The 56,767-nt window shown below is 72.9% G+C and carries 47 protein-coding genes; 21 read left to right on the top strand and 26 right to left on the bottom strand.

All coding sequences use genetic code 11. From position 1 onward, the window contains the following. Positions 1-22: 22 nt before the first annotated feature. A complete protein-coding gene (locus tag AC6CKD_RS32190; protein WP_498332330.1) occupies positions 23-1,015 on the bottom strand; it encodes a helix-turn-helix transcriptional regulator in 993 nt (330 codons plus the stop codon). A gap of 186 nt (positions 1,016-1,201) precedes the next feature. Between AC6CKD_RS32190 and AC6CKD_RS32185 the strand changes: the two genes are divergently transcribed. Continuing rightward, entirely contained in the window at positions 1,202-2,371 is a 1,170-nt protein-coding gene (locus AC6CKD_RS32185) for an acyl-CoA dehydrogenase family protein (RefSeq protein ID WP_498332328.1), read from the top strand. Between the two features lie 93 nt (positions 2,372-2,464). Here the strand turns inward: AC6CKD_RS32185 and AC6CKD_RS32180 are convergent, their stop codons facing one another. Beyond that, entirely contained in the window at positions 2,465-2,917 is a 453-nt protein-coding gene (locus AC6CKD_RS32180) for a cell division protein SepF (protein ID WP_267758884.1), read from the bottom strand. 284 nt (positions 2,918-3,201) lie between these two features. On the opposite strand from AC6CKD_RS32180, the gene AC6CKD_RS32175 reads away from it, so the two are divergent. From AC6CKD_RS32175 to AC6CKD_RS32155, 5 genes are all read left to right on the top strand, one after another. Beyond that, on the top strand, positions 3,202-4,347 hold the full coding sequence (locus tag AC6CKD_RS32175; protein WP_498332326.1) for a DUF5685 family protein: 1,146 nt from the start codon (positions 3,202-3,204) through the stop codon (positions 4,345-4,347). Positions 4,348-4,724: 377 nt separating this feature from the next. Next, a complete protein-coding gene (locus tag AC6CKD_RS32170; RefSeq protein ID WP_498332324.1) occupies positions 4,725-5,609 on the top strand; it encodes a S1 family peptidase in 885 nt (294 codons plus the stop codon). Between the two features lie 143 nt (positions 5,610-5,752). Then, positions 5,753-6,649, top strand: coding sequence for a DUF1684 domain-containing protein (locus AC6CKD_RS32165; protein WP_498332322.1), 897 nt, complete (start codon positions 5,753-5,755; stop codon positions 6,647-6,649). A gap of 199 nt (positions 6,650-6,848) precedes the next feature. Then, complete coding sequence (locus tag AC6CKD_RS32160; protein WP_498332387.1) at positions 6,849-7,673, top strand: S1 family peptidase; 825 nt, start codon at positions 6,849-6,851, stop codon at positions 7,671-7,673. A gap of 114 nt (positions 7,674-7,787) precedes the next feature. Then, positions 7,788-8,267: a hypothetical protein gene (locus AC6CKD_RS32155; protein WP_498332320.1), complete on the top strand. Its 480-nt coding sequence runs from the start codon at positions 7,788-7,790 to the stop codon at positions 8,265-8,267. A 33-nt stretch (positions 8,268-8,300) separates the two neighbouring features. Here the strand turns inward: AC6CKD_RS32155 and AC6CKD_RS32150 are convergent, their stop codons facing one another. From AC6CKD_RS32150 to AC6CKD_RS32120, 7 genes are all read right to left on the bottom strand, one after another. After that, on the bottom strand, positions 8,301-9,197 hold the full coding sequence (locus tag AC6CKD_RS32150; RefSeq protein WP_498332318.1) for a DUF4231 domain-containing protein: 897 nt from the start codon (positions 9,195-9,197) through the stop codon (positions 8,301-8,303). Positions 9,198-9,299: 102 nt separating this feature from the next. Then, positions 9,300-13,316: an FxSxx-COOH system tetratricopeptide repeat protein gene (gene fxsT, locus AC6CKD_RS32145; protein ID WP_498332316.1), complete on the bottom strand. Its 4,017-nt coding sequence runs from the start codon at positions 13,314-13,316 to the stop codon at positions 9,300-9,302. After that, positions 13,300-14,730 carry a TIR-like protein FxsC gene (locus AC6CKD_RS32140; protein ID WP_498332386.1) on the bottom strand — a complete coding sequence of 477 codons (1,431 nt, stop codon included), beginning with the start codon at positions 14,728-14,730 and terminating at the stop codon, positions 13,300-13,302. Before AC6CKD_RS32140 ends, fxsT begins: the two co-directional genes overlap by 17 nt. 43 nt (positions 14,731-14,773) lie before the next feature. Next, positions 14,774-15,559 carry an AAC(3) family N-acetyltransferase gene (locus AC6CKD_RS32135; protein WP_498332314.1) on the bottom strand — a complete coding sequence of 262 codons (786 nt, stop codon included), beginning with the start codon at positions 15,557-15,559 and terminating at the stop codon, positions 14,774-14,776. Beyond that, the gene (fxsBH, locus tag AC6CKD_RS32130) at positions 15,556-17,841 is read right to left on the bottom strand and encodes a radical SAM/SPASM protein FxsBH, inactivated beta-hydroxylase extension form (RefSeq protein WP_498332312.1); all 2,286 of its coding nucleotides are present in this window, start codon (positions 17,839-17,841) and stop codon (positions 15,556-15,558) included. Before fxsBH ends, AC6CKD_RS32135 begins: the two co-directional genes overlap by 4 nt. A 29-nt stretch (positions 17,842-17,870) precedes the next feature. Beyond that, on the bottom strand, positions 17,871-18,035 hold the full coding sequence (gene fxsA, locus AC6CKD_RS32125) for an FxSxx-COOH cyclophane-containing RiPP peptide (protein WP_498332310.1): 165 nt from the start codon (positions 18,033-18,035) through the stop codon (positions 17,871-17,873). Between the two features lie 285 nt (positions 18,036-18,320). Then, the gene (locus AC6CKD_RS32120) at positions 18,321-19,223 is read right to left on the bottom strand and encodes an alpha/beta fold hydrolase (protein ID WP_498332309.1); all 903 of its coding nucleotides are present in this window, start codon (positions 19,221-19,223) and stop codon (positions 18,321-18,323) included. 300 nt (positions 19,224-19,523) lie between these two features. Here AC6CKD_RS32120 and adhE point away from each other — a divergent pair, with 300 nt between their 5' ends. Continuing rightward, positions 19,524-22,160, top strand: coding sequence for a bifunctional acetaldehyde-CoA/alcohol dehydrogenase (gene adhE / locus AC6CKD_RS32115; protein WP_498332307.1), 2,637 nt, complete (start codon positions 19,524-19,526; stop codon positions 22,158-22,160). 147 nt (positions 22,161-22,307) lie between these two features. Here adhE and AC6CKD_RS32110 read toward each other — a convergent pair whose 3' ends face one another. After that, positions 22,308-22,913 (bottom strand): TetR/AcrR family transcriptional regulator, encoded by a 606-nt coding sequence (locus AC6CKD_RS32110; protein ID WP_498332385.1) that lies wholly within the window; start codon positions 22,911-22,913, stop codon positions 22,308-22,310. 195 nt (positions 22,914-23,108) lie between these two features. Here AC6CKD_RS32110 and AC6CKD_RS32105 point away from each other — a divergent pair, with 195 nt between their 5' ends. From AC6CKD_RS32105 to AC6CKD_RS32095, 3 genes are all read left to right on the top strand, one after another. Next, the gene (locus tag AC6CKD_RS32105; protein ID WP_498332305.1) at positions 23,109-24,506 is read left to right on the top strand and encodes a purine-cytosine permease family protein; all 1,398 of its coding nucleotides are present in this window, start codon (positions 23,109-23,111) and stop codon (positions 24,504-24,506) included. Between the two features lie 153 nt (positions 24,507-24,659). Continuing rightward, positions 24,660-26,312, top strand: a complete 1,653-nt coding sequence (locus AC6CKD_RS32100; RefSeq protein ID WP_498332304.1) for an amidohydrolase — start codon at positions 24,660-24,662, stop codon at positions 26,310-26,312. Between the two features lie 701 nt (positions 26,313-27,013). Then, entirely contained in the window at positions 27,014-27,976 is a 963-nt protein-coding gene (locus AC6CKD_RS32095) for a vanadium-dependent haloperoxidase (protein ID WP_498332302.1), read from the top strand. Positions 27,977-27,996: 20 nt separating this feature from the next. Here AC6CKD_RS32095 and AC6CKD_RS32090 read toward each other — a convergent pair whose 3' ends face one another. The 3 genes from AC6CKD_RS32090 to AC6CKD_RS32080 are packed head-to-tail and all read right to left on the bottom strand — an operon-like array spanning position 27,997 to position 30,981. Continuing rightward, positions 27,997-29,181, bottom strand: a complete 1,185-nt coding sequence (locus AC6CKD_RS32090) for an AAA family ATPase (RefSeq protein WP_498332299.1) — start codon at positions 29,179-29,181, stop codon at positions 27,997-27,999. A 34-nt stretch (positions 29,182-29,215) separates the two neighbouring features. Further along, entirely contained in the window at positions 29,216-29,881 is a 666-nt protein-coding gene (locus tag AC6CKD_RS32085) for an acetate uptake transporter (protein WP_498332296.1), read from the bottom strand. Next, entirely contained in the window at positions 29,878-30,981 is a 1,104-nt protein-coding gene (locus tag AC6CKD_RS32080) for an ABC-2 transporter permease (RefSeq protein ID WP_498332293.1), read from the bottom strand. The genes AC6CKD_RS32085 and AC6CKD_RS32080 overlap by 4 nt, the downstream gene beginning before the upstream one ends. A gap of 231 nt (positions 30,982-31,212) precedes the next feature. On the opposite strand from AC6CKD_RS32080, the gene AC6CKD_RS32075 reads away from it, so the two are divergent. After that, a complete protein-coding gene (locus tag AC6CKD_RS32075) occupies positions 31,213-32,073 on the top strand; it encodes an esterase/lipase family protein (RefSeq protein WP_498332290.1) in 861 nt (286 codons plus the stop codon). Positions 32,074-32,158: 85 nt separating this feature from the next. On the opposite strand, the gene AC6CKD_RS32070 is transcribed toward AC6CKD_RS32075, so the two are convergent. The 3 genes from AC6CKD_RS32070 to AC6CKD_RS32060 form a co-directional block, all read right to left on the bottom strand. Then, on the bottom strand, positions 32,159-33,193 hold the full coding sequence (locus AC6CKD_RS32070) for a lytic polysaccharide monooxygenase (RefSeq protein ID WP_498332287.1): 1,035 nt from the start codon (positions 33,191-33,193) through the stop codon (positions 32,159-32,161). A gap of 262 nt (positions 33,194-33,455) precedes the next feature. Next, the gene (locus AC6CKD_RS32065) at positions 33,456-33,950 is read right to left on the bottom strand and encodes a ribonuclease FAU-1 family protein (RefSeq protein WP_498332285.1); all 495 of its coding nucleotides are present in this window, start codon (positions 33,948-33,950) and stop codon (positions 33,456-33,458) included. Positions 33,951-33,979: 29 nt separating this feature from the next. Further along, positions 33,980-34,927 (bottom strand): GNAT family N-acetyltransferase, encoded by a 948-nt coding sequence (locus tag AC6CKD_RS32060; RefSeq protein WP_498332284.1) that lies wholly within the window; start codon positions 34,925-34,927, stop codon positions 33,980-33,982. Positions 34,928-34,998: 71 nt separating this feature from the next. Here AC6CKD_RS32060 and AC6CKD_RS32055 point away from each other — a divergent pair, with 71 nt between their 5' ends. Next, a complete protein-coding gene (locus AC6CKD_RS32055) occupies positions 34,999-35,391 on the top strand; it encodes a GntR family transcriptional regulator (protein ID WP_243340918.1) in 393 nt (130 codons plus the stop codon). Positions 35,392-35,431: 40 nt separating this feature from the next. Here the strand turns inward: AC6CKD_RS32055 and AC6CKD_RS32050 are convergent, their stop codons facing one another. Both AC6CKD_RS32050 and AC6CKD_RS32045 read right to left on the bottom strand, forming a co-directional pair. Continuing rightward, a complete protein-coding gene (locus AC6CKD_RS32050) occupies positions 35,432-35,974 on the bottom strand; it encodes a heme-binding beta-barrel domain-containing protein (protein ID WP_498332282.1) in 543 nt (180 codons plus the stop codon). Positions 35,975-36,148: 174 nt separating this feature from the next. Further along, positions 36,149-37,249, bottom strand: a complete 1,101-nt coding sequence (locus tag AC6CKD_RS32045) for a DUF5925 domain-containing protein (protein ID WP_498332280.1) — start codon at positions 37,247-37,249, stop codon at positions 36,149-36,151. Between the two features lie 218 nt (positions 37,250-37,467). Here AC6CKD_RS32045 and AC6CKD_RS32040 point away from each other — a divergent pair, with 218 nt between their 5' ends. After that, positions 37,468-38,268, top strand: a complete 801-nt coding sequence (locus AC6CKD_RS32040) for an SGNH/GDSL hydrolase family protein (RefSeq protein WP_498332384.1) — start codon at positions 37,468-37,470, stop codon at positions 38,266-38,268. On the opposite strand, the gene AC6CKD_RS32035 is transcribed toward AC6CKD_RS32040, so the two are convergent. Next, positions 38,238-39,950: a serine/threonine-protein kinase gene (locus AC6CKD_RS32035; RefSeq protein ID WP_498332279.1), complete on the bottom strand. Its 1,713-nt coding sequence runs from the start codon at positions 39,948-39,950 to the stop codon at positions 38,238-38,240. The genes AC6CKD_RS32040 and AC6CKD_RS32035 overlap by 31 nt on opposite strands. 300 nt (positions 39,951-40,250) lie before the next feature. On the opposite strand from AC6CKD_RS32035, the gene AC6CKD_RS32030 reads away from it, so the two are divergent. After that, a complete protein-coding gene (locus tag AC6CKD_RS32030; protein WP_498332277.1) occupies positions 40,251-40,520 on the top strand; it encodes a hypothetical protein in 270 nt (89 codons plus the stop codon). A 61-nt stretch (positions 40,521-40,581) separates the two neighbouring features. Here the strand turns inward: AC6CKD_RS32030 and AC6CKD_RS32025 are convergent, their stop codons facing one another. The 3 genes from AC6CKD_RS32025 to AC6CKD_RS32015 all read right to left on the bottom strand — a co-directional run bounded on the left by AC6CKD_RS32025 (position 40,582) and on the right by AC6CKD_RS32015 (position 43,641). Further along, positions 40,582-41,802, bottom strand: a complete 1,221-nt coding sequence (locus tag AC6CKD_RS32025; RefSeq protein ID WP_498332275.1) for a CaiB/BaiF CoA transferase family protein — start codon at positions 41,800-41,802, stop codon at positions 40,582-40,584. 85 nt (positions 41,803-41,887) lie between these two features. Then, positions 41,888-42,676: an ABC transporter permease gene (locus tag AC6CKD_RS32020; RefSeq protein ID WP_498332273.1), complete on the bottom strand. Its 789-nt coding sequence runs from the start codon at positions 42,674-42,676 to the stop codon at positions 41,888-41,890. Then, positions 42,673-43,641 carry an ATP-binding cassette domain-containing protein gene (locus tag AC6CKD_RS32015; RefSeq protein ID WP_498332271.1) on the bottom strand — a complete coding sequence of 323 codons (969 nt, stop codon included), beginning with the start codon at positions 43,639-43,641 and terminating at the stop codon, positions 42,673-42,675. Before AC6CKD_RS32015 ends, AC6CKD_RS32020 begins: the two co-directional genes overlap by 4 nt. A gap of 70 nt (positions 43,642-43,711) precedes the next feature. On the opposite strand from AC6CKD_RS32015, the gene AC6CKD_RS32010 reads away from it, so the two are divergent. Then, positions 43,712-44,437: a TetR/AcrR family transcriptional regulator gene (locus AC6CKD_RS32010; protein WP_498332269.1), complete on the top strand. Its 726-nt coding sequence runs from the start codon at positions 43,712-43,714 to the stop codon at positions 44,435-44,437. 234 nt (positions 44,438-44,671) lie between these two features. Here the strand turns inward: AC6CKD_RS32010 and AC6CKD_RS32005 are convergent, their stop codons facing one another. After that, the gene (locus tag AC6CKD_RS32005; protein WP_498332383.1) at positions 44,672-45,832 is read right to left on the bottom strand and encodes a type ISP restriction/modification enzyme; all 1,161 of its coding nucleotides are present in this window, start codon (positions 45,830-45,832) and stop codon (positions 44,672-44,674) included. A gap of 173 nt (positions 45,833-46,005) precedes the next feature. On the opposite strand from AC6CKD_RS32005, the gene AC6CKD_RS32000 reads away from it, so the two are divergent. Then, positions 46,006-46,167 (top strand): hypothetical protein, encoded by a 162-nt coding sequence (locus tag AC6CKD_RS32000; RefSeq protein WP_498332268.1) that lies wholly within the window; start codon positions 46,006-46,008, stop codon positions 46,165-46,167. 81 nt (positions 46,168-46,248) lie between these two features. Here AC6CKD_RS32000 and AC6CKD_RS31995 read toward each other — a convergent pair whose 3' ends face one another. Continuing rightward, a complete protein-coding gene (locus tag AC6CKD_RS31995; protein WP_498332382.1) occupies positions 46,249-47,058 on the bottom strand; it encodes a GntR family transcriptional regulator in 810 nt (269 codons plus the stop codon). Between the two features lies 1 nt (position 47,059). Continuing rightward, on the bottom strand, positions 47,060-48,382 hold the full coding sequence (gene hmgA / locus AC6CKD_RS31990; protein WP_498332266.1) for a homogentisate 1,2-dioxygenase: 1,323 nt from the start codon (positions 48,380-48,382) through the stop codon (positions 47,060-47,062). Positions 48,383-48,543: 161 nt separating this feature from the next. Between hmgA and AC6CKD_RS31985 the strand changes: the two genes are divergently transcribed. The 5 genes from AC6CKD_RS31985 to AC6CKD_RS31965 all read left to right on the top strand — a co-directional run bounded on the left by AC6CKD_RS31985 (position 48,544) and on the right by AC6CKD_RS31965 (position 54,229). After that, entirely contained in the window at positions 48,544-50,697 is a 2,154-nt protein-coding gene (locus AC6CKD_RS31985; protein ID WP_498332264.1) for a right-handed parallel beta-helix repeat-containing protein, read from the top strand. A gap of 131 nt (positions 50,698-50,828) precedes the next feature. Then, positions 50,829-51,641: a cupredoxin domain-containing protein gene (locus tag AC6CKD_RS31980; protein ID WP_498332381.1), complete on the top strand. Its 813-nt coding sequence runs from the start codon at positions 50,829-50,831 to the stop codon at positions 51,639-51,641. Between the two features lie 149 nt (positions 51,642-51,790). Then, positions 51,791-52,063: a hypothetical protein gene (locus AC6CKD_RS31975; RefSeq protein ID WP_498332262.1), complete on the top strand. Its 273-nt coding sequence runs from the start codon at positions 51,791-51,793 to the stop codon at positions 52,061-52,063. A gap of 59 nt (positions 52,064-52,122) precedes the next feature. After that, positions 52,123-53,559, top strand: coding sequence for a hypothetical protein (locus AC6CKD_RS31970; RefSeq protein WP_498332260.1), 1,437 nt, complete (start codon positions 52,123-52,125; stop codon positions 53,557-53,559). 49 nt (positions 53,560-53,608) lie between these two features. Beyond that, a complete protein-coding gene (locus AC6CKD_RS31965; RefSeq protein WP_498332380.1) occupies positions 53,609-54,229 on the top strand; it encodes a TetR/AcrR family transcriptional regulator in 621 nt (206 codons plus the stop codon). A 20-nt stretch (positions 54,230-54,249) separates the two neighbouring features. Here AC6CKD_RS31965 and AC6CKD_RS31960 read toward each other — a convergent pair whose 3' ends face one another. After that, positions 54,250-55,647 carry an AMP-binding protein gene (locus AC6CKD_RS31960; RefSeq protein ID WP_498332258.1) on the bottom strand — a complete coding sequence of 466 codons (1,398 nt, stop codon included), beginning with the start codon at positions 55,645-55,647 and terminating at the stop codon, positions 54,250-54,252. Positions 55,648-56,767: the final 1,120 nt, after the last annotated feature.

Genomic DNA, 56,767 nt, shown 5'->3' with positions numbered 1-56,767 from the left:
GCTCCGGGCCCCCGCCGCTTCCTTACAAATCCTTCACTTCTCCGGCTGCTTCACGCGGTTCCAGAGACCTGCCGAGCAGATCTCGCGCGGACCGGATCCGGTCCCTCAGCTCGGCCGGCTCGACCACCTCGAACTCACACCCGATCAGCATGATGTGAATCACGAGGACATCGAGGCTGACCGCCCCGGTGCGCAGGAGGCAGCTCTCCTCGTCGAGCGGTTCCAGCGTCCCGTCGGCCGGCCCCACGATCCGCGCCGCCTCCTGGGCCGGCACCCGCAGCAGGACGACCGCGCGGGCCGCGTACGCCCGCTGGGAGATGCCGCGGGAGACGTACGCGGCGAGGTCCTCGGCGGGCGGCGGGCGCGGGATGAAGCGCGGTCCGTGCGGGGGTCTGGGCTCGATCCGGTCCGCCCGGAAGGTCCGCCAGTCCTCCCGCTCCAGGTCCCAGGCGACGAGGTACCAGCGGCGCTCGGTGCACACCAGCCGGTGCGGTTCCACGGTCCTGCGCGTGACGGTGCCCCCGTGGTCCCGGTAGTCGAAGCGCAGCCGCTCGGTGTCGCGGCAGACGCCGGCCAGCTCGGTCAGCACGGCGGAGTCGACGGTGGAGGCGCCCGCCCCGCGGAGCATGGGCACGGTGAACCGGTTCAGCGCGGAGACCCGGGCCCGCAGCCGCGAGGGCAGCACCTGTTCCAGCTTCGCGAGGGCCCGTACGGAGGCCTCGCCGATCCCCTCCACGCCGTTCCCGGCGGCGGTCCGCAGCCCCACGGCCACGGCGACGGCCTCGTCGTCGTCGAGCAGCAGCGGCGGCAGCTCGGCCCCGGCGCCCAGCTGGTACCCGCCGCCGGTGCCCGGACTGGCGTTCACGGGGTAACCGAGCTCCCGCAGCCGGTCCACGTCCCGGCGCACGGTCCGCGCCGTCACGCCGAGCCGGCCGGCCAGGTCGGCCCCGGTCCATTCCCGGTGGGCCTGCAACAGTGACAGCAGGCGCAGCAGCCGCGCGGAAGTATCGAGCATGTCCGAAGTCTGCCCGCACGGCCGGGGCCACAGGACCAGGGCCACAGGACCGGGGCCCCTGGACCGGGGTCACGGGAGGACCGGGGGCACAGGACCGGGGTCACACCCGAAGCGGGTGGACCCCGGACGGACGGGACGACAAACTTGCGGCGCTAGGTTTTGTGATCCGGCCTGCCAGGAGGCGCAGTGTCCTTCGTTCCCACCGACCCGCTCGGGCTCGACGAACTCCTCACGCCCGAGGACCTCGCGATCCGTGACACCGTCCGCGGCTGGGCCGCCGACCGGATCCTGCCGCACATCGCCGAGTGGTACGAGAACGGCGAGCTGCCCGGGATCCGGGAGATCGCCAAGGAGCTCGGCGCCCTCGGGGCGCTCGGCATGTCGCTCCAGGGATACGGCTGCGCGGGCGCGAGCGCCGTCCAGTACGGGCTCGCCTGCCTGGAACTGGAGGCCGCGGACTCCGGGATCCGCTCGCTGGTCTCCGTACAGGGCTCGCTCGCGATGTACGCGATCTGGAAGTACGGCTCCGAGGAGCAGAAGCAGCGGTGGCTGCCCGGCATGGCCGCCGGCGAGCTCATCGGCTGCTTCGGGCTGACCGAGCCGGACGTCGGGTCGGATCCCGGCGCGATGCGCACCCACGCCAAGCGGGACGGCACCGACTGGGTGCTGAACGGCCGCAAGATGTGGATCACCAACGGCTCGGTGGCCGCCGTGGCGGTCGTCTGGGCGCAGACCGAGGAGGGGATCCGCGGGTTCGCCGTCCCCACGGACGCGGCGGGGTTCTCCGCCCCGGAGATCAAGCACAAGTGGTCCCTGCGCGCCTCGGTGACCAGCGAGCTGGTCCTGGACGACGTACGGCTGCCCGCCGACGCGGTGCTTCCGGGCGTCACCGGACTCAAGGGCCCGCTCGGCTGTCTCAGCCACGCGCGGTACGGGATCGTCTGGGGATCCATGGGCGCGGCACGCGCCAGCTTCGAGTCGGCGCTCGGCTACGCGAAGACGCGCGAGCAGTTCGGCAGGCCCATCGGCGGCTTCCAGCTCACCCAGGCCAAGCTCGCGGACATGGCGGTGGAGCTCCACAAGGGGATCCTGCTCGCCCACCACCTGGGGCGGCGGATGGACGCGGGGACCCTGAGGCCGGAACAGATCAGCTTCGGCAAGCTCAACAACGTCCGCGAGGCCATCGAGATCTGTCGCACCGCGCGGACGATCCTCGGTGCCAACGGGATCTCCCTCGAGTACCCCGTCATGCGACACGCCACCAACCTCGAATCGGTCCTCACCTACGAGGGCACCGTCGAGATGCACCAGCTCGTGCTGGGCAAGGCGCTCACCGGGCTCGACGCCTTCCGCTAGGCCGGGTGCGGCCACAGGATGCCGGGAGGGCCGGAAGGAACCGGAGGCGGCCGGTGAGGGTCCCCCAGCTAACGCTGGGAGGTGCCCCCGGGCTCAGCTCTGGTTGAAGAAGTCGCGCGAGCGGCCGCCGGACTCGCCGCTCACGATCTGGGTGTCGGCCGGGGTCAGCAGGAAGACCCTGGTCGCCACCCGCTCGATCGAACCGCGCAGACCGAAGGTCAGACCGGCCGCGAAGTCGACCACGCGCTTCGCGTCGCCCGGGTCCATCGAGGACAGGTTCACGATGACCGGGACACCGTCGCGGAACAGCTCGCCGATGCCGCGGGCGTCGCGGAAGCCGTCCGGGGTGACCGTCGCGATGCGCCGGCCCTGATCGACGGCGGACTCCGACGCCACCTTGACGCGCGGGTCCGTGACCCACTGCTCGCCGGGGCCGACCACCGAACCCCCCTGCGGGGCCTCCGCGTAGTCGTCGTCGTAGTAACGCTCGTCGTCGCTGTCCTCTACGAGACCCAGCCAGGCACTCGCCTTGCGCACCGAACCCATGGACGCCTCCTTTCATCGCGGTCAGTTCTGTCTTCTCTTCCGCGTCCCTATCGTCGTCCATGATGCTGACAACGCGCCAAGTGGATAGTCGCCGCGCAGGGGTTTCGTGACGGTACTGGTGCAGAACATCCGTTGCACGGTCAAGGATCCCAGCGGCTACCGCTGCTGACTGAGTGAAAATACGACCAGTGCGGCCGTACGGGTGAGCGACGGGGACGTACGGGTGACGCGCGGTCTCGCTACGATGCCCGTCGAGCACGCGTATGACACACGGGGGAATCGTTTTGTTCGGCATCGTCAGACCCTGCACACACCGCCTCGGCGATCGGTTCAAGACGGAGTGGATGGCCCATCTCTGCGGGCTGTGCCTGGCACTTCGCGGGGACCACGGCCAGTTCGCGCGGATCGTGACCAACTACGACGGCCTGCTCGTCTCCGTTCTGACGGAGGCTCAGTCCGGGCCCGCCCCGGGCTCCCGCCGCACCGCCGGACCCTGTCCACTGCGCGGGATGCGCACCGCCGCCGTGGCCAACGGCGAGGGCGCGCGGCTCGCCGCCGCGGTCTCGCTGGTCCTGGCCTCCGCGAAGGTGCGCGACCACGTGGCCGACCGGGACGGGCTGTTGGCCCGCGCCCCGATCGCCCTCGCGGCGCGCCGGGTGGCCAGGGGCTGGGACAGGGCGGGCGCCCGTACCGGGGCCTCGCTCGGCTTCGACACGGCCGTGCTCGTCGACGCCGTGGACCGGCAGGCGGGCATCGAGAGCCTCGCCGGAGCGGGCACTCCGGTGCTCGTGGTGACCGAGCCGACCGAGACCGCCACGGCCGCCGCCTTCGCCCATACCGCGACCCTCGCCGGGCGGCCAGGCAACGCCCCCGCGCTCGCCGAGGCGGGACGCTACTTCGGGCGGCTCGCGCACCTGCTCGACGCCGTCGAGGACCAGGCGGCGGACGCGGCGGCGGGTGCCTGGAACCCGCTGACCGCCACCGGGACGCCCCGAACCGAGGCGCGCAGGCTGTGCGACGACGCCCTTCGGGGCATCCGGCTGGCACTGCGGGAGGTGGAGTTCGCCGACGCGGGGCTCGCCCACCGGCTGCTCGTGCACGAGCTGCGCACCTCGGTGGACCGGGCCTTCGGGACCGCCGGCTGTGCCCACACGGTGACGGACGCGGGCCCCGAGGGCTCCTTCGGTCCGCCCCCGGTGGACTTCGGCCCGCCGCCGGCGCCCCCGCGCAAGCCGCGCCGCGACCTGCTGGCGGGCTGCGCGGTGGCCCTGGGGCTCTTCTGCACCTGCCAGCTGTGCTGCACGGACCACGAGGGTCCGTGGTCCCGCGAGAAGAAGGACGCGTGGTGCAACAACTGCGACTGCGGTCCGAACTGCAACTGTGACTGCGGCTGCGGCGACTGCTGCTGCTGTCCCTGCGACGGCTGCTGAGGACGCTCCGGCTCCGTTTCGTCCCCGGCTCGCGGTCCGCTTGGTCGCGGCTCGGTTCGGGCTTGTTCCGCCCCCTCGTGCCGGTGATCCGGCAGGGCGATTTTCGGCCGTTCCGGTAGTCGCCGAGCAGTGGGTGGTCGCATGGCCTGGGCTGCGGCAAGGGAGCCTGTCGGCGGGGACGGTAGGCCGGGAGCGGACGGTGGCCTGAAGTTGCCCTTGCCCCGCGCGGCTGGTGACGGAAAACCTTCGATAGCATTTACGGGGTTTGTCAGGGGCACGGCGAACGGCGATCTGCCGGCCGCGGTCCCTGATGTGCCCGCACAAGCTCGGGCGCCGTACCTGTCCCCGGGCTTCTATTTCCTTCGGGAGGACAATAAGTGACGATCAAGCGCATCTTCCGTTCCCGGCTCTTCGCCGCGGCCGTCGGCCTGTCGGCCGTGGCCACCCTCGCGGGTCCCGCGACGGCGGCCGAGGCCCCGAGCGGCGGCAGCGTCAACGCCGAGCGCCTCGCCGCGGTGGACGCCTCGCTCCTGCGGGCCGACATCGCCGGCACCGCCTGGGGCACGGACCCCGCCACGGGCACCCTCGTGGTCACCGCGGACTCCACCGTCTCGGAAGCGAACATAGCGAAGATCAAGAAGGAGGTCGGGGCGAACGCCTCGGCGGTGCGCGTCGAGCGGACCCACGGCAAGCTGTCGAAGCTGATCAGTGGCGGCGACGGCATATGGACCACGTCCTGGCGCTGCTCCCTCGGCTTCAACGTGCGCAAGGGCACCTCGTACTACGCCCTGACCGCAGGGCACTGCACCAAGGGTGCGGGCACGTGGTACGCCAACGCGGCCCGGACCACCAAGATCGGCCCGACCGCCGGTGCCAGCTTCCCGGGCGACGACCTCGGTCTCGTCAAGTACGAGAACAAGGCCCTCTCGCACTGGGGCAGTGTGGGCACCCAGGACATCGCGACCGCCATCAACGCCACCGTGGGCCTGGCCGTCAAGCGGCGCGGCAACACCACCGGTACCCACAGCGGCAAGGTGACCGGCCTGAACTACAAGGTGAACTACGGCGACGGTGAGATCGTCCACGGCATGATCCGGACCAACATCTGCGCCGAGCCCGGCGACAGCGGCGGTCCGCTCTACTCGGGCAACCGCGCGGTCGGCCTCACCTCCGGCGGCAGCGGCAACTGCACGACGGGCGGGACCACCTACTTCCAGCCCGTCAAGGAAGCGCTCACCCGCTACGGCGTCAGCGTGTACTAAACCCACACGCACCACCCCGCTTCATCCCTGGACCTCCTCCCGCTCGCCGGGAGGAGGTCCTGTGCGTTCGGGTGTGCGTGCGTTCGTGGCGCTTCGTGAGCCTTCCGGTTTCGCGCCGGGCCGGTGTGGAAGGGTTGAGCGGCATGAGCGCTGACGCATCCGACACCGGTGAACCCGGTGAACCCAGTGGGACCGGCGAAGCCGGTGACATCGCCGCCACCGATGCCACCGACGCCACGGAAGATCCGGGCACGGCCTGGGAGCGGTGGCACGAGCATCGGGTGGCCGCCGTGTCCGGCCCCTACGGGCCGCTGGCACTGACCGGTACCCACTGGCTCGCCGACTACCCGGAAGGTCGAATTCCGGCCGTTCCGGGCCACTGGCGCGCCGAGGCCGGCGGGGTGACCCTGACCGCCGGGCCGGACGACGGGATCACCCTGGACGGCGAACCCCTCACGGGCGCCGCCGTCCTCGCCGCCGACGACACCCCGCCCTCGCGCTCCCGCCTCCGCGCCGGGCAGGTGCGGCTCGTCGTGATCCGGCGCGAAGGGGAGTGGGCGGTACGGGTGTTCGATCCGGCCTCACCGGGCCGCGCGGCCTTCACCGGGATCGAGGCCACCCCGTACGACCCGGCGTACGCGGTGCCGGGGCACTTCACCCCGTACGGGGAGGATCGGACGGTCCAGGTCGAGAACGTGGACGGACGTGCGCGCGGGCTCGGCCTGGGCGGCGAGCTGAGCTTCGACTTCGAGGGCGCCCGGCACGCGCTGCGGGTCGCGGTGGACGAGGAGGACGGCAGTCTCTGGGCGGTCATCGGCGATGCCACCGGCGGCCGTTCCAGCTACCGCTTCCGCTTCCTCAAGCCCGGAATCCCGGCCGCCGACGGCTCGATCACCGTGGACCTCAACAGGGTCCAGCTGCCTCCCTGTGCCTTCGCGGACCACTTCGTGTGCCCCTTCCCTCCGCCCGGCAACACGCTGCCCTTCGGGATCGCGGCCGGCGAGCGGCGGCTGAAAGGCGCCCTTGCTAGCGGTATCTGACACCAGGAGACTCCCGTCAGCGTCTCTCGGGGCTTGTCAGGGGCACGACGAACGGCATCCCGTCCGCCGTGCCTCCGGCCGCCCTCCACGGGCTCCGGCACCACACCCACCCAGCCGGGCCTCCGACCCCCACTCGGGAGGACGACAAGTGACGATCAAGCGCATCATCCGCTCCAGGCTCTTCGCCGTGGCCACCGGCATGGCCGCCGTGGCCGCCCTCGCGGCCCCCACGGCCGCGCACGCCGACGGCGGGTTCAGCGCCGACCGGCTCGCCTCCGCGGGCGCCTCGGTCCTGCGGGCCGACGTCGCCGGCACCGCCTGGCACACCGACCCCGCCACCGGCACCCTGGTGGTCACCGCCGACTCCACCGTCTCGGCGGCCTCCATCGCCAAGATCCGCAGCGAGGCCGGAGCCAACGCGGCCGCCCTGCGCATCGAGCGCACCCCCGGCAAACTGACGAAGCTGCTCAGCGGCGGCGACGCCAAGTACGCCACCAGCTGGCGCTGTTCGGTCGGCTTCAACGTGCGCAGCGGAACCACCTACTACGTCCTCACCGCCGGTCACTGCACCGACGGCGCGGGTACCTGGTGGACCAACTCCGCCCGCACCACCGTCATCGGTGCCACCGTCGGCTCCAGCTTCCCGAACAACGACTACGGACTCATCCGCTACGACAACACCTCCCTCGCCCACCCCGGCGCCGTCGGCGGCCAGGACATCACCAGCGCCGTCAACGCCACCACCGGCATGTCCGTCACCCGCCGCGGTTCCACCACCGGCACCCACAGCGGCACGGTGACCGGACTCAACGCCACGGTGAACTACGGCGGCGGCGACGTCGTCTACGGGATGATCCGGACCAACGTCTGCGCCGAGCCCGGCGACAGCGGCGGTCCGCTCTACTCGGGCACCCGCGCGGTCGGCCTCACCTCCGGCGGCAGCGGCAACTGCTCCTCGGGCGGCACCACGTTCTTCCAGCCCGTCGTCGAGGCGCTCAACGCGTACGGCGTGAGCGTGTACTAGCCCGGCCCAGGGTGCGCCACGGACCCGTGCGCCCCCGCCGAAACCCTGGACGTCCTCCCGCCTTCTGGGAGGATGTCCAGGGCGTTCGTGTCCACGGGGGGAGCGGGTTTCCGCATGAAGCGAATCGGCGTGACCGGACACCGGTCGATTCCTGACGAGCTGCTCGGCCATGTGGAGGAAGGCCTGCGGGCCGTACTGGGGGTCCACCAGGGGCCGTTGGAGGCCCTCTCCAGCCTCGCCGAGGGAGCCGACCAGCTGTTCGCCGCCATCGCGCTGGAATGCGGCGCGGACCTCACCGTGGTCATCCCCAGCGGGGACTACGAGGAGGGCTTCGAGGCGGGCGGCGCGCTGGACCGGTACCTCGGGCTCAAGCGCCGGGCCGCCCAGGAGGTCCGGATGGACTTCGCCCGTTCCACCGACGAGGCCTACTACGCGGCCGGCACCTACATCGCCGATTCCTGCGACCGCCTCGTCGCCGTCTGGGACGGCCTGCCCGCCCGCGGGCACGGCGGCACCGCCGAGATCGTCGCCTACGCCCGCGCGCTCGGGAAGCCCGTCACCGTGATCTGGCGGGAGGGCGTGGCCCGGGACTGAGGCCACGCCCGACGCGCCCGCCACCGCATCCCGTCAACTGCTGTGCCGGGCCAGCCAGTCCGTGTGCTGCGGGGACACGTACCGCTCGGTCTCGTAGACCGAGGCCGGCCACTGCGTCTCGGTGATCGTGGTCTGCATCACGACCATCATCGCGGAGAGGTCCTGCTCGATCAGGGTGTGCGCCTCGATCAGCGGGTGGTGGCGCCGCACCTCGTTCCAGGCGATGCCGGCCGTCGCCGCCGCGCTCAGCAGACCGGTCAGCGCCGGCCCCGGACCCGAACCGAACGCCCCGAAGAGGGCGAACAGCAGCGCCAGACACGTCAGCAGCACGATCGACCACGACCACAGGGCCGTCGCCCGCCGGGACACCTCCGTCTTGCGCTGGTACCAGTTGCGCTGCTCGATCAGCCGGTCACGGACGTACGTCTCCCTGCGGACCTGGTAGTCCAGCCCCCGCAGCCGGAACATCGCCCCGGTGATCTCCCCGCCGTCCGGCACCAGCCCGACGGCCCGCGGATCCTCCCAGCCCATCTTGCGCAGTTCGTTCAGTCCGGCCTCCAGCCGGGTCCGGTACGCCTCCTCGACGCCCGGGACCTCGCTGCCGAAGGGCGCTCCGTGGACGGCGTACCGCCAGGCCAGCGACTTGATGAACTCCGCGGCGCTGCGGTTGAGCTGCCACTGCGGGCGGGCCCGGCGCCGAGTGGCCCGTACGCCCACGCCCAGCACCCCGGCGTAGGCGAGCACGCTGAGGAGCCCGGACAGGTAGGCGGAGCCGAGCTTCGGCCCCTCGGGCAGGGCGGCGATCGCGGCGGCCACGACGAGCAGCATCAGCTGGGCGCGGGTGGCCTGGGTGGACTCCCGCTGCCGGGAGATCGCCGCCTGGTCGGTGTGGTGGAAGAGGGCCGGCAGGTCCTCGTTGCGAAAGGTCATGCTGTCACTCACAGCGAACCCCCCAGTCTGCTGGTTCTGCGTTCCGTGTCCATCGGGAGGGGAGGTGCGGGGGCGGCTCCCGGCGGGAGCCGCCCCCGCGGATCACACCGCCAGCGGCTCCAGGTCCCGGTGGACCCGGCGCTCGTCGCGGGCGTACCGCGTCAGTCCGTGGTCCTCGCCGAGCAGCCGCGTCAGCTCGGCCACCGTTTCGGCCCGGACCCGGTTCGCCTCCTCCTTGCGGCCCATCATGTCCAGGCTGACCGCCATGTTGGAGGCGCTCGCCAGGGTCTCCGGGTGGTGCACGCCCAGCGCCTCGCGCAGCCGCATCACGGCGAGCCGCTCCAGCTCCAGGGCGCCCTCCGGATCGCCCAGGTCGGCCCGGGCGTTGGCCAGGTTGAGGTTGGCGAAGATGGTGTGCGGGTGGTTGTCGCCCAGCACCTCGCGCATGTGGTGGATGGTCTGGCGCAGCATCTGGTCGGCGGTCTCCGCCGCCCCCGTGCCCCAGTGGAACACCGCGAGGTTGTTGACCGCGGCCAGGGTGTACGGGTGCCGCTCGCCCGGCACCTTGACGTACTCGTCCACCACCTCCTGGGCCAGGTCCCGCGCCGCACCCGGGTCCCCGGTCGCGAACAGGTCCGCGGCCAGGTTGAGTTCGCAGGCCAGGAGGTCCGGGTTGACCGACGTGTACTTGGCCCGGTACCGGTTGCGGGTCGCCGTCGTCAGACGCAGCGCGTCCTCCACGTCACCCGCCCTGCGCAGCGAGACCGCCAGGTTCTTGGCCGCCGACAGGGTGCCGGGGAAGGCCCGGCCCAGGGTCCGCTTGTAGATCTCGTACGTCCGGCTCAGCAGCTGCACCGAGTCGTCGTAGCGGCCGACCTCGCGCAGGTCGCGCGCCAGGTTCTGCGCCGAGGACAGGGTGTACGGATGGTCCGTGCCCAGCACCTCGGTGCGCCGGTCGAAGACCTCCTGGTCGATCTCCCTGGCCCGCGCGTACTGCCCGATCATGCGCAGGTTCAGCGCCAGGTTGTTCGCGGCGGCCAGGGTGCGCGGGTGGGCCTCGTGGAAGATCTGCCCGAAGCCCTCGTGCGCGGCGTTGGCCAGCTCCATCGCCTCGCCGTAGCGGCCGAGCGCGCCCAGGTCCATCGCCAGACCGCTGGTCGTCATGTACGTGTGCGGGTGCGAGACGCCCAGCGCCGCCTGCTGGCGCTCCAGCGTGCCCTCGTCCAGCTCCATCGCCTCCACGAACCGGCCCTGCGAACGCAGGATGTTGGAGAGGTGGAAGCGCAGGTACAGGTACTGGAGGTCGTCGCCGCCCAGGGTCTCGCGCCAGGTCTCGCGCAGCTCCTCGCCCAGCGCGTACGCGGCCTTGAAGTCGCCGCGCTTCCAGAGGTAGCGGACGCGGTCGATCAGCAGCCGGCGGGTCTCCGGCTCCTTGCAGAACCGGGCCTCGGACGGGGTCAGGTGCGGCCAGATGGTGTTGAACCGCGGCCAGGTCTCCGGGTTGTCTATCGGCTCGTCGTCGTCCGGCCGGGCACCCGCGAGGATCCGGTGCACCGCGTGCCGGGCCTCGCGCTGCTCCTCCTCGGAGAGCTGCGCCCGGATCACGGCCTGCACCAGGCGGTGCACCTGGATGCTGTTGCTGACCTGGTCGACCTTGGCGAGCGCGAACCGGCCGATCTCCCGGATCACGCGGCCCAGTACGAGCTTCTCCTGGAGGGAGGAGTCGTACGGCTTGAGTGCGTCGATCATCTCCTTGCTGTACAGCAGGTTCGCCGAGATCGGCTCGGGCGCGAAGAAGGCGCACAGCTGGAGCAGCCGCACGGCCGCGGGGGAGCGGGACTGCAGCCGCTCTATGGAGACGTTCCAGGTGGCGGCCACCGGCTCCGGGTAGCCGGGCGGCTGGTTCAGCGCCAGCACGCGGGCGGCCTGCTGGGCCAGCTGCTCGATGTACGCGGACACCGGGGTCGCGGTCTCCGCGATCCAGGCGCCCGCCTGCTCGACGGCCAGCGGCAGGTCGCCGACGGCGATGGCCACCTGCTCGGCGTCCTCCTTGCTGAGCCCGGGGGCCCGGCGCTGGAGGTGCTCGATGGACTCCTCGCGCAGGAACACGTCCACCGGGAGGGCGTCGCCGTACTGGGACCAGGACTGGTTGCGGGAGGTGACCAGCACGTGCCCCGGGCCGCCCGGCGGGAAGTACCGTTTGAGCGTCTCGGGATCGTCGGCGTTGTCGAAGACGAGCAGCCAGCGCGAGGAGGGAACCCCGCGCCGCAGCAGGTCGATCGCCTCCTGGGAGGCGGCCGACATGTCCTCGCCGGTCTGCGCGCCGAGGCGTACGGCCAGTTCCGCGAGGGCCGCGACCACGTCGTCGGTCTGCTCGGCGGAGATCCACCAGACCAGGTCGTAGTCGGCCATGAAGCGGTGGACGTACTCCAGCGCGACCTGGGTCTTGCCGACGCCGCCGAGCCCGAACAGGGTCTGCGGCTGCGGCAGCACCACGGATATGCCGCCGCCGAGCTGGTCGCGCATCCGCTCCAGCACGATGGAGCGGCCGGTGAAACCGGGGTTGCGGGGCGGTGCGTTCCAGATCTTCGGGACCGTCCCCGGGAAGCGGGGGCCGGGCGCGGAGGCGCTGGCGACGGTGTCGGGCAGCGCCATGGGCCGTTCCACGGCGCGCAGCAGCGCGGTCGTGGCGTGCACCTCGTCGAGGCGGAACAGGTCCACGGGATTGCGGTCGATGTACGGGGTGGACAGGCGCACGTCGCCCACCCGCAGCGGCACCAGCTGGCGCCGCCCCCCGGTCGGGTCCTCGGCGGCGGCCCGCTCCCACACGTCCACCGCGCGGGCGGACTTGAGGTAGGCGCTGGAGAGCAGCACCACGGTCCGCGCGGCGGTGTCGACGCTGATCCCGGCTCCGCCCAGGGTGTCCCCGCCGGCGGTGGCCGGGGCCCGTTCGGCGGAGACGTCCCGGGGGACGACCCGGAAGCCGGCCCGGGTGAGCACCGATTCGATCCAGTCGGCCCACATGCGGTTCTCGGCGACGTAGGAGAGGAAGAGGTCCGCGGGCAGGGCGGGGCGGCGCCGGGTGAAGGCGTCGCGGATGCGCAGCCGCACCTCCTCGCCGATGGCGGGCATCGAGGTGACGTCGCCCTCGGTGACCACGGCGGTGAGCCGTTCGAAGGCGGAGAGCAGGGAGTTGGTGAGCCCGGCCTCGTCCCCGAAGGTGGCCAGGGTCTCCTCGTAGGCGTAGTAGGGGCGGTACGGGATCTCCACCGCGCCCCAGTAGGAGGTGAGGTCGTCCCCGATCAGGCCGTTGGGGAAGCGGTCGAACTTGATCCGGGCCAGGGCGCGGCCGGCGTCGGCCTTCTCCTTCTCGCCCTCGTCGATGCGCATCGGGACCGGGTAGATCTTGATGCCGCGGTCGTTGAACCGCTCGTCGATCTGCCGGGCCACGGAGGCCGCGCCGTCGATGGACTGGTCGGAGAGGGTGAAGCAGTCGACCAGGACGTCGGGCAGGTGGACCGTGCAGATGTCGGCTATGTCGGAGAGGCCGGTGCGGCTGTCGATCAGGACGTAGTCGTAGTTCCGCTTCATGTCCGCCCGTAAGGCGTCGAAGAAGAGCCCGCCGCCGAGCCGGTCGTAGAAGTTGTCCCAGTCGAACGTCGAGACGGTCGCCGAGTACTCGCGGTTCTGCCGGCCCGCCGACACGAAGTCGAGGGTCCCGCCGTCGGGGAACTCCCACCCGAGGGTCTCGGGGGTGAGCGAGACGGCGTGCGGCTGGATCCGCGCGTAGTCCTTGTGCCAGTCGTCGGCGCGCTGCACCGGGCTGGTGGCGGCCCACGCGTACTCGCTGATCAGGTCGATGACCCCGGTGGTGGCGCCGAGGGTGGAGGGGTCCAGGAAGGGGTGGAAGAAGCGGTGCAGGCCGGGAGCCTCCAGGTCCCAGTCCACGGCGAGGACCCGCTTGCCGTTGGCGGCAAGGATCCAGGCGGTGTTGGCCAGCGCCATGGTGCGGCCCGTGCCGCCCTTGTACGAGTAGAAGGTGACGATGCGTCCCTCGCGGTGCTCGTCACCGCCGTCGTGCTGGCTGTCACGACTCTGGCTGTCACGACTCGATGTCATCCGCGTCCCCCCGGTCGTTGTCGTTGTTGTCGGTGGGCCCGTCGGCCCGGCCGGACCCCGCGTACCCGTCGCCCGTATCGCCCGCGGTGGGCGGGAAGGGGGCGGGCGGTGGGGCCGGCGGCCCGTTCATCCCCATCGGACCGAGCAGCCGGGGCCGTTCGGTGCCGGCCGCGGGGCTGCCGGCCGGCGGATAGACCTGGGCGTGTCTGAGGAACTGCTGGGCGGCGGCCTCGACCACCTGCGGCAGGATCTGCCCGAGGGTCTCCATGTTGGCCACGCCGTTGGCGGCGGCCCGGCAGGCGGCCCGGCCCTGGCTCATCTTGACGGGCATGGTCTCTTCGAGCCGGTGGGCCAACTCGCTCTCCTTCGCGCGGCTCTGGTGGTCGTACCGGTTCCACGGCACGACCACGTTGATCCACGGCCGGGACTCCTGGTCGAAGGCGGCCAGCCGCTGCCGGCGCTGCTCGTCCTCCACCGCCCACCGGTCCACGATGAGGATCTCGGGCCGGGTCGGCGGCTGCTTGGAGTCGAAGTGCCCGGCCTCGTCGTCGAACGACCCCACCGTCGTCTGGTAGTTGAGATTGCGCACCAGGTCCTCGGCCACGTAGGCGATGGACCGCTGGGAGACCGGGTGGTACGGGTTCCAGTCCAGCGCGCTGTCCCCGTAGTACTCGGGGCTGCGGCCCTCGGGCAGATCGTGCCGGGAGGAGGCGGCCACGGTGACGTGCAGGGTGCGGGCGGTGCTGCTGGGGGTTCCGTTCGGAGAGCCGAAGGCGCTGGGCACCAGCCGGTAGTCGAGCGGCCGGATCGGATCGAGCCGGACGGTCTCGGCAACCCGGACGATCCGCTTGGCGAGTTCGTACACGGCGCTCTCGTACTGCTCGGCGTAGCCCCGCAGTTTGATCAGGCCGTAGAGCCCGTCGGTGACGTACCGCTCGCCGAAGGTGTTGTGGTTGAACTGCAACCGCTCGGCCGGCAGGGGCAGTTGGGAGGGCGGAACCGGCACCCATAACGCGGGCACGATGGCATCGGCCGGCTGGTTGCTGAGCGCCACGTGGTGGATGGTGCGCTGCGCGAAGGCGAACCACTCCCTCCCGCACATTTCGCTGGCGAAGTAGCGCGGCGAGAACAGGGGGACGAAGACCCGGCAGGTGGCGAGCGCCGCCCCGAGCCGTTCCGACCAGCCCTCACCGCTGCGTATCTCCCGGTCCATGAAGCCGGCCTCGGCTCCCGCGGGCAGATTGGTCAGCGCCATGACATGGCTGCAGAGATCGCGGAAAAGCCGCTCCACCCACATGTCCGGGTCCGGTCCTCCCGCCCCGAACCTCGGTGTATGCGCATAACTGAGAAAAAAGTACGGCTGCACTGATGCGGGCACACGACCCCCGTCCCGAAGATGCGAGCGAAGAAACATCATTCCGGAGCTGCTCCGCCACATCCCCTCATCGTTCAGTCAATCAGCGTCTGTTTTCGGTCATCCATTCAAGCGCGTGATCGACGGCATGCGGAAGGGCGAAGAGCATGGTCGATGCTCCGCCGATCCGCCCCCGGCGTATCCCCTCTTCCGGAAACGCCCTGCCGATCTCGGCGAAATCGCTGTCATCCAGCGCGATGTCCTCGTACGCGGTCCACCCTTCCCCCTCAGGCCGTCCGGGCTGCCCACCCGGAACCCCTGGAAGGTTCACCTTCACCACACACTCGTACATGCGCAAGGGGGGCTGCGGAATTCGATACTCCGCGAGATGGAAAGCGGTGCAGACGGAAAATCCCACATTGATCATGAGTACCTTCCATCCCTCCCCGCACATCTTTCCCAGGGGGGATTCCTCGCCCAAATGGCTGGTCAGCGGATGTCCCGCGCACAGTTCCCGGGCGCCTTCCCCGACCGCGGCGAACGAGGTCTGCGGATGCCCGCTGCGTGCGGCTCCCGGGGCGGTGCGCACCGCCTCGGCGAGGACCCCCATGCCGTGGCTCGGGGTGCGCGCCGGGTCGAAGGCGGGCATCCGCGCGCGGAAGGCCCGTACGCCCTCCTCGGAGAGGCCCGCGATCCCCGCCAGGTGCGCGGTGGAGGTCTTGGAGTTCTGCGGGGTGAAGGCCGGCACCGCGAGGGTGCCGTGCGGGCCGACGGCGGTGAGGAGGGCGTCGCGCAGCTCCTCGGCGCGCAGGCCGGCGCCGCCGAGGGAGGCGTGCACCAGGAGCCGCATGCCGGGGCGGACGCCCAGCGCGTGGAGCGGGCCCGTCACGCGTCGACCGTCTTCATCTCCCAGCGGAGCTGCTCCACGAGCCGCTTGCCGGTGCTGGTCAGCTCCGCGGCCCCCGACAGCCGGTCCAGCGCCCGGTTGATCCGGTCCAGCCCGTCGGGCTCGGAGGCGGCGGTCGCCCGCCGGTAGGCCTCCACGGCCACCCGCTCGTGAACGTCGGCCAGCAGCCGGGACACCGGGACCGGGCGCTCCCGCCAGGGCGAGGGGTGCTGCCACGCGCCGTCCAGCGCGTACAGGTCGGCCACCTCGGTCAGCGCCTGCAGTCCGGCCCGCCGCCGCCCGGTCAGCAGCGCGAGCGCGGTCTCCGCCACCCCCGCCGCGTACGGCACTCCGAGCGCGCCCGGACCGTGCCGCCCGGCCTCGCCCCAGCCGCGGGCCCGGGGGCCGCCCGCGAGCGGGGTCACGGTGGTCAGCCCGGTGGCGGCCGCCCGCGCGAACTCGGGCACCGAGGCGTGCAGCAGCGCCCACGCCGCGTCGAGGCGCTCCCGCCACTCCTCGGCCTCGCCGGCGCCGAGCCGCAGCCTGGGCGGGCGGGCGAAGCAGTTGCGGTGCGGATCCAGGTCCTCCAGCGCCACCGGGGCCGCGTCGGGCCCCGGCGACCAGGTGCGTACGGGCTGCCAGCGGGCGTCACCCGCCGCGGGCCCGAAGCGGTGCTCGGGGCGGCCCTCCTCGCGGACGGCGTACCCCCCGTCGGCGGCGTGCAGCGTGGCCCGGCCGTCGGTGCCGGGCTCGCCCAGGCGCAGCAGGCCGAGCGTCGGCAGGTACACCTCGCCGTCCCGGTAGACGACCTCGGCGGGCAGGTCGAGCCCGCCGCGCAGGACGGCGGCGGCGGCCAGCGCGGTCAGCAGGCGGGCCGCCTGCGGGGCGTCGGGGCGGCCGCGCTGCCCGGGGTCGAGGCAGGCCATGACCCAGGTCCGGGTGAAGGGGTGGGCCAGTACGGCGTCCACCGCGTCCGCGCCCGCCCGTCCGGCCCGCTCCACGGCGCCCAGCACCCGCCAGGCCCGCTGCCAGTCGGAATCACCCGTACGGCGGTCGTTCAAGAGGGCGAGCAGGTCCCTGGTGAGCTGCTCCTGGGAGTCGGCCAGCCGGGCCGGGTCGGAGAGTTCCGGCGCGCTCGTGCGGGCGCTCGTACGCCCTTCCACGCCGTCGACGAGCTCGCGCAGGTCGGTGCAGTAGACGGAGGGGTTGTCGAACCCCCCGCCGTCTCCGGGCCCCGGCGCGTCGGACGGACCCGCCTTGTAGCGGTGCGTGTAGAGACCGCCGCCGCACGAACGTACGACGGGGCACCGCCGGCACGTCTCGCTGACGCCGGCCAGGCGCAGTTGCCGGGCGCGGACCCCGGGATGGGAGGCGACCAGGTCGAAGGCGTGGTCGAAGACGTTGAACCCGGTGGCGGCGGCTCCCTCGAAGGCGCTCTTCAGGGAGTCCACTTGTTCCAGGTTCCCGTCGGTCTCCACCACGACGAGATCGGTGGGCGCGAGGCCGAGGGACTCGGTGAGGCTGGGGCCGCCGGCCAGGGTGGAGAACAGCGAGTCGAAGAGCCGCACGGGGACCGGGCGGCCGCGGTGCTCCCAGTGGTCGAAGACCCGCAGCAGCCAGCGCGCGTACGTGTCGGGGGCCCCGTCGGGGCGCACCGGGGGCGTCTGCCAGGTGGCGTGCGGGAGGAGGAAGTCCACGCGCGGCGGGGCCAGTTCGACCAGGGCGTCGAGTACGGCCACCGGGTCGTTGGCCACGTCGATGGTGCAGAGCAGGCCCTGGTAGAGGTGCCGGTAGGGCTCGGTGCGCAGGAGGTCCACGGCGGCCAGGACCAGGGGGTGGCTGGTGCGTCCGTCGGCGAAGCGCCGGTGGCGGTCGTTGGCCGCGCGGTCCCCGTCGAGGGAGACGCTGACGCTGACGCCGAATTCCGCGAAGAGGTCCAGGTAACGGGGGCTGAGCTGCAGGCCGTTGGTGTGCATGCGCAGATCGAGGGCGGCGATGCCGTCGAGGGCGCGGGTGAATTCCTCGCACACGAGCCGGAGGCGCGCGGGGCCCGCGAGAAGCGGTTCCCCTCCGTGAAGGATGACCGTGACGGAGGGGAGTGCGTGTGTCCTGGCGTGTTCCGCGAGCCGCGACGCGGTTTGTGCGATCACCTCGGGGGAGATCACTTTCGGCCGGGCGCGCCAGCTCTGATCTGCGTGTTCATAGACATAGCAATGATCACACGCAAGATCGCATCTGCTGTGAACTTTCAGGACGATCTCGCGAAAAGCGATCAGGCCGGTCATTCCGCCAGTCTAGAGCGCTGACTTCCTCGTCAGAGTGCAGAGTTGAAGATGGGCGCCTGAACCTTTCGACCGGATTCCGTCGGGAGGACACGACCCAGGGTCGCGGCCGCGCGCGCACCCCGGACATCGATCCGGTCGAGCGGGACCCGGAGGGCCGTGACGGTGCTGGCCGGGTGGGTTGCGGAGGTGTTCATGACGCCGTCCTCGGGGAGGTCATGGGGAATGGGAAGGGGACATTGGCGAGGAGCCAGTGTCTGGCGCGGACTTTACCTGCCCGGATGCGCTTCGGCTGCTTGAACATGGACGCGGGTTCTCACAATGTGACCTCTCGGGCCGGCGAATGTGACGAACGATCACGCGCCCGTGGCATGGGTGATCGAATGCGACGGGGAGCGGTGCCGGGGGTTTACCTGAACGAAAGATCCATTTCTCGCCCGCGGTCTCCGGGCCTGCCTCCCCGGCCCCTCTCCAGCCCCCTCCTACGCCGGCTGCTGCTCGTTCACCGGAGGCGCGGGCACCTCCCTGAGCAGCCATGTCAGTACGTCGGGCAGGGCGCGCAGGGCCGCGAAGTGCGCGGCGGCCGGGTCGATGTTCGTGGTGGCGCCCGGGATGCGGCTGGCCAGCCAGCGGGAGTGGCCCACCGGTGAGAACACGTCGAGCTCGCCGTGCCAGATCAGTACCGGGCAGCGGATGTCCGCCGGGTCGAAGCCCCAGGGGCCGCTGAAGGCGATGGCGTCGTCGATCCAGCCGTAGGCGGAGGTGCGGACCCCCTCGCGGTAATTGCGCAGCAGCATGGCCCGCAGCCCCGCGTCCGCGACGATCATGCGGTCGCTGTCGGTGAGCTCGCGGCGCAGCTCGTCCAGCAGCCGGCCGGGGTCCTCGGCGATCCCCGCGGCGCGCGGGATCAGCCGGGCGGCGAGCTCTTCGGGGTCCCGGCCGGCCGTGGAGTGCTCCCGGACGTTCGAGGGGGACATGCCCTCGAACCAGTCCAGGTTCTCCGCGTCCCGGGGGGCCAGGGAGACCAGCGCGGCGGTCCGGGTGACCCGGTCGGGGAGCAGGGCGGCGCAGGCCAGCGCGCCCGGGGCGCCGCCGGAGCGGCCGGCCACGGCGAAGCTGTCCAGGCCCAGGGAGTCGGCGATCGCGGCCACCTCCGCGGCCACGTCGGCGACGGTGCGTCCCGGATGGCGGTCGGAGCCCCCGTAGCCGGGCCGGTCGTAGGCGATGAGCTGCATCCGGCGCTGGTAGAGGACCATGCCCCGGGGGGCGGGGCCCAGCCGGCTGCCGGGCATGCCGTGGAGCAGGAAAACGGGTTTGCCGTCCGGGTCGCCCCAGCGCTCCACCGTCAGATTCCGTCCGTCCGCGACGCGCACCTGACTGCGCACGCGCTCCCTCCCTCACGGTCGACGCGACTCGTCACGGTGATTGTGCTCGCTGGGGGAGGAGTGCGGTAGGGCGCACTTCGCGCGAAATTCTTGTGAAAGATTTCACAAGCGCGCAGGGGTCTTAGGTCCTGAGATGTTCATGCAGGTCAGAGGGGTGATCGAGGGCGAGTGAACGGGTGTGAACGGCCCTTCGGCCCTGCGGGAAAGGGCTTTTTCGGCAGCACGGCTTCCGCTTTTGGGTGTCGAATTGAGTCATCAGGAAAGCGGTTCGGGTCGAGTCGAAATGAAGGAGTTCCTGCCATGCAGGCGAACGAGATGGTGGACGGACTGGTCCAGGGGGCGCTCAAGGCGCTCGACCAGTTCTCGTCGTTCAACCAGGAGCAGGTCGACCACATCGTCAAGAAGGCCTCGCTGGCCGCGCTGAGCCGGCACGGCGAGCTCGCCCGGCTCGCCGTCGACGAGACCGGCCGCGGACTCTTCGAGGACAAGGCCGTCAAGAACCTCTTCGCCTGCGAGCACGTCGTGAACTCGATGCGCGGCCTGAAGACCGCCGGCGTCATCCGCCGCGACGAGCTGAACGGCATCACGGAGATCGCCGAGCCGGTCGGCGTCGTCTGCGCGATGACCCCGGTCACCAACCCGACCTCGACCACGATCTTCAAGGCCCTGATCGCCCTGAAGACCCGCAACCCGATCATCTTCGCCTTCCACCCCTCCGCGCAGAACTGCTCGGCCGAGGCCGCCCGCATCGTCCGCGACGCCGCCGTCGCCGCCGGCGCCCCCGAGGACTGCGTCCAGTGGGTCACCGCCCCCTCCATGGAGGCCACCGGCGCCCTCATGAACCACCCGGGCGTCTCCACCATCCTCGCGACCGGCGGAAACGCCATGGTCAAGGCCGCGTACTCGTGCGGCAAGCCGGCCCTGGGCGTCGGCGCGGGCAACGTCCCGGCGTACGTCCACAAGAGCGCCAAGCTCGGCCGCGCGATCCACGACATCGTGCTCTCCAAGGCCTTCGACAACGGCATGATCTGCGCCTCGGAGCAGGCCGTCATCCTCGACGCCGAGATCTACGAGAAGGGCCTCGCCGAGTTCAAGCGGCTCGGCGCCCACGTGGTCTCCGCCGCCGAGAAGACCAAGCTGGAGCAGTTCGTCTTCGGCACCACCGCCTACGCGGCCGACACCTCCGCCGCCAAGCTGAACCCGGCGGTCGTCGGCAAGTCCCCGCAGTGGATCGCCGAGCAGGCCGGCTTCACCGTCCCCGCCGACGCCTCGATCCTCCTCGCGGAGTGCAACGAGGTCGGCGAGAACGAGCCGCTGACCCGCGAGAAGCTGTCCCCGGTCCTGGCCGCCCTGAAGGCCTCCGACACCGAGCACGGCCTCGAACTGGCCGCCGCGATGGTCGAGTTCCACGGTCTGGGCCACAGCGCCGCCATCCACGCCGAGGACGAGGAGCTCGTCGAGGAGTTCGGCAGGAAGGTCAAGGCGATCCGCGTCATCGCCAACTCGCCCTCCACCTTCGGCGGCATCGGCGACGTCTACAACGCCTTCCTCCCCTCCCTCACCCTGGGCTGCGGCTCGTACGGGCACAACTCGGTGTCGAACAACGTCACCGCGGTCAACCTGATCAACGTCAAGCGGATCGGACGGCGCAACACCAACATGCAGTGGTTCAAGGTCCCGCCGAAGATCTACTTCGAGCGCAACTCCATCCGCTACCTAGGTGAGATGGACGGCATCAGCCGCGTCTCGATCGTCACCGACAAGACGATGGTCTCCCTCGGCTTCGTGCAGAAGGTCGTCGACATCCTGCAGGCCCGCGAGGGGGCCGTGTCGATCCAGATCATCGACAACGTCGAGCCCAACCCGGAGCTCTCCACCGTCCAGGCCGGCGCCGCGATGATGCGCGACTTCAAGCCCGACACGATCATCGGCCTCGGCGGCGGCTCGCCGATGGACGCCGCGAAGATCATGTGGCTGATGTACGAGCGCCCGGAGGTGGAGTTCGCCGACACGAAGGAGAAGTTCTTCGACGTGCGCAAGCGCGCCTACACGTTCCCCTCGCTCGGCGAGAAGGCCAAGATGGTCGCCATCCCGACCACCTCGGGCACCGGCTCCGAGGTCACCCCGTTCGCCGTCATCTCCGACCCGGCCGCGGCCCAGAAGTACCCGCTCGCCGACTACGCGCTGACCCCGAACGTCGCCATCGTCGACCCGATGCTGCCGATGGGCCTCCCGCCCAAGGTGACCGCCGACTCCGGCTTCGACGCCCTGACGCACGCCACCGAGGCCTACGTCTCCGCGTACTCGAACGACTACACCGACGGCCTGTGCCTCCAGGCCATCAAGCTCATCTTCGAAAACCTGCAGCGCTGCGTGGTCGACGGTCCGAACGACCCCGAGGCCCGCGAGAAGATGCACAACGCCTCCACGGTGGCGGGCATGGCCTTCGCCAACGCCTTCCTGGGCATGGTCCACGCCATGGCGCACACCCTGGGCAACACCTTCCACGTCGCCCACGGCCGCACCAACGCGCTGCTCCTGCCGCACGTGATCCGCCACAACGGCACGGTCACCCACAAGGCCACCCCGTGGCCGAAGGCCGAGGTCTACCGGGCGCCGGAGCGCTTCCAGGAGATCGCGAAGATGCTGGGCCTGCCGGCCGCCACGGCCGCCGAGGGCGTCGAGTCCTACGCCAGGGCCGTCGAGGAGCTCCGCGGCACGTGCGGGATCACCTCCTCCTTCGCCGAGGAGGGCGTGGACGAGCAGGCCTTCATCGAGGCCCTGCCGGCCCAGGCCATGAACGCCTACGCCGACCAGTGCGCCCCCGCCAACCCGCGGATGCCGATGATCGACGACCTGAAGCAGCTCATGCGTCAGGCGTACTACGGCAACGCCGAGGGCGCCCCGGCCAAGAAGGCCGCCGCCAAGAAGAAGTAGCCGCCGAGAGGGGGCGACCCCGAAGATCCTCCGCCAAGGAGCGGAAGAGCCCGCCCGGGACGCCAAGGCCCGGGCGGGCTTTCCACGTGTCCGGGTGCGGCCGGGCTCAGGTGTGGGCCCGGGTTCAGGGGTGGGCCGGGGCCGGGCTCAGGTGTGCGGGATCAGCAGGGCCGCCGCCGAGCGGGCGCGCTCCAGGGAGGTGGCCCGGTCCGCGCCGCGCTCGCCCAGCACCACCCGGGTGCTCAGCCCGTCCAGCAGGGCGAGCAGCTCCGAGGCGCGGGCGGGGACGTCCAGGCCGGCGGCGAAGCGGCCCTGTTCCACTCCTTTGGCGAGGAGCGCCTCCAGGTCCTGCCTCCAGCCGTCGTCGATCTCCTGCTGGGCGGCGCGCAGCGGCTCGTTCGAGGGGATGCGGGCCCACAGCTCGATCCAGAGCGTCCAGCGCGGATCGCGGGGGCCGCGGGGCAGGTAGAGCTCCAGGAAGAGCGCGAGCTTGCGGTGGGCGCTGACCCGGCGGCCCAGCAACTCGGTGCGCTCCCCGGTCAGTTGCTGCTCGCTCCAGCGCAGTGCGGTCAGCAGCAGCCGGTCCTTGCTGCCGAAGTAGTACAGGATGTGGCCGCCGCTGGTGCCGAGCCGTTCGGCGAGCGCGGACATGGTGAGCGTCGCCAGCCCGTCCTCGGCGATCGCCGTCATGGCCTCTTCCAGCATCCGCTCCTGGGTGATCCGCCCGTCGCGCCGCCGTGCCGCTCCCGCCACCGTGCCGCCCTCCCGGCCTTCGATCATCAAGATGATCTTGGTGATCTCCGTGATCCGACCTTATCCCGGACAGGGTCTTGACGAGGTCCCGGTCGACAGCGCATCTTGAATGCCATTCAAGAACTTAGAACGCCGTTCAAGGTCTGTTCACGGTTCGTGGTTCACGGTTCACCGCCGAAGGTCAGGGGCAGACGCATGGCACACCAGGAGACGACGGCCGCCGTCGACGAGGTCTTCAGAGTCGAGACGCACGGCATCGACCCCATCCCCGACGCCGAGCGCCACGGCGGGGCCAAGGACCTCTTCTGGCTCTGGTTCGGCTCCAACCTGACCTTCACCTACGTGATCAACGGAGCCCTCGCCGTCGCCTTCGGCCTCAGCTTCTGGCAGGCCACGGCCGTGGTCGTGATCAGCGGGCTCTCCTTCTTCGCGATCAGCGCCGCCGGCCTCAGCGGCATCCGCACCGGCACCGCCACCCTGGTCATCTCCCGGGCCGCCTTCGGCGTACGCGGCAACTGGCCGGCGGGCGTCCTCAACTGGGTGGTGAGCATCGGCTACACCATCGTCAACACCGTCGTCGGCACCCTGGCGCTGGAGGTGTTCTTCGCCGAAATCGGCCTGGGCGAAGGCACCGTGATCCGGGCCGCCGCGCTCGGCATCACCCTCGCGCTCACCTTCGCCGTCGCCATGTGGGGCCACGCCACGGTGCAGTTCGCCGAGCGCTGGATGGCCTACGTCCTGGCCGTCGGCTTCGGTGCCCTGCTGGTCTTCGTCCTGCCCGGCGCCGAGACCACCGCCCCGGCCGACGCCCTGGCCCCGGGCCTGTCAGGCTGGAGCCTGGCCTTCGTCGTGATGCTCGCCGGGCCGTTCTCGTACCTGCCGATGCCCGCCGACTACACCCGCTACCTGCCCCGCGCCACCTCGCTGAAGTCGATCACGTGGATGGGCGCGCTCGGCGGGTTCGTCTCCTCCGTCGCCCTCGGGATCGCCGGCGTGGCCGCCGCCACCCAGACCGACATGACCGACGCCGTCGCCGGGGCCGAGAGCCTGGTGCCCGGCTGGTTCCAGCCGCTGTTCCTGGCCCTGGTCCTGGGCGGCTCCGTCACCAACTCGATCATCACGCTCTACTCCTCCAGCCTGAACCTCCAGGTCCTCGGCATCCCGTGGAGCCGGGCCCGGGCCATCGTGATCAGCGCCGCCGTGACCGCCGCCGGATCGCTCGCCGCGCTCTTCCTCACCGACTTCACCACCTCGCTGCTGTCCTTCCTCTCGCTGCTGATCATCGTGTTCGCCCCCTGGGGCGGCGTCTTCCTCGCCGACATGCTGCTGCGCCGCTGCCGCTACGACGCCGACGCGCTGCACGCCGGGAGCGAGGGGGCCTACTGGTACCGCGCCGGCTACCACCCGGCCGGCATGGCCGCCCTGCTCGCCGGTATGGCCTTCGCCGCCCTGACCTGCGACTCCGCGCTGTGGACCGGTCCGCTCGTGGCCCCGCTCGGCGGCGCGGACCTCACCCTGCTCGGCTCGGTGGTCTCCGGGCTCACGTACTGGGCCCTCGCCCGGCGGACGCCCGCGTACGTCCCGGCCGCCTGAGGGCTCCCGCCGGACCGTCCCGGCTGCGTGGGGGGCTCCCTCCGGCCGCTCCCGGCCGGCCGGGGCTCCCTCCCGGCCACGCCCGGCCCGGCTGGGGCTCCCGCCGGCCCGTCCCCGCTCGTCCGCACCCCCTCTGCACAGGAGCACCACCCCATGTCACACCCCGCCCCCGCCGACCTGCTCCTCACCGGAGCCCGCATCCACACCGTCGACCCGGAGCTGCCCGAGGCCGAAGCCCTCGCCGTGCGCGGCGGGCGGATCGTCTGGGTGGGCCCGGACGCGGAGGCCGCCGAGTGGGCGGGCCCGGACACCGAGCGGATCGACGCGGGCGGCCGGCTCGTGCTGCCCGGATTCATCGACGCCCACAACCACGTCCGGCTCGGCTCCGACGGCGCGTGCGTGCAGCTCGCCGGGGTGCGGACGCTCGAAGCCATCCTCGACCGGATCGGCGAGTGGCGGGAGGCCAACCCGGACGCCGAGTGGGTCGAGGCCGAGGCCTTCGACTACTCCGCGATCCCCGGTGGGCGCATGCCCACCGCCGCCGACCTGGACCCGGTCACCGGGGACACCCCCGCGATCGTGCTCTCGTACGACGTCCACACGGCCTGGCTGAACACGGCGGCGATGCGCCGGCTCGGAGTCGCGAAGGGCCGTACCGACCTGCCCTTCGGCACGGCCGCCGTGGACCCGGAGACCGGTGAACCGACCGGATTCGTCAAGGACTTCGCCATCAAGGGGCTCTCCCGCGACGGCCACCGCGCGCTGCGCGAGCTGGGTGTGCCGTGGGCCTCCCCGGACCGGCAGTACGGGCGCCTCGCCAAGAGCCTCGACGACGCGATCCGCTTCGGCATCACCACCGTCGTGGAGCCGCAGAACTCCCTGGACGACCTGGAACTCTACGACCGGGCGCGCGCCGAGGGCAGGCTGCGCTCGCGGATCGTCGCCGCGCTGTTCCATCCGCGCGGCACCACCGAGGAGGACCTCGACCTCTTCGAGGCGGCCGCCAAGGTGCACGCGGGAGACCGCTTCCGGGTGGGCCCGCTCAAGCTCTACATCGACGACGTGGTGGAGCCGCGCACGGCCGCGCTCCTGGAGCCGTACACCGGCTGCGGAGCGCACCGGGGCGAGACCTTCTACCCGGCGGAGGAGTTCGCGGAACTCCTCGCCCGGCTGGACGCGCGCGGCTTCCAGTGTTTCGTCCACGCCACCGGCGACCGGGGCATCCGTACGGTCCTGGACGCCGTCGAGCACGCCCGGGCGGTCAACGGCCCGCGCGACGCCCGCCACCAGGTGGTGCACGTGGAATGCCTGGACCCGCAGGACGTACCGCGCTTCGAGCAGCTCGGGGTGGTGGCCTGCATGCAGCCACGGCACTGCGCGCCGGAGATCGCCGGTCCGGGGCAGGACTGGGCGGAGAACGTGGGGGAGGGCCGCTGGCACAAGGCGTGGCCGATGCGGAGCCTCGCCGAGGCGGGGGCGGTCCTGGCCTTCTCCAGCGACTGGAACGTCGCCGAGATGGACCCGATGGTCGGCATCTACACGGCGCTGACCCGGCGCCCTCTGGAAGGCGGCGAACCGTGGCAGGAGCAGGAGACGGTGGACGCCCGGACGGCGGTGTACGGCTACACGATGGGCTCCGCGTACGCCAACTTCCTCGAGGAGGACCGGGGTTCCCTGACCGTCGGCAAGGCGGCCGACTTCGTGATCCTGTCCAGGGACATCCTCGCGGTGGCTCCGGAGCAGATCCCGGGAACGGTGGCGGAAACGGTGGTGGTCGCGGGCGAGGTGGTCCACCGGGCGGGGTAGGCCGGCGGAACGTTCGGGCGGGGCCCCGGGTGACCGTACGGATGCGCTGTCCGGATCTTCGGCCGAGGGATGCGGGTGCTGGAGTGCCGGGGCCCCTGACGGGCGGCGGATCGGCTGCCAGGCGCACGACGGCGAGGCCGCCGGCAGCCGTGCGTAACGCGATCATGGCGGGCGCACTACAGGTCTGTGGCCGAACGGGTCTGACGGGCATGGGCTGTTGTGTGGGGCGGCGGCCCGTGGCTAGCTTCGCTGTCATGGCTGCGAGAGCTCTCGGACTGACCAAGCGGCGCGCGATCGATTTCATGCGCGTCGCCGGTGCGCTGTGTCGGTGAGCCGTGTCGGTGAGCGGCCCGTCGGGCCGCCCGGCTCTTCCGCCCCGAAGTCCGTCCGCCTGTCTGGAGTGTTCGTGAAGCCGTCCCGCTCTGCCCTGCTCTCCCTCGGGTCCGCCCTGGTGCTGTCCGCCACGGTCGCCCTCCCGTCCGCGGCCCAGGCCGCGCCCGCCCCGCCCGCCGACGGTCGGGTCCGTCGTCCGCGAGTGGTACGACATCACCGCGCAGACCGTCGCCACCGCCGGCGCGGCCACCCAGGTCACCAACAGCCGGACCTGGGCGATCAGTTGGCTGGCGGCGGCCCGGGCCGGCCGGGAGGCCCCCGGCGGCCGCGACCGGGCGGCCTTCCAGGACGCCGCCGTCGCCTCGGCCGTGCACGACGCCCTGGTGGACCTCGCCCCGAGCCGCACCGCCGTGCTCGACGCCGCCCTCGCCGAGACCCTGCGCCGGATCCCCGACGGCCGCGGCGAGGACCGGGGCGTGGCCGCCGGAGCCCGGCAGGCGGAGCTCGCGCTCGCGGACCGCCGCGGCGACGGCCTCGGCCCCGCCTCCGTGAACGCCCCCTTCACCGTCCCCGCCGCCGCCCCCGGCGTCTGGCAGCCCACGCCCGACGGCTACGCCCCCGCCGCGCAGTACGGGAACCGCGCGGCCGAGCCCTTCCTGCTGGACTCCCCGGACCAGTACCGGGTCGGCCCGCCGCCCGCGCTCGACTCCCGCCGCTACCGGGCCGACCTGGCCGAGGTGCGCGCGTACGGCGCGGCCGACTCCACCGTCCGCACCGCCCGCCAGACCGAGACCGCCACCTTCTGGTACGGCTCTTCGCTGACCCTGTACACCGAGCCGCTGCGCGTCGCCGTGACCCGCTCGAACGGCTCGCCCGCCGAACGCGCCGCTCTGGTCGGCCTGTTCCACGCCGCCCTCGTCGACACGCAGATCGCCACCTCCGACAGCAAGTACGCGCACACGCGCTGGCGCCCGGTCACCGCGATCCGCACCGGCGCCATCGCCCCCGACCAGACCTGGACCCCGCTCCACCAGACCCCGGCCCACCCGGACTACCCCAGCGGCCACGCCACCTACTCAGGCGCCGCCGAGGTGATCCTGGAGGCCCTCGCCGGCCCCCGTACCGCCCCCTTCGCGCTCGGCAGCCCGACCGCCCCCGGTGTCCGGCGGACCTACACCGGCTGGGAGCAGCTGACCCGCGAGAACGTCGACGCCCGGATCTTCTCGGGCATCCACACCCGCTCCGCCGACGAGGCGGGGGTGGCCCTCGGCAAGGCGGTCGGCCGCCATGCCCTGAGCAACGCCGGCGCACTGCTCGCCCCGCGGGGCTGACCGGCGGCGCCGGGGCCGCACTACCGCTTCGGCCAGTACCAGAGGGGTTCGTCCAGCGGGCCCTCGCGGCCCGCCACCTCGGTCTGGCCGAAGTCCTTGAGCAGGGTGATGGTCCGCAGGTCCACGCGGTGCCGGCGGACGCCCGCCGCCAGGGCCTCCGCCAGCGGGGCGGCGTGCGTGACCACCACCGTCTGGGTGTCCCGGGCCACCGTCAGGATCAGGTCCGCGAGGGGGCCCAGCAGGTCGGGGTGGAGACTGGTCTCCGGCTCGTTGAGCACCATCAGGGCGGGCGGGCGCGGGGTCAGCAGGGCGGCCGTCCACAGCAGGTAGCGCAGGGTCCCGTCGGAGAGTTCCGCCGCGCCCAGCGGGCGCAGCAGCCCGTGCTGGTGCAGCTCCAGCTCGAAGCGGCCGTCCCGTTCCGCGACCGCCACGCTGCTGCCCGGGAAGGCCGCCCCGATCGCCTCGTCCAGGGCCGCGTGGTCGCCGGTCTCCCGGATCGTCTGGAGCGCGGCCGGCAGGTCGGAGCCGTCCGCGGCGAGGACCGGCGTACGGGTCCCGACGCGCGGGGTGCGGGCCGGCGCGTCGGCGTCCGTGCGGACGTGGTCGTAGAACCGCCAGGAGCGGATCAGTTCGCGCAGGGCCAGCAGGTCGGGGGCCAGCTGTGGGTCCGCGAGTTCGCTGAGCATGGAGTCGTACGGGCGCAGGGCGCCCTGGGTGCGGTGCCAGCCGCCGTCCGCGGTCCGGGTGCGCACGGCGGGCCCGGCACGGTCCGAGAGCAGGGCGGCGGGGCGCAGGACCGGACCGGCCCAGGTGCACTCGCGCTTGATCTCGGGGTCCAGGCCGAACAGCGAGCCGGGCACCGGCGCGGGATGGCCGAAGTCCACCGCGTAGCCGAACTCGTCCCCGGCGAAGCCGAGCCGCAAGCTCACCGGTTCCGACCGGACGGTCGGCTCGACGGCGTACCGGCCCTCGCGCACCGCCCGCCCGGTCTTCTCCGGGCCGGCCCACAGGGTGGAGGGCAGCCCGCCCTCCCGGGCCAGCGCCGCGACGGCCCCGCCCCGCGCGGAGTCGGCCAGCAGCCGCAGCGACCGGTACAGGCTGGACTTGCCCGTGCCGTTGGCGCCCGTCACCACGGTGAGCCGTCCGAGGGGCACGATCAGCTTGCGCAGGGAGCGGTAGTTCTCCACCGCGAGGGTCGTGATCACGGGGTGGCCGAGCAGTGGTCGTGCCCTGCGGTACTCACGTCTCCGGGTGCTCCTCGGGGGCGAGGAAGCGGCCCATCGGCAGCACCTGCCGGCCCCAGGTGCTCGCCATGATCTGGCCGGCGAGCAGGTACGTGGCCCCGAGCGCGGCCAGCAGTCCGCTCCAGCCGGTGATCCGCTCCCAGACCACCGAGCCGGTGAACCCGCTGATCGTCATCCCGACGAAGACCACCAGCACGCACGTGAAGGTGGACAGCAGCACCAGGTGGATCCGCCAGCTGCCGATCCACAGCACGAACACCACGAACACCCACGGCAGCGCGAACAGCCCGCTCACGTCACCGCGCAGCGCCGGATCGGTGGCCGGCAGCACCCACTGGAGCAGCAGGGCCTTCGCCATCCAGAACAGCCCGAATCCACCGAAGACGGTGGCGTGCCAGGTGTCGCCGCGCTGCGCCTGGAAGAGCCCGGCCAGCAGCTGGGCGAGCCCGCCGATGAAGAAGCCGACCAGGGGCAGCACGGAGTGGCTGAGCTTCTCGGGGAAGATGCCCGCGTCGATGCCGGTGGCGATGGTGGTGACGACGATGAAGCCGGTGAGGCCGAGGGGGCCGAGCTGCGCCTGCGCGCTGGGCTCCATCCGCTTGACGGAGACGGCCTGTTCGGCCGGGCCCATGCGGTTGCGGATGTGGACGGGGTTGTTCACCGCACGGCTTCCCTCTCCGGCAGTGCGTCCGGCCCCTCGGGGAGCCCGCTGCCCACCGCCGCTCCCGCCTTGCCCCTGCGGCCCGCCGCGCAGGCCAGCGTGATCGCGGAGCCGAGAACCGCCCAGCCGCTCAGGACCAGCAGCGGCCCGGTGAGGTCATTGCCCTTGAAGTACGCGATCGAGCGCGCGGCGTACGTGCCCGCGCCCGGCGGCAGCCAGGGGCCGATGGCCTGCCAGAACGGCGGCAGCAGCGGGTACGGGTAGGCGCCGCCGGCGCTCGGGTTGCCGAGCACCACCACCAGCAGGATCGCCAGGCCGATGCCGACCACGCCCGCGAGGCCCTGGAAGGCCAGGGTGATCGCGCCGACGGCGAAGACGACGAGGGTTCCGAGCCCCCACAGGCCCAGGATGCTGCCGGGCAGCGCGCCCAGGATCGGGTCGGCGATCACCGCACCGAGCAGACCGGCCGCGATGGAGTACACCAGCAGGGCGCCGAGCCGGATGACGGCGCGGTGGACGTTCGCGGGCCGGGCGCCGGCGCTGATCGCGAGGATCGCCGCGCACAGGTAGCCGCCGACGCACCAGCCGACAACCAGGTAGAAGGAGCTCAGGCCGCGCCCGTCGCCGGCGGCGGCCGGGGCCACGTCCACGACGCTCACGGTGCGGCCCTGGGTCTTCTCGACGAGGCCGACGACCTCCTCCAGAGCCTGCGACAGGGAGGCTCCGGCGCCGCTGGCGACCAGCAGCTTGTCCGTCGTGCCGGCCGGGTCGACGATCAGCGCGCCGTCCACGTCCCGGTTCTGAATCTGCCGGAGGGCCGTCGCCTCGTCCTGGACGGCGCGCGGGTCGAGGGGCTTGCCGGGCAGCGCGGCGAGCTGTTTCGCGGTCCGCTCGGCGATCGGCGCGGCCGGCGCCGCCACGGCGATCGGGATCTCGTCCGGCTTGGGGTGATGGAAGGCCCCGACGTACGAGGTGATGAAGGCGAGCTGGAGCGCCAGTACGCCCAGGACCAGGAGAGCGGCCCGGGTCGTGACGGCGTCCTTGATCTCGGCGAGGAAGCCGCCGGACTGCCCTGGGTCTGCGTGGGTGGGCTGGGTCATGTCTCACACGCTCGGCGTACCGGGCGCCGGGCGCAGCAGGGGAGGGCCGAATGGATGACGCCCATCGGGTCGGACCACGGATTTTTTACCGCCGCGTAACTTCCCAGTTTTGCTACTCGCCCGTAATTTAGCGGCTGCAGCACCCTCTTGTGATCCGGATCACGGGATGCACCCCCACGTCCTTCCCGCGCCATCCCCGGTACTCCCCTTGAGCCGCAAGGAGATCACACGATGCTGCCCTGGAGACGCCTGCTCCGCCCGCTGGCCGTCCTCACCCTGACCGCCGCCGCGCTCGTCGCCCCCACCGGAGCGGCCCAGGCCGCCTCGGCGCCGAGCAGCGGCTGGAACAACTGGTCCTGCAAACCGTCCGCCGCCCACCCCCGGCCCGTCGTCCTGGTCCACGGAACGTTCGGGAACTCCGTCGACAACTGGCTCGGCTTCGCGCCGTACCTCGTCCACCGGGGCTACTGCGTCTACTCCCTCGACTACGGGCAACTGCCCGGCGTCCCCTTCTTCAACGGGCTCGGGCCCATCGAAGCGTCCGCCGGGCAGCTCGACGTCTTCGTCGACAAGGTGCTCGCCTCCACGGGAGCGGCCGAGACGGACATCGTCGGCCACTCCCAGGGCGGCATGATGCCGCGCTACTACCTGAAGTTCCTCGGCGGCGCCGACAAGGTCAACGCCCTGGTCGGACTCGCCCCCGACAACCACGGGACCACCCTGCTGGGGCTCACCAAGCTCCTCCCGTACTTCCCCGGAGCCGGGGACCTGATCAGCGCCGCCACCCCGGGCCTCGCCGACCAGATAGCCGGATCGCCCTTCCAGAACAAGCTGAACGAGGGCGGGGACACCGTCCCCGGAGTCGCGTACACGGTGATCGCCACCCGCTACGACGAGGTGGTCACTCCGTACCGGAGCCAGTTCCTCACCGGGCCGAACGTCCGCAACGTGCTGCTCCAGGACCTGTGCGCGGTGGACTTCTCGGAGCACGTGGCCATCGGGCTCACCGACCGGATCGCCTGGCACGAGGCGCTCAACGCCCTCGACCCGGCGCACGCCGAACGGACCACCTGCGCGTCGGTCTTCGACTGACGGCGGCGGGCGGCCCGTCCGGCGGGCCGCCCGCCCGCCCGCGGTCACCGGTCACCGGTCGGCGGTCGGCGGTGGCCGGAGCGGGTCAGCGGCCGTGGCGGCCCGGGGTCGCCCGGCGGCGGGCCAGCGCGAACAGCACGGCCGCGCCGACGGCCAGGACACCGGCCCCGCCGATCGCGATCGCCGGTGTGGTGCCGCTGCCGCCCGTCTCCGCGAGGTTGGTCCCGCCCTGCGGGGGGAGCGCGGACGGGGTGCCGCCGCCGTTCGTCTTCGGGTCGTTGTCCCCGTGCCCGTTGTGCTCCACCGTGGACTTGTCGGCGCCTTCGGAGATCTGCTGGTCGGTGGGGGCCGAGGGCTGCTGCGACGGCTGCTCCACGGGCTGTTCGGAGGGCGTGGAACTCGGCTTCGCGCTCGGCTTGGCGCTGGGCTCGGCACTGGGCCGGCCCCCGTTGCCGCCGTTGCCGCCCGTACCGGTTCCGCCGTTGTCCTTGCCGAAGACCACGTCCGAGCAGGTGTAGAAGGCCTCCGGGCTGTCCGAGCGCTGCCAGACGCTGTAGATCAGGTGCCGGCCGGTCTTCTTCGGGACGGTGCCGGAGAAGACGTAGTCGCCGTTCCGCATCCCGGGGTCGGTGACCTTCGCGAAGGGCGCCGCCTCGAGGTCGGACCACTTCAGCGGCTTCGACGGGTCGTAGCCGTCCTTCGTGACGTACAGCTCGAAGGAGCCCTTGTGCGGGGCGGTCCCCTTGTAGCGGAAGGTGTGCGCGCCCGCGGCCATCGGGCTCGCCGGCCAGTCGGCGCGCGCCAGGTCCAGCCCCCTGTACTTGTCGTTGCCCGCGGAGCACAGCTTCCCGTCCGGGATCAGCGCCTTGCTCTGACCGGCCGCGTTGGCGATGTTCACCGCGTTCCAGTCGTAGAACGCCTGCACCCCGCTCGCCGCGACCGCCGCCTTGCAGGCCGCCGACTTCGGGGACTCCGGGCCCTCCGCGTAACACGCCGCCACCCGGCTGACCGGGTCCGTCATCGAACCGTGGGCGGCCGCGGGGACGGCGGCGTACGCGGCCACCGCGAGCGGGGCGAGGCCGGCGACGGCGATGCGGGCGGCGGTACGGCGTGCGGGCATGGTGGATCTCCTCTGGGCACGGCACAGGGCTGCGCGAGTCGTGGGTGCGCCGGAAGACCGGGGCGGTGCGGCGCCGCCCCTCACGGGTTCGCGGCGCCGCCTCCGGCCCTCCCTGGCCCAGCCAAACTAACCGCCCGAACCCCGCGTTCCACCGGCTTCGGGCCCCTGGAGCCGATCCTTAGGGCGCCGTTAAGGAGCCACTAAGCGGGGCCTACAGAAAGCGCGCCCGGCACCGCCCCGGCAGCGCCGCGCCGCTCCCGGGTCACGACAGCAGGGCGGCCAAACCCGCGGCCGAGCGGGACTGGACGTCCAGGGCGTCCAGGGCCCGTACCGCCTCGGCGGCCGCTTCGGGATCGGTGCCGGCGAGGCCGCTCCCGGCGAACTCGTCCTCGTCGAGGCGGATCACCGCGCTCCCGTCGGCCGACACCCACAGGTCCAGGTCCAGGTCCTCGACCAGGATCTCCCCGTCCGTCACCGACGCCGGGCGGGTGACGTCGCAGTACCAGCCCTTGAGGACGCCCCCGCCCGTCCGCACCTCCTTCACCGCGTACCAGCGGTCGCGCCAGAAGTGCTCGGTGAACACGTCGCCCGGCTCGAAGCGGACGAAGCCGAAGTCCCGTACCCCGGGCGCCGCCCAGGGGGCGCGTACGGTGATCCGGTTGCCCGTGTCCGCCACCAGCTCGGCCGGGTAACGGATCTTCGTGCGGCCCGCCTTGGTGAGGGTGACGGTCAACAGCTCGGTCGGCCGGTCGGTCATCGAGGTCCCTCCGGTTGTCTCGGCCTCGGTCAATTGCCGGAGGCGGCAAGGCGCTTGGCGAAGCGGGTCTCCGTCGCGCAGACCTCGTACCCGAGCCGGGTGTTGATCGCGAGCATCGGGGCGTTGGCGGTGTCGTTGCCGGTGAACGCCTGCGTGTAGCCCGCCGCGCGGGCCCGCAGCAGCGAGTCGGTCTTGGCGAGCCGGGCCAGTCCCAGGCCGCGGAACGCGCGCAGGGTGCCCGTCATCGCGGAGGAGTAGCGGGTGGCGCCGTCGGTGTGGACGGCAGTGAAGGCGGCCACCGCGCCGTCGACCAGGGCCACGGTGGTCAGGTCCAGGTCGAGGTACGGGTGGTTCCAGGTGTGCCGGAGCCAGTCCTCGTAGTCGTCGAAGTCCTGCGGTACGTCGCCCGGTTCGTCCGAGCTCGCCGCCGCGTCGGCTTCGAAGAGCGGCCGCGGATCGGCGGCGAAATCCGAGCCGGGGCGCAGTTCGGCCCCGGCCGGCAGGCTCCCCGGCAGGGCGGGCAGTGCGGCCGTGGTGAGGTCGAGGCGCAGGAAGTGCGCGGAGCGGGAGGCACGGTAGCCGTGCCGCTCCGCGAAGGCGCGGTGCGGCGGCTCGTCGAGGACCCAGGCGTACGCGTCCTTCGCGCGCTCGGCGCCCAGATGCTCCTCGGCCGCGCCCAGCAGGGCGGCCCCGGCACCGAGACGGCGGTGGGCGGGGTCCACGTAGGCGTTGACGAACCCCTGGCCGGGCTCGGGACTGTCGTAGACGATGCCGACCTGGGCGGTGCCGACGACGAGGCCGTCGCCGTTCTCGGCGACGAGGAGGCGGTAGCGCTTGTCGGGGTGGGCGGAGGCCAGCTCGAAGGCCACCCCGCGGGCGGTGCCGATCATGAAGGGGAGGGCGGCGCGGCGCACCCGCACGACGGACTCGGCGTCGTCCGGGTCGTTCGGGTGCAGGTCCCGGATGGTGGTGATCACATGGGCGACGGTACGGGCGGCAGGAAGCCCGCGCCTGCGAATTTCCCGGCGGATGGGGGACAATCGGCCGCGTGACCTCGACTTCTCCGCACCTGAAGATCCGCATCGACGGCGCGGCGGGCGCCGCCGCCCCGTACGAGCAACTGCGCGCCCAGATCGCCGGCGGGGCGCGGGCGGGCCGGCTGCCCGCCGGGTTCAAGCTGCCGACGGTCCGCGGGCTCGCGGAGGAACTGGGGCTGGCGGCGAACACGGTCGCGAAGGCGTACCGGGCGCTGGAGTCGGACGGGGTGATCGAGACGCGCGGCCGGGCCGGCAGCTTCGTGGCGGCGGCGGGCGACGGGCCCGCCCGGGAGGCGGCGACCGCCGCGCAGGCCTACGCGGAGCGGGCCCGGCGGCTGGGCCTGACCTTCGACGAGGCGACCGCGGCGGCACTGGACGCGCTGCGCGCGCGGTACGCGGACTGACGCCCCTGGACGGCCGCCCCGCCGGACGGCGCCCCGCCGGTCAGTCCTTGCGCGGGCTCAGCCGGGCCTGGAGGTGGTGCGTCATGGGCCGGCCCACCGCGGCCATCTCCTGCACGATCGTCAGCTCGCCGTCCTGGAGCGCGTACCGGCGCCGCATCCCGGTGACCTCCTTGGCCCGCGGGGTCAGCCCGACCGTGTCGGTGGCCATCTCGATCTCCGTACCGGAGACCTGGCCGGTGTACGTCTCGACGATGCCCGTCGGATGGGCGAGCGTGACCTCGACCGAGGCGTCCGGGAGGATGCGCCACCACCCCGTCTCCCGCCCCGCGGGGCGCAGGGCCGTGCCGGAGTCGTCGATCAGCCAGGCGCGGGACTCGTAGCAGAGGAAGGGCCGGCCGTCGTGGCTGAAGGTGATCTCCTGCTCGTACCGGAACCCGTGCTCCAGGGTCGGGTACTCGCCGCTGCCCCGGCCGTGCCAGCGTCCGATGAGGCCGAGCACCGGCTGGAGCTGCGGGTGCGGCTCGGGGCCCTCGCCGAGGACGTGGCTGTCGGGGAAGGGGTTCTCCTGCGCCGGTTCGAGCACGGTGCGTTCTCCTGTTCGTGGGTCCCCCGGAGTGCACACGGCCGGTGGGGGCCTCCGGCCGCGCCCTCATTGTCGTCGCCGTGCGCGCCCCGCTCGGCGGGATCCGCTCGGCGGGATCCGCGGGCCGCGCCGCCGCGCCCGCGCGTGCCGCACCGAACACGTGCGCGGCCGCGCCTACAAGTACATTCCCGCCTCCGTGTCGTGGCCCTGTGGCGGCAGCAGGGCGGCGGGGCCCGACGCGCCGCGGCGCAGTGCGTAGAGCTCCGCCAGCGTCGCGCCCTCGCGGGAGATGCCCTCGTCGGTGCCGAGCCAGTCCACCGCCTCGCGGTACGTGAGCCTGCCGATCTCGATGCGCGCCAGGCAGCGCCCCGGCCGGACCACCGCCGGGTGGAGCCGCTCCAGGTCCTCGTTGGTCGTGACCCCCACCAGGACGTTGCGGCCCTGGCCGAGCAGGCCGTCCGTGAGGTTCAACAGCCGTGACAGCGCCTGTCCGGCGGTGTGCCGGGCCTCGCCGCGGATCAACTCGTCGCAGTCCTCCAGCAGCAGCAGCCGCCAGCGGCTCTTCGCGGTGCCCTCGTCCTCGCCGATCGCGATGTCCATCAGGTAGCCGATGTCGTTGAACAGCCGCTCCGGGTCCAGTACGCAGTCCACCTGGCACCAGTCCCGCCAGGACCGGGCGAGCGTGCGCAGGGCGGAGGTCTTCCCGGTGCCGGGAGGGCCGTGCAGCAGGAGCAGCCGGCCGGCGATGTCGTCCGGGGTGACCTTCATCAGCCGGTCCATCGCCCCGGCCACCGGTGCCGTGTAGTTGGGCCGCACCTCTTCCCACGTGCCGGCGGCGATCTGCCGGGTCGTGCGGTAGGGGCCGCGGCGCGGGGAGACGTACCAGAACCCCATCGCGACGTTCTCGGGCTGCGGTTCGGGCTCGTCCTGCGCGCCCTCCGTGGCATCACCGAGCACACCGGCGGCGAGCTCCTCGCTGACCGCCGTCACCGTGACGTCCGCGCCCCGGCTCCAGCGGGAGACGAGCATGGTCCAGCCCTCGCCCTCGGCGAGCGTCGCGCTGCGATCGCTGTCGCGGGCGGAGCGCAACACCGTGGCCCCGGGCGGCAGCAGGGTCGCGCCCGGCTTGACCCGGTCGATCGACACGCTGTGCGAGTGGGGCTGCTCGCCGGACGCGAAGCGGCCGAGGAACAGCGCGTCGACGACGTCCGACGGGGAGTCGCTGTCGTCGACGTTGAGCCGGATCGGCAGCGCGTCTTGAGGGTTGGCTGGCATGGCGCCCATGATCCGGCACGAACTGCCCTCCTGCACCCGTGTTTCGCTGGAACGGGTGGCGGGATTCCCTCTTCAAACGCCGTGCGGGTGAAGATTCGCGCCGCATGTCTGCCCCGAACATTCTTGGCATGAACACTTCCAGCGGACCTCGGCTCCTTGTACCACGGACTCAGGAGTAACTCCGGAGTAACCCCCCACGAGGAGCCGCACACATGAGCATGAGAATGCCTCGCTTCGCCGCCTTGGCCTCAGCCCTGTTACTCGCCGCGGGCGCGGCCCTGTTCGGAGCCGGTCCGGCGACCGCCGCCGCCGACTTCGGCTACGTCGCCCTCGGTGACTCGTACTCCTCCGGCGTCGGCGCCGGCAACTACGACAGCGCCAGCGGGAACTGCAAGCGCACCACCCGCGCCTACCCGGCCCTGTGGGCCGCCGCACACGCCCCCCAGACCTTCTCCTTCGCCGCCTGCGCGGGTGCTCGTACGGGTGATGTGATGAGCGGCCAGCTCACACCGCTCAACGCCGGCACCGACCTCGTCAGCATCACCATCGGCGGCAACGACGCCGGATTCTCCGACGTCATGACCACCTGCGTGCTCCAGTCCGAAGCCACCTGCGTCAGCCGGGTCAACCAGGCCAAGGCGTACGTGGACTCCACCCTCCCCGGCCAACTCGACCAGGTCTACAACGCCATCCACAGCCGGTCCCCGGGCGCCCGCGTGGTCGTCATCGGCTATCCCCGCTTCTACAAGCTGAACGGCACCTGCGTGGCCGGGCTGACGGAGGGTGAGCGCGCGGCCATCAACGGTGCCTCCGACCACCTCAACGCAGCCATCGCCAAACGCGCCGCCAACCACGGCTTCGCCTTCGCCTCGGTCGCCGGCGCCTTCACCGGGCACGAGATCTGCTCCGGCAGTGCGTGGCTGCACAGCGTCAACTGGCTGAACATCGGCGAGTCCTACCACCCGACAGCCGCCGGACAGTCCGGCGGCTACCTGCCCGTCTTCACCAGCGCGGCCTGAGGGCCGAGGGCGTCACCGGCCGTCGGCCCCGGGGCAGGTGACGGGGAGCCGGTCGGTCCGGAAGCGACGGGGGAGGAGGCCCCGCCCGTCGGGGTCTCCTCCTCGCACGTCACCGAGAACTCCAGCCAGGCCGAAGCCGCCTCCGCCGGCGTGCGGACCTCCAGCCGCACCGCGTCCTCGAAGGTCGCGTCCGGATAGTGCGTCAGCTCCGTGTGGTCCAGCCGCACGCTCCCCGGCCCGCCCGCCGGGTACGCGAGGGTCTTCCAGCCGGGGCCCGAGGTCTGCCCGCTGCGCGTGGCCCAGCGGTACTCCACCGTCGCCGGGGTCCGGTCCACCGTGACGGTGGCGGTGAAGGCCGGCGCCTCGGCGGCCGGCGCCGGGCACGTGCCGCGATAGGCGTCCCGGACGGCCTGGACGGCGGACACGGTGATCCCCGGCGGCGGTGTGGCCGAGGGGGAGGGCGAGGGGGACGCCGAGGGGGAGGGGGACGCGCTCGGCGAGGGGGTCGGGGAAGGGGAAGCGCTCTGCGTGGCCGTCGGGGTGGGCGTCGCCCCGTCTCCGCCGTCCCCGCCCGGGTCGCGGTCCTTCAGCAGCAGCCACCCGAGCAGGACCACCACCGCGAGCAGCACCACGATCCCGCCGGCCAGCACCCGCCCGGCCCCGTTCCGCTCGGGCTCCGAGGGAACCGACCGCGCCGGCCCGGCCCCCGGCGCCGGCAGCGGCGGGGTGGGATGGCCGTAGCGGTGCTGCGCCACGGAGGCCGGCCCGTCCGCTCGGGGCACCTGACCCGCCGACGGACCGGCGACGGAACCGGACACCGGGCCGCCGGAGGCCCGTACGGTGCCGCCCGCGCCGATGATGCGCAGCATGCGGGCCGCCTCCGCGGCGGGCAGCCGATCCTCGGGATCCTTGACCAGCAGCCCCTCCAGGACGGGCGTCAGCGGCCCGGCCCGCCGGGGCGGCGGGAACTCCTCCTCCACCACCGCCCGCAGCGTGGCCACCGGGGACTCCCGGTGGAAGGGCGAGACCCCCTCCACGGCCAGGTACAGCAGCACCCCGAGCGCCCACAGGTCCGACCCGGGACCCGGCTCGCGCCCCAACGCCCGCTCGGGCGGCAGGAATTCGGGGGACCCGACCACCTCGCCCGTCATGGTGATGGCGGTGGAGCCCTCCAGGCTCGCGATCCCGAAGTCGCCGAGCACCACCCGGCCGTCGTTGGCGATCAGCACGTTGCCCGGTTTGACGTCCCGGTGCAGCACCCCCGCCTCGTGCGCGGCGCGCAGCGCGGCCAGTACCTGTTCGCCGATGTGCGCGGTCCGCTGCGGGGTGAGCGGCCCGTCGCCCTCCAGGACCTCCGCGAGCGAGAGTCCCCGTACGATCTCCATCACGATCCAGGGCCGGCCGTCCTCGGTGGCCACGTCGTAGACGGTGACCACGCCCCGGTGCGAGACGCGGGCCGCGGCCCAGGCCTCCCGCTCCAGGCGCCGGTACATCCGGGCCACCTCGGCCTCGTCCATCCCGGCCGGTGCGCGCACTTCCTTGATGGCGACCTCGCGCCCCAGGACCTCGTCCCGGGCCCGCCACACCATGCCCATCCCGCCGCGGCCGAGCAGGCCCAGCAGGCGGTAGCGCCCGGCGACGACGCGGTCGCCCCCGCCCCCGTACGACGCGGACTCAGTCACCGAAAGCCTCATTCACGCGCGCCCCCAAGAGCGTTACCGGACGATCACTCCAAGTTAGCGCAGAGCGCGCGCCGTGGCTCCGGTCGCGACAGGAGTCACGCAGTCCGCGCGGATGTGGTTCCATGCCTCCCGGGTCCCCGCCGGATTTCGCGGAGAGTGACGATCGACTCCGCTGAGTAATCGTCAACTCCCGCTCGCCGCACGGGCAATTCACACCACCGGGATACCCGTGCGCGACGTGGGGACGATAGGGTTACCCTGCCCGGTGGGCCGGGTGCCCTCGTACGGGTGGGGAGAGACATGGAACAGATAGCAATGCGCAGCAGGCCGCCACGCGTGCCTGCCATCACGTGCGGGAGCGGTGCGACCAGTTCGCGCCTCGACCGCCACCTCGCCGTGCTGGGCGGTCCCGCCGTCCCGCACCGCGAGACCGCCGAGGCGACGCTGCTCATGCGTGAGCTCACCACGCGCGACCACACGCACCGGCTGCGGAGCCGGAGCGCGCGCGTATCGCTCTTCGCGCCGCTGCGGAGGCTGCGGCGGACGCTCTTCGGCAGCCGCCGTTCGTAAGCGTCCCGTTCCGTCCCCGCAGCGCCGCCGCTTCGTCCCCGGCCCGATCGACCCTGCCCAGTCAGCGAACCACACCGTCCCGGCGCAACGCCGCGATCTGTTCGCCCGTCATCCCCAGGGCGTGCAGCAGGGCTTCGGTGTGCTCGCCGAGCGCGGGCACCGCACCCATGTGCGGTGCCGCGCCGCCGGGCAGCCCGATCGGCGGCAGCAGGGCCCGCAGCGGGCCCGCGGGCGAGCCCACCTCCCGCCAGCGGTCCCGGGCCTCCAGCTGCGGGTGCGCGGCGAGCCGGGCCACCGAGTTCAGCCGTGCGCAGGCGATGCCCGCGGCCTCCAGCCGCTCGATCGCCGCGTCCGCGCCGAGCCGGCCCAGCGCTTCGGCGACCACCGCGTCGGTCTTCTCCCGGTTCGCGGTGCGCGCGGCGTTCGTCGCGTACCCCGGATCCTCGGCCAACTCCGGCTGTCCCAGCACTTGTTCGGCGAGCCGCCGCCACTCCCGGTCGTTCTGCACCGACAGCAGCACCCGGTCCCCGTCCGCCGTCGCGTAGGCGTCGTAGGGCGCGATCACGGCGTGCGCGAGGCCGGTCCGCACCGGCTGCTCCCCGCCGTGCATGGTGTGGTGCAGCGGATGCCCCATCCACTCGGCGAGCGCGTCGAGCATCGACACCTCCACCCTGCCTCCGCGCCCGGTGGTCCCGCGCCGCAGCAGGGCCGCGAGCACGCCCGAGAAGGCGTACATGGCGGCCGCGATGTCCGCCGCCGGGATGCCCGCCTTGACCGGCTGTTCCGGGGTGCCGGTAACCGAGACCAGGCCGGCCTCGCACTGGACGAGCATGTCGTAGGCGCGCTTGTGGGCGTACGGGCCTTCGGGCCCGTAGCCGGAGACGTCCACGGCGACCAGCCGGGGATGCCGGGCGCACAGCGCGGCCGAGTCGAGCCCCAGCCGGGCGGCGGCCCCCTGGGCGAGGTTCTGCACGAACACGTCGGCCCCGTCGAGGAGCCCGTGCAGCACCTCCCGGCCGCGCGGGTCCTTGAGGTCGAGGGCGATCGACTCCTTCCCCCGGTTGGCCCACACGAAGTGCGAGGCGAGACCGTGCGCGGCGGTGTCGTAGCCGCGCGCGAAGTCGCCGCCGTCGGGCCGCTCCACCTTGATCACCCGGGCACCGAGGTCGGCGAGCTGACGGGTGGCGAAGGGCGCGGAGACGGCCTGTTCGACGGAGACGACGGTGATGCCGTCGAGGGGGAGGGGTTCGGCGCCGGGCGCGCCGTTCGGGTCGGGTTCCATGACGGCCTGCCTACCGGCCCCGGGCGGATCTGTCCACGTCCAACCACGTCCAACCACGTCCACCCACGCCCCCCGACGGTCTTCCTCAGTCGAGGCCGCGGGCGAACCGGCGCGTGGCGGCCGGCACGAAGAGCACCAGCAGGACCAGGGACCACAGGAGCGCCCCCGCGACCGGGTGCGCGACCGGCCACGCGGCGCCCGCCGCGGCCTCGCCTCCGGCGTTCCCGAACAGTGCGCGCACGGCGGTGGCGACGGCGCTGATCGGGTTCCACTCGGCGACCGTGCGCAGCCACCCGGGCAGTCCGGCCGTCGGCAGGTAGGCGCTGGAGAGCATCGGCAGGATGAAGGTGGCGCCGCCGAGCTGCCCCGCGGCCTCCTCGCTCTTGCTCAGCAGGCCCAGGTACGTCCCCACCCATGCGGTGGCGAAGCGGAACAGCAGCAGGACGCCGAAGGCCCCGAGTGCCCCCGGGAGCCCGTTCTCGGCCCGCCAGCCCATCGCCAGCCCCACCAGGATCAGCGGCACCATCGAGACGCCGGTCGTCACGAGATCCGCCGCCGTCTGTCCGAGCGGCACCGCGCTCCGGCTCATCGGCAGGGTCCGGAAACGGTCCGTCACCCCGCGGTGCACGTCCTGCGCGGCCGTGAACATGCCGGACATCAGTCCGTTCGCGGCGGTGGCGGCGAGCAGTCCGGGAACCAGGAACTGCCGGTACTCGGAACCCGGCATGGCGAGCGCGCTGCCGAAGACGTAGCCGAAGAACAGCAGCATGGTGACGGGCATGGTCTGCGTGAGGATGAGCAGGGCCGGGGCGTGCCGGGCCTTCTGCAACTGGCGGGTGAGGACGGCGCCGCCGTCGGACAGCAGCGTGCTCATGCGGCGTTCTCCTTGGGTTCGGGGGAGGGGCGGGCTCCGACGAGGCGCAGGAACACCTCGTCGAGGGTGGGCGGGCGCAGGCTCGCGTCCGTGACGGCGATCCCGGCGGTGTCGAGCGCGCGGATGATCCGCGGCAGGGTGAGCGCGGTGTCGAGGACGGTCACGCCGACGGTGAGGCGCTCCCGGTCCAGGGCGGGCAGGCCCCCCGTCAGCTGGTCGAGCACGGCGGCGGCGCCCGCGAGGGCCCCGGCCCCGTCGACGGAGACCTCGGCGTAGGCGCCGATCCGGGCCTTGAGGTCGGCCGGGGTGCCGGTGGCGGCGGCCCGCCCGTGGTCCACCACCACGATGTCGTCGGCGAGCCGGTCGGCCTCTTCCAGGTACTGGGTGGTGAGCAGGACGGTGGTCCCCTCGCGCGCGAGGGCTCGTACGGCCGTCCAGATCTGCTCGCGGGCGGCCGGGTCGAGGCCGGTGGTGGGCTCGTCGAGGAACAGCACGCGGGGCCGGGTGACCAGTCCGGCGGCCAGGTCGAGCCGCCGGCGCATACCGCCCGACCAGGTGCTCGCCGTCCGGTCGGCGGCCTCGGTGAGGCCGAAGCCGTCCAGCAGTTCGTCGGCGCGGTCCCGGGCGGCCCGGCCGGGCAGGCCGGCGAGGCGGGCGAAGAGCCGGAGGTTCTCGCGCCCGGTCAGATCCCCGTCGACCGAGGCGTACTGGCCGGTGGCCCCGATGACGCGGCGGACGGCGGCCGGGTCCCGGGCGACGTCGTGGCCGGCGACGAGGGCGCGGCCGGCGGTGGGCGCGGTGAGGGTGGTGAGGATCCGGATGGCGGTGGTCTTGCCCGCGCCGTTGGGGCCCAGGAGGCCGCAGACCGTGCCCTCCGGGACGGCGAGATCGAGACCGCGCAGGGCATGGATCTCGCCGTAGCTCTTCTCCAGACCATCACTAAGTACAGCGTACGTAGTAGTCATGGAATGCACCCTACCTGACTGCGTACGCCGTACGTAACTACGATGGTGGAGATGGACGAGGTGATGAGTGATGACACCCAGCGGCCGCTCCGCTGAACCCGAAGTGATCTGGGCCCGCCCGCCGCGGGCCGGCCGCGGCCCCCGGCCCGCCCACAGCCGCGACTCGATCGCCGCCGAGGCGGTGCGGATCGCCGACGAGGAGGGGATCGACGCCGTCTCGATGCGGCGTGTGGCGGCCGGGATCGGCGCCGGGACCATGTCCCTCTACAACTACGTGCCGCGCAAGGAGGACCTCTACGAGCTGATGGTCGACGCGGTCAGCGGGGAGTACGACCTCACGCCCCCGGCCGGCGACTGGCGGGCCGACCAGCTCGCGCTGGCCCGTCAGACCCGGGCCATCATGCACCGGCACCCCTGGCTGCCCCGGCTGCTGAGCCCGGCCTACGGCTTCGGCCCGAACGCCCTGGAGTACCTGGAGCACAGCCTGGCGTGCCTGGCACCGCTCGACGCTCCGGGCGGGGAGAAGCTGGAGCTGATCGCCGCGATCAACGGCACGGTCGCCACGTTCGTGGCGGGTGAACTGGCCCTCGCCGAGCGGGCCCGCCAACTCCCCTGGAGCGAGGCCGAAGAGCGGGCCGTACGCGCGGCCTGGCTCGGCTCCCGGCTGGCGACGGGCGAGTACCCGCTGCTGGCGGGCGTCCTCGCGACCGCTCCTGGAGCACCGGGCGAACTGACCGACCCCGCCGCGGTGTTCGACCGGTCGGTGTCGCGCCTGCTGGGCGCCTGGGGGCCCTGACACCGGCACGGGGGTGGAGCCCTTTCGGCCGTCCGGTGTGACTTTCAGCCGTCCGGCGTTTGAGGACCGGGGTCTGGGGCGGAGCCCCAGGGGGTCCGGGCGCAGCCCGGTACCCCTCCCCGGCCGCGCCGGCGTTGGAGGCGCGGCCGGGGCAGCGCCCTGGGAACGGTGGAAGGGCGGGTAGGGGACTCCGCCCCGCAGGTCCGCCCCGCCCCGCCCCGAGGCCGCCGCGCCTCAGAGCAGCGCGAACTGCCCGCCCGGCCCCTCCTCCTGGTGATCCAGGACCGAGGCCGGCCGCCGGGCCCGAACGGGCGGCGGCAGCACCCCGGCCGCCCGCAGCTCGGCAGCGTCGAGCACCGGCCCCGCCTCGAACGCCGCCCGCTCCGGCTCCAGTTCGGCCAGCAGCGCCAAGGTCGTCACCAGGGCCAGCAGCTCCGAGGTCCAGCCCTGCGGCCACTCGGCCGGCCCCACCGAGTCCAGCCCCTCCGCTTCCGGGTCCCGGTGCGCGAGCCGGGCGGCGAACCAGGATTCCAGCACGCGGACGCCCTGGACCTCGTACTCCCACGCCGCGGCCGGTACGGGCGACACGGTGCCGGCGCCCCCGCCGGTACCCCCGCTGCCGCCCCCGACGGTCAGGGTCTCGCTCTCCGGGTCGTACGAGAGCTCGCGCGGCCAGGCCGGCAGCGCCGAGCGGACGTACGGCCGGCGCCCGCCGGGCAGCCGGGGCGCCTCGCCGCCGCGGGCCCCGCGCAGCCGGACGGAGAGCACCCGGTGGCCCAGCTCCAGCCCGGCCCGCCAGCGCGTGGCGTCGGTGGTGAGGGGGACCTCGTACCCCCGGCGGCCGGGGCGGCCGGCGGCGAGGATCCAGCAGAGCACGTCCTCGGGGGTGACCCGGGTGCCGTAGCGCTCGCCGAGCAGGTGTTGCAGCCCCGGGGCGAGATTGGGCTCGGCGCCGCCCGGGCGGCGGTGCAGCGGGCGGATCCGGCCGAGCCGGCCGGCCGGGAGGTGCGCGGTGACCATCAGCGCCGCCGGCTGCGCGGGCTCCACGACGAACAGCTGGTGCTCGTCCAGCACCCGCCACAGCTCCGGGCGGGCCAGGTCGATGAGCCGCTGGTCGGGCAGCAGCCACTGCTCGTCGAAGGGCTCGCGCAGGATCCGTACGGGGTCGGGCCGCGGCCCTGGAGTGTCCGCGAAGCGGGCCGTGGAACCGGCGCGCTGGCCCGGCAGCGCCGCCGCCCCGGCGCCCGGCGTCCGCGCCCGGGTCGGGCGGAACAGCCGCTCCCGCTCGGGCCCGTCGGCGGCGGCCAGCGCGGCCCACCGGGCGCGCAGGGTCGCCGGATCGGGGGCCGCGACCCAGGCCCGGCCCAGGCGCAGGGAGCCCACGGCCCAGGGCATCAGATCGTCCAGCAGCGGGTCCCGCGGGGATGCGTCAGCGCTCACCCGGCCGATGGTAGCGACGCCACCCGGTGACCGGGCCGCGTCCAGGCCGGAGCGTTAGGCTCGCTATGTAGGGATCTGCCCGGATCCGGACGGAGCCGGGCCGGAACCAGGCGCCCCGGGAGGCGGACATGAGCCAGTACGACGAGTACTCGACCCCGTCGCAGGCCGAGGGGGAGCGGCTCGACGAGGACCTGGACGAGAAGCAGAAGAAGCTGCGCCACGCCCAGACGCAGCGCACCACGCCGTCCCAGGCGGAGGGCGAGCGCGGAACGGAGGACGAGCAGAAGTAGCGGCCTTCGCCCCAGCCCCAGCCTCCGCCCCCCCCGCCCCCGCCACGCCCGCCACGCCCCCGGTCACGGGCGGCGGGGCGGTCAGTGCGCGTCGACGGTCACCGTGAAGGAGAACCGGTCCCCGCGGTACCGGATCCGCGCCACGTCCACCACCCGGCCGGAGCTGTCGTACGTGACGCCGGTGTAGTGCAGGATCGGGCTCAGCAGGGGCACTTGGAGCAGATCGGCCGTGAGCGGGTCCGCGAGCCGCGCCTCCACGGTGTCGGTGATCCGGCTGATGTCCACCTTCACGATGTCCCGCAGCACCTTCGTCATCGGCCAACGCTCCAGATCCGCCAGGTCGATGGAGTCGGCGAGTTCTGGACGCACCGCGTTCTCCGCCCAGTTGGTCGGCTCGCCGCTCTCGCTGTCGTGCCGCAGCCTGCGGTAGGTGACCACCTCGGCGGTGTCCGGGAAGTGCTCCAGCAGCTCCCCGGACACCGCCGTCCGCTCGTGCCCGAGGATCGTCGTACGGTCGCCCGACTGCTGCGCCACGATCGCGTCGACCGAGCCGAGCAGCCGGACGGGGGCCCCGCGCAGCGCCGCCGGCTCGATGAAGGTCCCGCGCCGCCGGTGGCGGCTGATGAGGCCCTCGGTCTCCAGTTCCTTGAGCGCCTGCCGCATGGTCAGCACGCTCACCCCGTAGTGCTCGGCGAGCTGCTCCTCGGTGGGCAGGCGCAGCGAGGCGTCCACGGTGCGCCCGAGTATCGAGGCGCGCAACGACTGGGAGACCTGGTACCAGAGCGGCAGCTTCCGGTTCAGTACCAGCGAGTCGGGGGCGAAGGCGGTCACGGGTGGTTCTCCGTAGGACGGGGCGGGCGCGGCGGCCGCTCGGCGCGGCCTGCTCGTGATGTTAGGCGCGGAAGTGGCGCTCGAGCCCCTGCCAGACGTCGTCGTATCCACCCTGGAGGTGGTCCGCGCCGGCCGCCTGGGCGGTGGCGGTGATCGGCCAGCGGGTCTCGAACATGAAGGCCAGGCCGTCTTCGATCTTCTGCGGCTTCAGCTCGGCGGCGCTCGCCCGGTCGAAGGTCTCCCGGTCGGGGCCGTGCGCGGACATCATGTTGTGCAGGGAGCCGCCGCCGGGCACGAAGCCTTCCGCCTTGGCGTCGTAGGCGCCGTCGATGAGCCCCATGTACTCGCTCATCACGTTCCGGTGGAAGTACGGCGGGCGGAAGGTGTCCTCGCCGACCAGCCAGCGCGGCGCGAAGACCACGAAGTCCACGCCCGCCAGGCCCGCCGTGTCGGAGGGCGAGGTCAGCACCGTGAAGATGGACGGGTCGGGGTGGTCGTAGCTGATGGAGCCCAGGACGTTGAAGCTGCGCAGGTCGTAGACGTACGGGACGTGCGTGCCGTGCCACGCGACCACGTCGAGCGGGGAGTGGTCGTAGGTCGCGGTCCAGAGATTGCCGCAGAACTTGTTCACCACCTCGGTCGGACGCTCGGCGTCCTCGTACGAGGCCACCGGTGCCCGGAAGTCGCGGGCGGCGGCGAGCCCGTTGGCGCCGATGGGGCCCAGGTCGGGGAGCTCGAAGGGCCGGCCGTAGTTCTCGCAGACGTACCCGCGGGCGGTCTCGTCCTGGAGCTCCACGCGGAAGCGGACCCCGCGCGGGATCAGCGCCATCTCGCCGGGACGGGCGCTCAGCAGGCCGAACTCGGTGCGCAGGAGCAGACCGCCGCGCTCGGGGACGATCAGCAGCTCGCCGTCGGAGTCGCTGAACACCCGGTCGGTCATGGAGGCGTTCGCGGAGTAGAGGTGGATGGCCATGCCGGAGCGCTGGGTGGCGTCGCCGTTGCCGCCGAGGGTCCACAGGCCCGCCAGGAAGTCGGTACCGGGCGCCGGGTCGGGCAGCGGGTTCCAGCGGAGCCGGTTGGGGTCGGCCGGGGCCTCCGTGAAGGGCGCGCTGCGCAGGGCGCCGTTCCCGGTCCGGGTGAAGGGCGGGTGCGCGGCCGAGGGGCGGATCCGGTAGAGCCAGGAGCGGCGGTTGTGGGACCGCGGCTCGGTGAACGCGCTGCCGCTGAGCTGCTCCGCGTAGAGGCCGAGGGGGGAGCGCTGCGGAGAGTTCCGCCCGATCGGCAGCGCACCGGGCACCGCCTCCGAGCTGTGCTCGTTGCCGAAGCCGGTGAGGTACTCCAGCGCCTCCGCCGTCTTCCTGGCCTGCTCGCTGCCGCCGCTCATTGCACGCTCCCGGTCTGCCGAAGGAATCCTATGCCTGACAGTAGGATTCCTGGGGTCGCGCGTCAACGGGAGATTCCGATCAGTCGGCCGACGGGCGTGCCGGAGATCTCTTGCTGCGCGAGGGGATCCCAAAAGATGAACATTGCTCTACTCTCACGCGCATGTCGTGGACCCGCAGGTTTCCTGCCGTGCCGGCGGTGCTCCTCGCCGCCCTCCTGGCACTTCTGTCACTCCTCGTCGCCGCGCCGGTCGCGAGCGCGCACGAGGAGCGCCCCGTCGGTTTCCCCGACGGCACCGGCTCCGTACCCGCCTACCGCGCGGCCGAGCCCGACCTGATCGTCTGCAAGACCGACCGCCCGGCCTTCGAACGCCGGATATCCGCCTTCCCCGACGCCCTGAAGCAGCGCAACACCGCCCTCTACGAACGCTGCGAGAAGAACGGCTTCCGCGACCTCCAGGCGGCCGTCGATGCCGTCGACCGCCCGGGCATGAACATCGCGATCCTCCCCGGCCTGTACGAGGAGGAGCCCTCGCTCCCCGCGCCGACCGGGGAGTGCGCCTCGCTCGAGGCGCCCAACTCCTCGCTCGGCTACCAGATCCTGACGTACGAGCAGCAGGTGGCCTGCCGCCACAACCAGAACCTCGTCGCCATCCTCGGCAAGACCGGCCTCCAGATCGAAGGCACCGGGGCCTCCCGCCAGGACGTGGTCATCGACGCCAAGTACCAGAAGCTGAACGCGATCCGCGCGGACAAGTCCGACGGCATCTACTTCCGCAACTTCACCGCCCAGCGGACCACCTTCAACTCGCTCTACGTCCTCGCCGTCGACGGCTTCGTCATCGACGACGTCCTGACCCGGTGGAACGACGAGTACGGCTTCCTGACCTTCGCCAGCGACCACGGGCTGTACAAGAACTGCGAGTCCTACGGCAACGGCGACTCCGGCATCTACCCCGGCAGCGCCTCCGACATCAACGAGGACCGCGGCTACGAAGTCCCCCGCTACTCCATCGAGATCACCGGCTGCCGCAGCCACCACAACATGGTCGGCTACTCCGGCACCGCGGGCGACTCGGTGTGGGTGCACGACAACGAGTTCGACCAGAACATGGGCGGCGCCTCGATGGACAGCGCCTTCCCCGGCCACCCCGGACTCCCGCAGAACCACGCCTTCTTCCAGCGCAACCTGATCCACGACAACAACGCCGACTACTACCGCTACGTCGCGGACGGAACCTGCGCCAAACCGCCCGCCGAGCGCGGCTACGAACAGGGAGTGGTCTGCCCGCAGATCTCCATGCCCCCGGGCACCGGCATCATCACCGCGGGCGGCAACTGGAACCTGTACGAGGACAACTGGGTGTACGGGCACCGGCGCGCGGGCTTCTTCCTCTCTGCCGTGCCCGCCTTCATCCGCGGCGAGGAGGCGCTGTCCAAGCAGACCGACACCTCCCACCACAACCGCTACGCCGGCAACGTCCTGGGCAAGGACAAGTCCGGCGCCTCCCGCCCCAACGGCATGGACGTGTGGTGGGACGGCCAGGGCCGGGGCAACTGCTGGCAGCAGGGCCCCGACGGCTCCACCCCGGGCACGCTCCCGCAGTGCGGTGAGCGCCGCGGTGCGGTCTCCGGCGCCTCGGCCCGGCTGGCCGGTGAACCGGTGAAACTGGCCCAGCTCCTCGTCTGCGCCGACTACAGCGTCCAGGCGCGCAAACTCCCGGCCGGCTGCGACTGGTACGGATCCCGGGGCCTCCAGCGGGTGGAGACCCAGCTCGCCCTCGCCGTCGCGGCGGTCCTCCTCCTGGTCGGTGGCCTCCTGTGGTGGCGCCGCCTGCGCACCTCTCGCCTGGCTACGGGGGCGGCCCTGCTGGGCCTCGCGGGCCTGGCCCTGGACGTGGCCGGCTCCACGATGGGCCTGGTCGGCACCTTCGTCCCGGCGCTGGCCCTGCTCTGCCTCGGCCTGTGGTGGACCGGCACCGGCCTCGCCCTGCGCCCCACCCGGCCGTGGTCGGCCCGACTGACCCTGCTCCTGGGCGCGCTCACCCTCCTCGACGCCTTCGACAAGGCCGTCCTGATGATCCCCTGGATCCCGCTCGGCCCCGCCTGGATGCGCTCCCTCGTCGCGGTGGTCTGGATCCTCTGGGCCGTCATCGCCGCCGCCCGCCCGGGCGGCACCCCGGCCCGCCCGGCAGGCCCGGGCGCCGACCCGGCCGGCGACCGGGTCCCGGTCCCCGCAGGCCCGGCCCCGGCCCGCGGCGCCGAAGCCGAGGCCGAAGCCGAGGCCGAAGGCGACGCCGGGGGAGGCCGGCCGTGACGGGACACCCGGGCGGCGACCACCCCGAACGGCGGACCTGGTGCGACATCTGCGGCACGCCGCCCCGCCGGGCGGGTCGGACGGGTCGGACGGTCCGGACCCGGACGGGTCGGACGGGCCCCGCGGCGGCGCTGCTCGCCCTGGCCCTGCTCCTGGCCGGCGGCGCGGTGACGGGCTGCGGGGGGCGGGCGACCACCCACCACAAGCCCGGCACCACCCACGAGCAGGCCTCCGGGAAGGTCGGCACCCTGCTCCCCGCCGTAGACGGCGCGGGCCACCGGCTCCGCGAGGTCCCGGCCGAGGGCGCGCCGGAGGTCCGGCTCGCCGCTCGGCCGGACTCCGAGGACGGCTGGAACCTCCAACTGACGGTGGCGAACTTCCACTTCACCCCCGACAGCACCGGCGGCGCCGCCCTCCCGGGCGCCGGCCACGCACACCTGGAGCTGGACGGCCGCAAACTGGCCCGCTTGTACGGCCCTTGGTTCCACCTGCCCGCCGCGCAGGTACCTGAGGGCGGCACGCGCACCCTGACCGTCCGCCTCTACGCGGACGACCACACGGCCTGGGCGGTGGCGGGCAAGCCGGTCGAAGCGACCCTCCAACTGGCCGCCGGGTCCGGCCCGTCCACCCGCCCCCAGTCCCCGGCCGCACCGTCTCCCGCACCCCCGGAGGCGGCGCGGGCCGACCGCACGGTGACCATCGCCGTGCGGGACGGCAAGGTCAGCCCGGCCCCGGGCCGGGTGGAGGTGACGCGCGGCGAACGCGTAGCCCTACGGGTCACCAGCGATCGCGCGGACACCCTGCACGTCCACGGGATCGACAAGGAACTCGCCCTGCCGGCGGGCCAGGAGGCCACCCTGATCGTGACGGCTGACCGCACGGGCCTCTTCGAGGTCGAGACCCACGAGTCCGACCTCGTCCTGACCCAACTCGTGATCCGATGACCCCACCACCCCGCCCTACAGAACCGACCGGATCCCCGACCGGATCCCCGACCGGGTCCCTGCCCGGGGCCGCGACTCCGGCCCGGGCCCTGCCCTCGGTCCCGGCGTTGGCTCCGGATGCGGCTCGGGGTCTGGCTCCGGCCCTGGCTATGGCGCTGCCGGCCCCGACCGAAGCCTCGATCCTCAGCCAGACCCCGGCCCGGGCCCAGATCCCGGCCTGGGCCCAGATCCCGGCCTGGGCCCAGATCCCGGCCTGGGCCCAGATCCCGGCCTGGGCCCAGATCCCGACTCCGGCCTCGGCTCAGGCTCCGGCCCTGAGATCGGCCCCGGCCCCGGCCCCGGCCCCGGCCCCGGCCCCGGCCCCGGCCCCGGCCCCGGCCCCGGCCCCGGCCCCGGCCCCGGCCGCGGTGGTCCGGTGGTGACCGGGGTTGGGCCGGAGGGCGTTCCGTACGGGGCGTCCGGTGGTGGGGCCGGCCGGGGCGTGGTCCTTGACCCGGCCGATCCGCTCACCGTGCTCGCGCACGGCATCGGCTCGCAGCACGATCTGCCGATCTCTCCCTTCTACGCCTTCGCCGGTGCCTTCACCGCACTCTTCGTCTCCTTCCTCGCACTTGGCCTCCTCTGGTCCGCCTCCCGCTTCCGCGGAGACCGCTCCGGCCTCGCCCTGCCCGCCGGGTTCCAGCGGGTGGCCGACGCGCCGGCCACCCGCACCGCCCTGCGCGGGCTCGGCCTCGCGGCCGCGCTCGCCGTCCTGCTGCACCTCCTCCTCGGCCCCGACGACCCCGCCCGCAACCCCGCTCCCGGTGCCGTCTACGTTCTGCTCTGGGTCGGCCTCGTCCCCGCCTCCCTCCTGTTCGGTCCCGTCTGGCGCCTCCTCAACCCGCTCCGTGCCCTGCACCGCCTGTTCGCCGGGCTGTCGGCGAGGCTCCGTACGACCCGTCCCCCAGGCGCAGTTGCCGCCGGTGCCACGGCCGCCGACACCGCGCGCTCCTCCGGGAGCCCACGGGTCCCGAGACCGCACCCGGGCGCGGTGCCGGAGCCTCCGAGCCCCGAGCCCGAGTCCCGAACGCACCGCCCGCTCCCCGCCCGGCTAGGGCAATGGCCCGCCGCCGCCGGGCTCTTCGCCTTCACCTGGCTCGAACTCGTCTCTCCCGATCCCGCCTCCACCACCACCCTCCTGATCGCCCTGACCGGCTACGCCGCCGTCCAGCTCCTGCTCGCCGCCCGCTACGGCGAGCGCTGGTTCGCCGACGGAGACGCCTTCGAGGCGTACTCCGCCCTCCTGGCCCGGCTCTCCCCCCTCGGCCGCCGCAGCGACGGCCGCCTCGTTCTCCGTAACCCCTTCCACGGACTCGACGCGACACCCGAGCAGCCCGGACTCGTCGCCACCGTCTGCGTCCTCCTCGGTTCCACCGCCTACGACGGCTTCTCCGACAACCCCTCGTGGATCAACGCGATCCAGACCTCCCCCCTCGGCCGCACCCCGGCCGCCACCCTCGGACTCATCGGCTCCGTCGCCCTCGTCGCCGCCCTCTTCTGCCTCTGCGCGGCGGTCACCCGCCTCGTCTGCGGCCCGCACCCCGGCCCGCTGACCGCCTTCGCGCACTCACTCGTACCGATCGCCCTCGGCTATCTCGTCGCCCACTACTTCTCCCTCCTGGTAATCGAAGGACCACGTACGGTAACCATGGCATGGAGCACTGACAACGCCCCGGAACCCTTGTCTCCCTTGGGTCCCGGCGGCCTCGCCGCCCTCCAGGTGATCGCCGTCGTCACGGGCCACGTCCTCGGCGTGATCGCGGCGCACGACCGCTCCGTACGCCTCTTCCCGCCCGCGAAAGCCGTAGCCGGGCAACTGCCCCTGCTCGCGCTGATGATCACGTACACGGTGGGAGGCCTCAGCCTGCTGTTGAACTGAGACGTCCGAACCGGTACCGCCGCCGACCCGTGAACCCAGGAGCGGCATGATGGACCCCGTGCCCCCAGCCCACCCCCTGCGCCGGACGCCGATCCAGCAGCGCAGCGCCGACCGCCTCGCCCGGATCCTCGACGCCTGCGCGGAGCTCCTTGACGAGACCGGGTACGAGAACCTCAGCACCCGGGCCGTGGCCCTGCGGGCCGGTGTGCCGATCGGCTCGGTCTACCGGTTCTTCGGCAACAAGCGGGCCATGGCCATCGCCCTGGCCCACCGCAACCTCGACCGCTACGCCGACGGCATCGAGCAGCGGCTCGCGGACCTCCCGGACACCGACTGGCGGCCGGTCGTCGACGCGGTGCTGGACGAGTACCTGGTCATGAAGCGCAGCGTGCCCGGCTTCGCCCTCGTCGACTTCGGGGTGCCGGCGCCGCCGTCGGAGGGGCCCGCCTCCGACCCCAACCACCTGGTCGCCGTCCGCCTCACCGAACTCCTCGGCGCCCACCTCTCGCTCACCCCGGACGCCGCCCTGGAACGGTCCGTCCTGGTCGCGGTCGAGGCCACCGACGCCCTGACGAAGCTCGCCTTCCGCAACGACCCGGCAGGCGACCCCGACATCGTCGCCGAAACCCGCGCGATGATGCACGCCTACCTCGCACGCGTCCTGGACTGACCGGCGGACGGCCCTCCGCGTCAGGGGCCGGACGGTGCTCCCGCCTGGTCGAGGGGCCGTCCGAAGCCTTCGAGGCGGCCGGACACCACCAGGTCGCCGCCCGGCGTGCGCCGTGCGAGGTAGCCCGTACGCAGGTAGCCGTCGGGGGTGAAGGAGCGCGCGTTGAGGCCGGGCGTCCGGTAGTAGCCGCGCGCGGTGTAGGGGCCGCGGGCCAGGAGTTCGCCGGGCTCCCCGGCGGGGACCTCCTTGCCGTCGGCGTCGACGATGCGGATCTGGTCGTCGGGGGAGAGCGGACGGCCCTGCGTGGTGAGCACGGTCTCGTCCGGATCGCCCGGCCGGGTGAGGGTGAGCAGGCCCTCGGCCGTACCGAACGCCTGCTGGAGGCGGCAGTCCCACTCGGATCCGACCCGTTCGGCGGTCGCGCGGTCCAGGGGTGCGCCTCCACCGCCGACCTGTACGAGACGCAGGCTGCTCAGGTCGGCCCGGACCGCGGGATTCGCGTCGAGCCAGTGCCGGGCGGTCGCAGGCGCCAGAGAGGCGACGGTGACCCGTTCCCGCTCGATGGCCGCCAGGTGCGCGGCGGGCTCCGGGTCCTCGACCAGGACGACGGTGCCGCCGGCGGTGAGGGTGCCGATGATGCCGGGGCCGCCGAAGGCCAGGTTGAGGTCGGAGGGCGGCGCGGCGAGGTACACGTCGTCCTGGGTGAGCGACACCAGCTCGGCCGCGGCCCGCGCCTGGTAGGCGTAGTCGTTGTGGGTGCGGGGAACCAGCTTGGGCGGCCCGTCGGCGCCGCCGGAGAGCAGGAAGAGCGCAACCGAACCGGCGCTCAGCGCGAGGGCCGGCTCGGGCGGGGAGTCGAGGGAGTTCAGCGGGAAGTAGTGGCAGCCCGACCTGTCGGTCGTGAAACCGCCGTACGGGGACGAGGTGCCCGGCGGCTCGAAGGTGAACACCCGGCGCAGGAAGGGGCCTCGGGCCGCGATGTCGGCGGCCATCGCCGTGTGGTCGAAGCCCCGGTAGGTCGGGGGGCCGATGTAGCCGGTGGCCTCGGAGACCTGGACGACGTGGGACACCTCGGGCGCGCGGTGCGAGATCGGGCAGAGCACGGGAACCGCGCCGGCGCGCATCAGCGCGAACGTGGCGACGACGAGCTCGGGGATGTCGGGAAGCTGGACGACGACCCGCTGCCCGGACCGCAGGCCGCGCAGCCTGAACCCGGCGGCCATCCGGCTGACGCGGCGGTTCAGGGCCGCGTACGTGATGCGGGTGTCGCCGTGGGCGAGCGCGGTCCGCGGTCCGTACTGCACGGCCCAGCCGCGCAGCAGGTTGTCCAGCGTGGTGCCACGCCAGTGGCCGGCCGCCCAGTAGTAGTCGACGAATTCCTCGGGCCAGGGCGTACAGCCGTCGAGCATGGGTGTCATTCGGTTCCTTATGTACCAGCTTCTGAACCGGAAGCCGTGCGGGTCGATTTCGCCGTGAGCGGGGGACGGGGCGGGGGCGGGGCGCGGCCGTTCGCCCGGCGGGCCGACGCGCGGCCGTATGTCTCCCCCTTCTCGGCGCGGGGGCAACCCCGCCGTCGTGACCTTCGCAATCCAATCCGCCGCTTCCCGCAGCGGCAATGTGCTGTCCGAACCAAGGGAGCCGAATCGCGTCAGCAGAAGGACCAATGGGCGTCGCTGACCAGGTAAAACGGTCGGTCCCGGCGATCCGGGGTCCCCGGCGGTCCGGGAGTCCGGGGTGATCCGGAGCGGTCAGGGGGTCGTTGGGGTGGTCCCGTCCGGTCGCGGTGTCGTGTGCGTGTGCGTGTGCCGGCTGGCGTCCGCGGACCTTCGGAAGGCCGGCCGTCGGAGCCTGCGGCAGGCGGACGGGAAGGGGCCGGGCGGACGGAAGCCGTCCCGCTGATGACGGCTGTCCCCGTGACGGCGTCCGGCCAGTTCCGGGTGCCTCGTCCGTCGCCCGTCCGGGCGGTGGAGCGCTGTCGCTGAGCGTCGGACGCGTCCGTTCCCTACGGATCCGACGCGGCATGGCGCGCCGGATCTACGGCGTGGTGGCCCTGTACGGGAGCCGGGGTGGCCCCGCAGTCCCAGGGAGGCCGGGCCCCCGGATCCATCCGGCCTTGCCGTAAACCAGCCCTAGCCCGGCTCCCGGCCCGGCCTCAGCCCCGCCCGGCCCTGTCCCAGCCCGAGCCCGAGCCCTGACCCGGCCCCAGCCCTAGTCCGGCCCGAGCCCGGCTAGGTGCCCGGCCGTGCCCCTGTCCCAGCACTGGCCGCAGCCCCGCTCCGGCCCTGGCCCGGGTCAAGCGCCGGCCGCAGCCGCAGCCCCACGCCGGCCGCAGCCCTGACCCAGCGCTGGCCGCAGTCGCAGCCTTGGCTCAGTCACAGCCCCGGCCCCGGCCGCCAGCCCGAGCCCCGCCCCCCCGTCCCGCACCGTCCTCGGATTCCGGGCGGCCCGGAGTCTCCCCAGCGTGCCTACCGGTCGGTATGCTCGGTGCCGCCCGCGCGGGTCTGCCGTCCGCGCCCCGTGCCGCAGCCTGCCGCCCCT

Source organism: Streptomyces sp. GQ60, assembly GCF_059758875.1.
This window is presented reverse-complemented; position numbering and strand designations above follow the sequence as displayed.

Excerpts from the sequence above, each read along its gene's own strand:
- AC6CKD_RS32140 (WP_498332386.1), bottom strand. The coding sequence starts at position 14,730 with ATGTTTCTTCGCTCGCATCTTCGGGACGGGGGTCGTGTGCCCGCATCA.
- AC6CKD_RS32070 (WP_498332287.1), bottom strand. The coding sequence starts at position 33,193 with ATGCCCGCACGCCGTACCGCCGCCCGCATCGCCGTCGCCGGCCTCGCC.
- AC6CKD_RS31985 (WP_498332264.1), top strand. The coding sequence starts at position 48,544 with ATGTCGTGGACCCGCAGGTTTCCTGCCGTGCCGGCGGTGCTCCTCGCC.
- hmgA (WP_498332266.1), bottom strand. The coding sequence starts at position 48,382 with ATGAGCGGCGGCAGCGAGCAGGCCAGGAAGACGGCGGAGGCGCTGGAG.
- AC6CKD_RS32020 (WP_498332273.1), bottom strand. The coding sequence starts at position 42,676 with ATGAGCACGCTGCTGTCCGACGGCGGCGCCGTCCTCACCCGCCAGTTG.
- AC6CKD_RS32190 (WP_498332330.1), bottom strand. The coding sequence starts at position 1,015 with ATGCTCGATACTTCCGCGCGGCTGCTGCGCCTGCTGTCACTGTTGCAG.
- AC6CKD_RS32005 (WP_498332383.1), bottom strand. The coding sequence starts at position 45,832 with ATGCCCTGGGCCGTGGGCTCCCTGCGCCTGGGCCGGGCCTGGGTCGCG.
- AC6CKD_RS32040 (WP_498332384.1), top strand. The coding sequence starts at position 37,468 with ATGAGAATGCCTCGCTTCGCCGCCTTGGCCTCAGCCCTGTTACTCGCC.
- AC6CKD_RS32165 (WP_498332322.1), top strand. The coding sequence starts at position 5,753 with ATGAGCGCTGACGCATCCGACACCGGTGAACCCGGTGAACCCAGTGGG.
- fxsT (WP_498332316.1), bottom strand. The coding sequence starts at position 13,316 with ATGACATCGAGTCGTGACAGCCAGAGTCGTGACAGCCAGCACGACGGC.
- AC6CKD_RS32160 (WP_498332387.1), top strand. The coding sequence starts at position 6,849 with ATGGCCGCCGTGGCCGCCCTCGCGGCCCCCACGGCCGCGCACGCCGAC.
- AC6CKD_RS32100 (WP_498332304.1), top strand. The coding sequence starts at position 24,660 with ATGTCACACCCCGCCCCCGCCGACCTGCTCCTCACCGGAGCCCGCATC.
- AC6CKD_RS32075 (WP_498332290.1), top strand. The coding sequence starts at position 31,213 with ATGCTGCCCTGGAGACGCCTGCTCCGCCCGCTGGCCGTCCTCACCCTG.
- AC6CKD_RS32150 (WP_498332318.1), bottom strand. The coding sequence starts at position 9,197 with ATGACCTTTCGCAACGAGGACCTGCCGGCCCTCTTCCACCACACCGAC.
- fxsBH (WP_498332312.1), bottom strand. The coding sequence starts at position 17,841 with ATGACCGGCCTGATCGCTTTTCGCGAGATCGTCCTGAAAGTTCACAGC.
- adhE (WP_498332307.1), top strand. The coding sequence starts at position 19,524 with ATGCAGGCGAACGAGATGGTGGACGGACTGGTCCAGGGGGCGCTCAAG.
- AC6CKD_RS32000 (WP_498332268.1), top strand. The coding sequence starts at position 46,006 with ATGAGCCAGTACGACGAGTACTCGACCCCGTCGCAGGCCGAGGGGGAG.
- fxsA (WP_498332310.1), bottom strand. The coding sequence starts at position 18,035 with ATGAACACCTCCGCAACCCACCCGGCCAGCACCGTCACGGCCCTCCGG.
- AC6CKD_RS32155 (WP_498332320.1), top strand. The coding sequence starts at position 7,788 with ATGAAGCGAATCGGCGTGACCGGACACCGGTCGATTCCTGACGAGCTG.
- AC6CKD_RS32180 (WP_267758884.1), bottom strand. The coding sequence starts at position 2,917 with ATGGGTTCGGTGCGCAAGGCGAGTGCCTGGCTGGGTCTCGTAGAGGAC.
- AC6CKD_RS32045 (WP_498332280.1), bottom strand. The coding sequence starts at position 37,249 with ATGCCAGCCAACCCTCAAGACGCGCTGCCGATCCGGCTCAACGTCGAC.
- AC6CKD_RS32025 (WP_498332275.1), bottom strand. The coding sequence starts at position 41,802 with ATGGAACCCGACCCGAACGGCGCGCCCGGCGCCGAACCCCTCCCCCTC.
- AC6CKD_RS32065 (WP_498332285.1), bottom strand. The coding sequence starts at position 33,950 with ATGACCGACCGGCCGACCGAGCTGTTGACCGTCACCCTCACCAAGGCG.
- AC6CKD_RS31975 (WP_498332262.1), top strand. The coding sequence starts at position 51,791 with ATGGCGCTGCCGGCCCCGACCGAAGCCTCGATCCTCAGCCAGACCCCG.
- AC6CKD_RS31960 (WP_498332258.1), bottom strand. The coding sequence starts at position 55,647 with ATGACACCCATGCTCGACGGCTGTACGCCCTGGCCCGAGGAATTCGTC.
- AC6CKD_RS32080 (WP_498332293.1), bottom strand. The coding sequence starts at position 30,981 with ATGACCCAGCCCACCCACGCAGACCCAGGGCAGTCCGGCGGCTTCCTC.
- AC6CKD_RS32105 (WP_498332305.1), top strand. The coding sequence starts at position 23,109 with ATGGCACACCAGGAGACGACGGCCGCCGTCGACGAGGTCTTCAGAGTC.
- AC6CKD_RS32015 (WP_498332271.1), bottom strand. The coding sequence starts at position 43,641 with ATGACTACTACGTACGCTGTACTTAGTGATGGTCTGGAGAAGAGCTAC.
- AC6CKD_RS32010 (WP_498332269.1), top strand. The coding sequence starts at position 43,712 with ATGACACCCAGCGGCCGCTCCGCTGAACCCGAAGTGATCTGGGCCCGC.
- AC6CKD_RS31965 (WP_498332380.1), top strand. The coding sequence starts at position 53,609 with ATGGACCCCGTGCCCCCAGCCCACCCCCTGCGCCGGACGCCGATCCAG.
- AC6CKD_RS32030 (WP_498332277.1), top strand. The coding sequence starts at position 40,251 with ATGGAACAGATAGCAATGCGCAGCAGGCCGCCACGCGTGCCTGCCATC.